At 72.9% G+C, this 55,439-nt stretch carries 50 protein-coding genes and 1 pseudogene (2 of these 51 only partly in view); 18 read left to right on the forward strand and 33 right to left on the reverse strand.

Annotation, left to right across the window (positions count from 1 at the left end; genetic code table 11):
• Positions 1 to 497 carry the 3' portion of a hypothetical protein gene (locus tag ACE1OC_RS28475; RefSeq protein ID WP_407839404.1) on the forward strand. Its footprint begins 340 nt before the window's first position, so the window shows 497 of its 837 coding nt (coding positions 341-837); its start codon lies beyond the left edge, outside the window; its stop codon occupies positions 495 to 497.
• Between the two features lie 143 nt (positions 498 to 640).
• On the opposite strand, the gene ACE1OC_RS28480 is transcribed toward ACE1OC_RS28475, so the two are convergent.
• The 5 genes from ACE1OC_RS28480 to ACE1OC_RS28500 form a co-directional block, all read right to left on the reverse strand.
• Positions 641 to 1,237 carry a hypothetical protein gene (locus ACE1OC_RS28480; RefSeq protein ID WP_250745620.1) on the reverse strand — a complete coding sequence of 199 codons (597 nt, stop codon included), beginning with the start codon at positions 1,235 to 1,237 and terminating at the stop codon, positions 641 to 643.
• Positions 1,234 to 2,406, reverse strand: a complete 1,173-nt coding sequence (locus tag ACE1OC_RS28485) for an MAB_1171c family putative transporter (protein WP_407839405.1) — start codon at positions 2,404 to 2,406, stop codon at positions 1,234 to 1,236. The genes ACE1OC_RS28480 and ACE1OC_RS28485 overlap by 4 nt, the downstream gene beginning before the upstream one ends.
• 1 nt (position 2,407) lies before the next feature.
• A complete protein-coding gene (locus ACE1OC_RS28490) occupies positions 2,408 to 3,109 on the reverse strand; it encodes a hypothetical protein (protein ID WP_407839406.1) in 702 nt (233 codons plus the stop codon).
• Positions 3,110 to 3,251: 142 nt separating this feature from the next.
• Positions 3,252 to 3,764 carry an XRE family transcriptional regulator gene (locus ACE1OC_RS28495; protein ID WP_243329576.1) on the reverse strand — a complete coding sequence of 171 codons (513 nt, stop codon included), beginning with the start codon at positions 3,762 to 3,764 and terminating at the stop codon, positions 3,252 to 3,254.
• 585 nt (positions 3,765 to 4,349) lie between these two features.
• Positions 4,350 to 5,255, reverse strand: a complete 906-nt coding sequence (locus ACE1OC_RS28500) for a helix-turn-helix domain-containing protein (protein ID WP_407839407.1) — start codon at positions 5,253 to 5,255, stop codon at positions 4,350 to 4,352.
• Positions 5,256 to 5,408: 153 nt separating this feature from the next.
• On the opposite strand from ACE1OC_RS28500, the gene ACE1OC_RS28505 reads away from it, so the two are divergent.
• Positions 5,409 to 6,794, forward strand: coding sequence for a TerD family protein (locus ACE1OC_RS28505; protein ID WP_407839408.1), 1,386 nt, complete (start codon positions 5,409 to 5,411; stop codon positions 6,792 to 6,794).
• Positions 6,795 to 6,854: 60 nt separating this feature from the next.
• Here ACE1OC_RS28505 and ACE1OC_RS28510 read toward each other — a convergent pair whose 3' ends face one another.
• A complete protein-coding gene (locus tag ACE1OC_RS28510) occupies positions 6,855 to 8,297 on the reverse strand; it encodes an RNB domain-containing ribonuclease (RefSeq protein WP_407839409.1) in 1,443 nt (480 codons plus the stop codon).
• A 106-nt stretch (positions 8,298 to 8,403) separates the two neighbouring features.
• Between ACE1OC_RS28510 and yaaA the strand changes: the two genes are divergently transcribed.
• Positions 8,404 to 9,204 carry a peroxide stress protein YaaA gene (gene yaaA / locus ACE1OC_RS28515; protein ID WP_407839410.1) on the forward strand — a complete coding sequence of 267 codons (801 nt, stop codon included), beginning with the start codon at positions 8,404 to 8,406 and terminating at the stop codon, positions 9,202 to 9,204.
• A gap of 64 nt (positions 9,205 to 9,268) precedes the next feature.
• On the opposite strand, the gene ACE1OC_RS28520 is transcribed toward yaaA, so the two are convergent.
• Together ACE1OC_RS28520 and ACE1OC_RS28525 are read right to left on the reverse strand one after the other, a co-directional pair.
• Entirely contained in the window at positions 9,269 to 10,018 is a 750-nt protein-coding gene (locus ACE1OC_RS28520; protein ID WP_407839411.1) for a bifunctional DNA primase/polymerase, read from the reverse strand.
• Positions 10,019 to 10,155: 137 nt separating this feature from the next.
• Positions 10,156 to 10,818, reverse strand: coding sequence for a TetR/AcrR family transcriptional regulator (locus tag ACE1OC_RS28525; protein ID WP_407839412.1), 663 nt, complete (start codon positions 10,816 to 10,818; stop codon positions 10,156 to 10,158).
• A gap of 97 nt (positions 10,819 to 10,915) precedes the next feature.
• Between ACE1OC_RS28525 and ddaH the strand changes: the two are divergent.
• A pseudogene (gene ddaH, locus ACE1OC_RS28530) lies at positions 10,916 to 11,752 on the forward strand (dimethylargininase); the annotation flags it as partial.
• A gap of 88 nt (positions 11,753 to 11,840) precedes the next feature.
• Here the strand turns inward: ddaH and ACE1OC_RS28535 are convergent.
• Positions 11,841 to 12,845, reverse strand: a complete 1,005-nt coding sequence (locus tag ACE1OC_RS28535) for a small ribosomal subunit Rsm22 family protein (protein ID WP_407839413.1) — start codon at positions 12,843 to 12,845, stop codon at positions 11,841 to 11,843.
• Positions 12,846 to 12,913: 68 nt separating this feature from the next.
• The gene (locus ACE1OC_RS28540; protein ID WP_407839414.1) at positions 12,914 to 14,254 is read right to left on the reverse strand and encodes a Bcr/CflA family multidrug efflux MFS transporter; all 1,341 of its coding nucleotides are present in this window, start codon (positions 14,252 to 14,254) and stop codon (positions 12,914 to 12,916) included.
• A 108-nt stretch (positions 14,255 to 14,362) separates the two neighbouring features.
• On the opposite strand from ACE1OC_RS28540, the gene ACE1OC_RS28545 reads away from it, so the two are divergent.
• Genes ACE1OC_RS28545 through ACE1OC_RS28555 form a run of 3 tightly spaced genes read left to right on the forward strand, consistent with a single transcriptional unit; the run spans position 14,363 to position 16,670 of the window.
• The gene (locus ACE1OC_RS28545; RefSeq protein ID WP_266958399.1) at positions 14,363 to 15,133 is read left to right on the forward strand and encodes an SDR family oxidoreductase; all 771 of its coding nucleotides are present in this window, start codon (positions 14,363 to 14,365) and stop codon (positions 15,131 to 15,133) included.
• 50 nt (positions 15,134 to 15,183) lie between these two features.
• Positions 15,184 to 16,050: a PhzF family phenazine biosynthesis protein gene (locus ACE1OC_RS28550; RefSeq protein WP_267039278.1), complete on the forward strand. Its 867-nt coding sequence runs from the start codon at positions 15,184 to 15,186 to the stop codon at positions 16,048 to 16,050.
• Positions 16,050 to 16,670, forward strand: coding sequence for a GNAT family N-acetyltransferase (locus ACE1OC_RS28555; RefSeq protein WP_407839415.1), 621 nt, complete (start codon positions 16,050 to 16,052; stop codon positions 16,668 to 16,670). Before ACE1OC_RS28550 ends, ACE1OC_RS28555 begins: the two co-directional genes overlap by 1 nt.
• Position 16,671: 1 nt before the next feature.
• Here ACE1OC_RS28555 and efeU read toward each other — a convergent pair whose 3' ends face one another.
• From efeU to ACE1OC_RS28585, 6 genes are all read right to left on the reverse strand, one after another.
• Positions 16,672 to 17,526 carry an iron uptake transporter permease EfeU gene (gene efeU, locus ACE1OC_RS28560; RefSeq protein WP_407839416.1) on the reverse strand — a complete coding sequence of 285 codons (855 nt, stop codon included), beginning with the start codon at positions 17,524 to 17,526 and terminating at the stop codon, positions 16,672 to 16,674.
• An 18-nt stretch (positions 17,527 to 17,544) separates the two neighbouring features.
• The gene (efeB, locus tag ACE1OC_RS28565) at positions 17,545 to 18,861 is read right to left on the reverse strand and encodes an iron uptake transporter deferrochelatase/peroxidase subunit (protein ID WP_407839417.1); all 1,317 of its coding nucleotides are present in this window, start codon (positions 18,859 to 18,861) and stop codon (positions 17,545 to 17,547) included.
• 34 nt (positions 18,862 to 18,895) lie between these two features.
• Positions 18,896 to 20,047, reverse strand: a complete 1,152-nt coding sequence (gene efeO, locus ACE1OC_RS28570; RefSeq protein WP_407839418.1) for an iron uptake system protein EfeO — start codon at positions 20,045 to 20,047, stop codon at positions 18,896 to 18,898.
• Positions 20,048 to 20,234: 187 nt separating this feature from the next.
• Positions 20,235 to 21,158, reverse strand: coding sequence for a heme ABC transporter ATP-binding protein (locus tag ACE1OC_RS28575; protein ID WP_407839419.1), 924 nt, complete (start codon positions 21,156 to 21,158; stop codon positions 20,235 to 20,237).
• Positions 21,155 to 22,294 (reverse strand): FecCD family ABC transporter permease, encoded by a 1,140-nt coding sequence (locus ACE1OC_RS28580; RefSeq protein ID WP_407839420.1) that lies wholly within the window; start codon positions 22,292 to 22,294, stop codon positions 21,155 to 21,157. The genes ACE1OC_RS28575 and ACE1OC_RS28580 overlap by 4 nt, the downstream gene beginning before the upstream one ends.
• 1 nt (position 22,295) lies before the next feature.
• Positions 22,296 to 23,288, reverse strand: coding sequence for a heme/hemin ABC transporter substrate-binding protein (locus tag ACE1OC_RS28585; protein ID WP_407841707.1), 993 nt, complete (start codon positions 23,286 to 23,288; stop codon positions 22,296 to 22,298).
• Between the two features lie 184 nt (positions 23,289 to 23,472).
• Between ACE1OC_RS28585 and ACE1OC_RS28590 the strand changes: the two genes are divergently transcribed.
• Together ACE1OC_RS28590 and ACE1OC_RS28595 are read left to right on the forward strand one after the other, a co-directional pair.
• A complete protein-coding gene (locus ACE1OC_RS28590) occupies positions 23,473 to 25,011 on the forward strand; it encodes an HtaA domain-containing protein (RefSeq protein ID WP_407839421.1) in 1,539 nt (512 codons plus the stop codon).
• A gap of 249 nt (positions 25,012 to 25,260) precedes the next feature.
• Positions 25,261 to 26,760 carry an HtaA domain-containing protein gene (locus tag ACE1OC_RS28595; RefSeq protein WP_407839422.1) on the forward strand — a complete coding sequence of 500 codons (1,500 nt, stop codon included), beginning with the start codon at positions 25,261 to 25,263 and terminating at the stop codon, positions 26,758 to 26,760.
• Positions 26,761 to 26,766: 6 nt separating this feature from the next.
• Here the strand turns inward: ACE1OC_RS28595 and ACE1OC_RS28600 are convergent, their stop codons facing one another.
• Positions 26,767 to 28,329 (reverse strand): hypothetical protein, encoded by a 1,563-nt coding sequence (locus tag ACE1OC_RS28600; protein ID WP_407839423.1) that lies wholly within the window; start codon positions 28,327 to 28,329, stop codon positions 26,767 to 26,769.
• A gap of 303 nt (positions 28,330 to 28,632) precedes the next feature.
• On the opposite strand from ACE1OC_RS28600, the gene ACE1OC_RS28605 reads away from it, so the two are divergent.
• A complete protein-coding gene (locus ACE1OC_RS28605) occupies positions 28,633 to 29,301 on the forward strand; it encodes a PhzF family phenazine biosynthesis protein (RefSeq protein ID WP_407839424.1) in 669 nt (222 codons plus the stop codon).
• A 158-nt stretch (positions 29,302 to 29,459) separates the two neighbouring features.
• Here ACE1OC_RS28605 and ACE1OC_RS28610 read toward each other — a convergent pair whose 3' ends face one another.
• Positions 29,460 to 30,107 (reverse strand): heme oxygenase (biliverdin-producing), encoded by a 648-nt coding sequence (locus tag ACE1OC_RS28610; RefSeq protein WP_351375793.1) that lies wholly within the window; start codon positions 30,105 to 30,107, stop codon positions 29,460 to 29,462.
• Positions 30,108 to 30,262: 155 nt separating this feature from the next.
• Positions 30,263 to 31,120 carry a type I methionyl aminopeptidase gene (gene map, locus ACE1OC_RS28615; protein ID WP_250743671.1) on the reverse strand — a complete coding sequence of 286 codons (858 nt, stop codon included), beginning with the start codon at positions 31,118 to 31,120 and terminating at the stop codon, positions 30,263 to 30,265.
• 59 nt (positions 31,121 to 31,179) lie between these two features.
• Here map and ACE1OC_RS28620 point away from each other — a divergent pair, with 59 nt between their 5' ends.
• A complete protein-coding gene (locus tag ACE1OC_RS28620; protein ID WP_407839425.1) occupies positions 31,180 to 31,419 on the forward strand; it encodes a hypothetical protein in 240 nt (79 codons plus the stop codon).
• A 9-nt stretch (positions 31,420 to 31,428) separates the two neighbouring features.
• On the opposite strand, the gene ACE1OC_RS28625 is transcribed toward ACE1OC_RS28620, so the two are convergent.
• Entirely contained in the window at positions 31,429 to 32,034 is a 606-nt protein-coding gene (locus ACE1OC_RS28625; RefSeq protein ID WP_407839426.1) for a hypothetical protein, read from the reverse strand.
• A 163-nt stretch (positions 32,035 to 32,197) separates the two neighbouring features.
• Here ACE1OC_RS28625 and npdG point away from each other — a divergent pair, with 163 nt between their 5' ends.
• Positions 32,198 to 32,932: an NADPH-dependent F420 reductase gene (gene npdG, locus ACE1OC_RS28630; RefSeq protein ID WP_407839427.1), complete on the forward strand. Its 735-nt coding sequence runs from the start codon at positions 32,198 to 32,200 to the stop codon at positions 32,930 to 32,932.
• 77 nt (positions 32,933 to 33,009) lie between these two features.
• Here the strand turns inward: npdG and ACE1OC_RS28635 are convergent, their stop codons facing one another.
• Positions 33,010 to 35,118, reverse strand: a complete 2,109-nt coding sequence (locus ACE1OC_RS28635; protein ID WP_407839428.1) for a TerD family protein — start codon at positions 35,116 to 35,118, stop codon at positions 33,010 to 33,012.
• Between the two features lie 174 nt (positions 35,119 to 35,292).
• Here ACE1OC_RS28635 and ACE1OC_RS28640 point away from each other — a divergent pair, with 174 nt between their 5' ends.
• Positions 35,293 to 35,487: a hypothetical protein gene (locus ACE1OC_RS28640; protein ID WP_407839429.1), complete on the forward strand. Its 195-nt coding sequence runs from the start codon at positions 35,293 to 35,295 to the stop codon at positions 35,485 to 35,487.
• Here the strand turns inward: ACE1OC_RS28640 and ACE1OC_RS28645 are convergent.
• Positions 35,484 to 36,308, reverse strand: coding sequence for a site-2 protease family protein (locus ACE1OC_RS28645; protein ID WP_407839430.1), 825 nt, complete (start codon positions 36,306 to 36,308; stop codon positions 35,484 to 35,486). The two genes, ACE1OC_RS28640 and ACE1OC_RS28645, sit on opposite strands and share 4 nt — an antisense overlap.
• A gap of 60 nt (positions 36,309 to 36,368) precedes the next feature.
• Here ACE1OC_RS28645 and ACE1OC_RS28650 point away from each other — a divergent pair, with 60 nt between their 5' ends.
• On the forward strand, positions 36,369 to 40,244 hold the full coding sequence (locus ACE1OC_RS28650) for an AfsR/SARP family transcriptional regulator (RefSeq protein ID WP_407839431.1): 3,876 nt from the start codon (positions 36,369 to 36,371) through the stop codon (positions 40,242 to 40,244).
• Between the two features lie 58 nt (positions 40,245 to 40,302).
• Here ACE1OC_RS28650 and ACE1OC_RS28655 read toward each other — a convergent pair whose 3' ends face one another.
• The 3 genes from ACE1OC_RS28655 to panB form a co-directional block, all read right to left on the reverse strand.
• Positions 40,303 to 41,154 (reverse strand): ABC transporter permease, encoded by an 852-nt coding sequence (locus ACE1OC_RS28655; protein ID WP_351375809.1) that lies wholly within the window; start codon positions 41,152 to 41,154, stop codon positions 40,303 to 40,305.
• Positions 41,151 to 42,182, reverse strand: coding sequence for an ATP-binding cassette domain-containing protein (locus tag ACE1OC_RS28660; protein WP_407839432.1), 1,032 nt, complete (start codon positions 42,180 to 42,182; stop codon positions 41,151 to 41,153). Before ACE1OC_RS28660 ends, ACE1OC_RS28655 begins: the two co-directional genes overlap by 4 nt.
• Before the next feature lie 107 nt (positions 42,183 to 42,289).
• On the reverse strand, positions 42,290 to 43,150 hold the full coding sequence (gene panB, locus ACE1OC_RS28665) for a 3-methyl-2-oxobutanoate hydroxymethyltransferase (protein WP_407839433.1): 861 nt from the start codon (positions 43,148 to 43,150) through the stop codon (positions 42,290 to 42,292).
• Between the two features lie 285 nt (positions 43,151 to 43,435).
• On the opposite strand from panB, the gene ACE1OC_RS28670 reads away from it, so the two are divergent.
• Positions 43,436 to 44,464, forward strand: coding sequence for an endonuclease/exonuclease/phosphatase family protein (locus ACE1OC_RS28670; RefSeq protein ID WP_407839434.1), 1,029 nt, complete (start codon positions 43,436 to 43,438; stop codon positions 44,462 to 44,464).
• A gap of 55 nt (positions 44,465 to 44,519) precedes the next feature.
• Here the strand turns inward: ACE1OC_RS28670 and ACE1OC_RS28675 are convergent, their stop codons facing one another.
• From ACE1OC_RS28675 to ACE1OC_RS28690, 4 genes are all read right to left on the reverse strand, one after another.
• Positions 44,520 to 46,274 carry an NAD+ synthase gene (locus ACE1OC_RS28675; RefSeq protein WP_407839435.1) on the reverse strand — a complete coding sequence of 585 codons (1,755 nt, stop codon included), beginning with the start codon at positions 46,272 to 46,274 and terminating at the stop codon, positions 44,520 to 44,522.
• Positions 46,275 to 46,369: 95 nt separating this feature from the next.
• Complete coding sequence (locus ACE1OC_RS28680; protein WP_407839436.1) at positions 46,370 to 47,650, reverse strand: DUF4190 domain-containing protein; 1,281 nt, start codon at positions 47,648 to 47,650, stop codon at positions 46,370 to 46,372.
• 154 nt (positions 47,651 to 47,804) lie between these two features.
• A complete protein-coding gene (locus ACE1OC_RS28685; protein WP_407839437.1) occupies positions 47,805 to 49,475 on the reverse strand; it encodes a multicopper oxidase family protein in 1,671 nt (556 codons plus the stop codon).
• A 90-nt stretch (positions 49,476 to 49,565) separates the two neighbouring features.
• On the reverse strand, positions 49,566 to 50,042 hold the full coding sequence (locus tag ACE1OC_RS28690; RefSeq protein WP_407839438.1) for a hypothetical protein: 477 nt from the start codon (positions 50,040 to 50,042) through the stop codon (positions 49,566 to 49,568).
• 72 nt (positions 50,043 to 50,114) lie between these two features.
• Between ACE1OC_RS28690 and ACE1OC_RS28695 the strand changes: the two genes are divergently transcribed.
• Positions 50,115 to 50,861, forward strand: coding sequence for a DUF998 domain-containing protein (locus ACE1OC_RS28695; RefSeq protein ID WP_407839439.1), 747 nt, complete (start codon positions 50,115 to 50,117; stop codon positions 50,859 to 50,861).
• Entirely contained in the window at positions 50,858 to 51,787 is a 930-nt protein-coding gene (locus ACE1OC_RS28700) for an alpha/beta fold hydrolase (RefSeq protein ID WP_407839440.1), read from the forward strand. Before ACE1OC_RS28695 ends, ACE1OC_RS28700 begins: the two co-directional genes overlap by 4 nt.
• On the opposite strand, the gene ACE1OC_RS28705 is transcribed toward ACE1OC_RS28700, so the two are convergent.
• The 4 genes from ACE1OC_RS28705 to ACE1OC_RS28720 form a co-directional block, all read right to left on the reverse strand.
• Complete coding sequence (locus tag ACE1OC_RS28705) at positions 51,784 to 52,203, reverse strand: CBS domain-containing protein (protein WP_250743640.1); 420 nt, start codon at positions 52,201 to 52,203, stop codon at positions 51,784 to 51,786. The two genes, ACE1OC_RS28700 and ACE1OC_RS28705, sit on opposite strands and share 4 nt — an antisense overlap.
• Positions 52,204 to 52,579: 376 nt before the next feature.
• Entirely contained in the window at positions 52,580 to 53,287 is a 708-nt protein-coding gene (locus ACE1OC_RS28710) for a DUF305 domain-containing protein (RefSeq protein ID WP_407839441.1), read from the reverse strand.
• Positions 53,284 to 53,937: a DUF3105 domain-containing protein gene (locus ACE1OC_RS28715; protein ID WP_407839442.1), complete on the reverse strand. Its 654-nt coding sequence runs from the start codon at positions 53,935 to 53,937 to the stop codon at positions 53,284 to 53,286. The genes ACE1OC_RS28710 and ACE1OC_RS28715 overlap by 4 nt, the downstream gene beginning before the upstream one ends.
• Positions 53,938 to 54,010: 73 nt before the next feature.
• Positions 54,011 to 54,343, reverse strand: coding sequence for a hypothetical protein (locus ACE1OC_RS28720; protein WP_407839443.1), 333 nt, complete (start codon positions 54,341 to 54,343; stop codon positions 54,011 to 54,013).
• Between the two features lie 241 nt (positions 54,344 to 54,584).
• Here ACE1OC_RS28720 and glnA point away from each other — a divergent pair, with 241 nt between their 5' ends.
• Positions 54,585 to 55,439, forward strand: the 5' portion of a protein-coding gene (gene glnA / locus ACE1OC_RS28725; RefSeq protein WP_243329674.1) for a type I glutamate--ammonia ligase. The gene runs 507 nt beyond the window's last position; only the first 855 of its 1,362 coding nucleotides appear in the window; its start codon is at positions 54,585 to 54,587; the stop codon falls past the right edge of the window.

The raw sequence follows: 55,439 nt of genomic DNA on the forward strand, positions 1-55,439 counted from the left end.
ACCACGCGGCCCCGTACACCGGACCGCAGACGGCCATGATGTACGGCCTGGTCTTCGTGTCGCTGATCGAGACGGTGGCGCTGGCCGTCCTGATCCCCTGGCCGGCCGTCCACCGGGTGGTGCTCGTCCTCGACGTGTACGGGGTGCTGCTGATGCTCGCCCTGCACGCCGCATGCGTGACCCGGCCGCACGTCGTACGGCCCGACGGGACCCTGCGCATCCGCTACGGAGCCCTCTTCGACCTGACCGTCCCGCCGGACGCGGTGGCCTCGGTCCGGGTGGACCGGCGCTACCCCGAGGGACGGCTCGTCACCCTCTCCGAGGACGGAGTGCTCGACCTGATCGTCGGCAGCCAGACCACCGTCACCGTGGAACTGAGCCGCCCGCTCGTCTTCCGCCGCCCGCTCGGCGCCCGCGCCGAAGCCCGCGTCGTCCGCTTCCACGCGGACGAGCCCCGCGCGCTGGTCGCGGCACTGCGGCAGCCCGCACCCCCGTGACGGGCTGCCGCCGTGCCGACGGTGTGCGCCGAGCGTGACAAGCCGGTGCGCGCTTGTCTTGTCGAAAACGGCACGGCTGGAAAACGACGCCGCCGACGGGACGGGCGGGACGGACGGGACGGGGGAGGTGTGGGGGAGAGGCCCTAGCGGATCAGCCCGAAGGTGGTGGCCGCCACGGCCGCGCCCACCGCGGTGCCCGCGAGGACCTGGGCGAGGGTGTGGTCCTTCAGCTCGACCCGGGACCAGCCGACGACGGCGACCAGCGGGTAGGCGAGCAGCAGCCAGGGCCCGTAGGTCATGGCGAGCATGGCGACGCTCCCGGAGGAGACGGCCGCGTGCACGCTGATCTTCCAGGCGGGGGTCACGGCGAGCAGGGCCGCGAGGGTGACCAGCATGGCCGCGATCAGCGCGATCATCGTGCGGGGGGAGCCGAGGAGCGCCATCAGCAGGATGCCGGTGGCGACCGAGCCGATGATGAACACCATCACGACGATGCGCTGTTGGCGCTGGCCGACGTGCCGGTCGGCCCAGCGGCCGCGCCGGATGCCGTACTTGATGAAGGCGAGCGGGATGACGGCGGCGAACAGGCAGCCCAGGAGCCCCCAGCCGATCCCGGCGAGGCCGGCGGTGTGCCAGCCGATCAGGAGGGTATCGGCGATGATCCAGGTCTTGGGATCGAGCCCGTCGGTGATCAGGCGGGCGGATCGGGACTCGGTGGGCTGGGTGAGCGTGGCGGTCACGCCGTGGCCTCCTGGCTGGTCGTGGTGAGGAACTCGTCGGCCACGGCGGAGTGGTAGATCCGGGCGAGCTGGATGAGGCGCAGCACTTCGGTGCCGAAGTCGAGGTCGTCGATCCCGACGGTGGCCGCGGGCTCCTGGGCGCCGCGCAGCGGCAGGACCCCGCGGGCCTTGCCCTCGCGGGCCGCCCGCATCCAGAGGGCTTCGGCCGCCGGGCTCGTCGCCGGGTCGAACCCGGCCGCCAGGGCGGCGCGGTGCGCGCGCTCGCGGACGTCGTTGGCGGTGTAGGCGTCCAGGGTCAGGGCGGCGTCACGGATCTCGATCACCCGCCGGTACAGCCGCAGCCGCGGGCTGCGCAGGAGGCCGGTCTTCAGGACGATGTCGGGGGTGACCGCGGTCAGGTCCTGCCAGAGCGGCTGGAGCTGCCGGTGGTGGCGGCCGTCCTGGACGGTGCGCCAGGCCACGCCGAAGGCGGGGATGCTGCTCCCGATCAGGATGAACCCGATCGCCAGGTACTTCAGGGCGTCGGTGACGTTGTCGACGGCGATGTCGCTGGTGTCGTCCGTGAGGCCGGCGAGGCGGGTCGCGATGTACCCGGCCCGCAGCAGGGTGTAGAGCACGCCGACGGCGGTTCCGATGCCCATGAGGCGGACGCCGGTCCGCAGCCACAGGGCGCTGGCGTGCCGGGCGCTGCCCCAGAACAGCCAGGTGGCGGTGGCCATGGCGATGCCGAGGTAGACGACGAAGAGGAGGTAGTAGGCCGTGGCCCAGCCGTTGCCGGCGGTCTCCTCGAAGAAGTCGGTCATCTCGTGGGGCCGCGGGACGAAGAACGCGAAGAGCACCGCCATGGCCGTCATCGCGGTCAGGGCGGCGTAGTGGCGGGCCCGCAGCCGGCGGCCGGTCTCCGGGCGGGCGATGGCGACGACGAAGTCGACGACCGCGCCGGCCGCGATCATGCCCAGCCAGTGCTTGACGAGGGTGGAGAGGTTGTTGACCCCCGCCCAGTCGTCCAGGGTGCGCATCACGCCGGGGAGGCGGAGCGTCATGGAGACGGTCAGGGCGGCGAACGCCGTCCACAGGGCCCGCTGCTTGACCGACCGGACGGCCGAGGGAGCACGCCAGACCGTCACCGTCCAGAGCATGACCAGGATGGCGATTTCGAGGTGTTTCACTTCACGACCACGTGTTTCGAACGGGGTGCCCGAGGGCGTCATGGAGGCGTACGAGACGGTCCTCGGCCTCGCTGTCACTGGAGGTCGACTGCGTCGTGTTGTAGCGGCCGGCCCGCTCGTGGATGAGCGTGGCCAGGGTCTCCGCCTGCCGCTCCTGCGGGCTGGCGAACTTGCTCCGCCCCATGAGGTGCGCCAGGCGGTCGATGTCGAGGCCGAGTTCCTCGTCGATCGATTCGGTCATGCGGGCCACGTTCCGGATCCGGGCCGCCTCGGTGCGGATGATCGAGGCCACGGGCAGCTCGGGGCGGTCGATCCCGGAGACTGCCGTGTGCGTACGCGTCAGCAGGCGCTGGAAGTGCTCGGAGGCCCGGGCGATCTCCCGGTCCGAGGGCTGTTCGGGGATGTCGAGTTCGGGAGCGACATGGCCGAGCAGCATGTGCGAGATCTCGTGGAGGACGATCTGGACCTTGAGGATCTCGGCCGCGACGGCGTCGTAGAAGACGAGGTCGGCGACGTCCAGTCCGAGCCAGATCCCGCAGGGCAGGGCCGGGTCGGGGGGTCCGTCGAGGGGCAGCAGGATCAGCGGCCGGCCGCGCTGTGCGGCGATCCCCTCGCAGAAGGCTTCGAGGTCGAACGGCCGGGGGATGACGAGCCGGTCGGCGACGGCGGCGCATTCCGAGTCGGCGCGCTTCCACCAGCGCATGGTCGCCCTCCCCGCCCGTCGTCGCTCCAGTCCGCACACCCGATCGGGTTTGAGAGTAACCGGAAGCGCAGCAGGGGCTTACTGAGGGCGTATCGGTGGCCGGAATACGGCTGCCAGGCGAGGCGCGTGGCTGATTTACGCCTCAGGACTCCTTGCCGCGGCGACGGCGGGGCTTCACATCCGGAAGCCCTTCGGCCTTCCGGAGCTGCTTGATCAAGCCGGTGACGGAGCGCATGGAACCGGCGGACAGCCCGCTCAGGCGGAAGGCCGCGGCCTTGACCTGTTCGTCCTCCAGGACCTGGGCGAACTCGTCGGCCGCCGCGGCCTTGCCCATCTCCTCGCGCAGCCGCGCGATCCGCTCCTCGATCCGCTGCTCGATCGCCTGGGCGTTCTCTCCGTCGGCCAGGTACCCGACGGTGACGCCGAAGAAGTTGGCGATGGCGCGGATCGAGTCGATGCCCGGGTTCGGGTTGTTGTTCAGGCGGATGGTCTGGACCGTGCCGTGCGAGACGGAGGGGCCGGACAGCTTCTTGGTGCCCTCGGCGATCTCCTGGTACGTGTACGGACCACGGCCCGCAGGGTGGATCGTCTCGATCAAGAAGCCGAGGCGGTCGCCCATGGTGTCCCGCCGGCCGGTGGGGGTCTCCTCACCCATCACCGTCACTGCTCCCGTCTCCTGCTGGATCTCATAGTCCAGTACTAAATCATCGCCACCATTATCTACCTGCCTAGATGGCTTTCGCCACACAGTGCAACGAACTGCGTCTACCCAGCTAGCGGACCCAGCGGAATGTGACCCATGCCATATTGCCCCCAGGGCGCCCCGCAGGACCTTGACAGGGCATGCGTGCGGCGGCGTATCTTCGTCCAGCCGTCTAGCGCGCTAGACGGCTCGGCGCTCAACCGCTCGACGCACAGCGTCTAGCCGACTGAGCGGCCGAGCCGGTGGGCGAAGGCGGAAGGGGGAGGAGCCGCAATGCCGTCACGGCGGCAGGCTCCAGGTGCGGGACCAGGGGGGTCGGAGCGCTCGCTCGTGGGCTGGGGTACGGGGGTCCTCAGCCCTGGGCGGGCGAACCGCTCGACGACGGGAGCCGACGCCTGTCGTCGGGGTCCGGCGGAATTCCAACGGGGGAGCCGCCGCCGGGCAGTACGGTCCGGCGGCGACCCGGGACGCGATCCGAGGCGCGCCCCGGGTCGCGATCCGGCGAAGGCCAGGGATCCGGCGCGGCCCGTGGCCGGGCTAGCCGGTCAGCAGCACGCTGCTGACGCGGCCCGCCATCCGGTCCAGTGCCGAACCGGGCGCCAGCCCGCCCCGCAGCAGGACGAACCGGGACGGGGGCAGCCCCGTCATCGCCTTCACCTCGCGGCTCAGGTGCGCCTGGTCGTGAAAGCCGCACACCGCCGCCACCTGCGCGGCCGCCGTTCCCGCCGCCAGCATCCGCAGTGCGTGCTGGAGCCGGAACACCCGGGCCATGGCCTTCGGGGACAGGCCCACCTGCTCGCGGAACCGCGCCCGTACGGTACGGGCGCTCCACCCCGTCGCGGCGCTCACCCGGGTCAGGGAGCGGGTGTTCGCCCAGAGCCCGGCGAGGGCTCCGTCGACCTCGGGCGCCGGGGAGGGGCCGCCGTCGAGGCGGGCGCAGAACAGTGCGTCGAGCAGCGCGAACCGCTCCGTCCACGAGGGGAGCGCCTGGAGCCGTTCGCAGAGGTGGCGGCCCTGCCGTCCGAGCACCTCCACCAGGTCCACGTGGGCGTCCTCGAAGTGCCACATCGGGATGCCGAACAGCCGGTAGCAGCCCTGCGGGGTCATGTTCACCTCCAGCCCGTGCACGACCCCCGAGTGCACGCCGATCGCCGGCACCGTGCGCGGGCCGCTGATCATCGCCCGGGCGGCGGGCCGCAGTCGGGCCCCGGCGAGGTCCTCCGTACGGGAGACCCACAGGCCCTCGGAGAAGCTGAAGACCAGGGTCACGCAGCCGGTGGGCAGCTCCAGGCGGCGCCTCGGGGCGGTGAACTCCGTGTGGAATCCCGTGTAGTTGATGATCAGCGGTCTCAATGCGGCGGCCGGCGGGCGGCGGCGGGCCGATCTGCTGCCCGTGGCGGCGGCAGGAACGGTGCATACGTCGAAGGTGCCGACCGATCCCATGTCCGGTCCCTCTCCCCGCTGTTGCGCGGCCGGTGATACCGCGCGGTCGGCCGATGATGGCAGGCCACGGGGCACGATGGCCAGAGAGGTCCGGCAGCGGATCCGGTCCGCCGCACCTGCCGGCGGGCCGGGCCGTGATGTCAGGATGCGCGCATGACAGAGATCATCAAGGGGGGAAACCTTCCGCTCAGCGGCGAGTCGATGCGCGTCGCCGTCGTCCGCCGTGACGACGGGCCCGGCTCGCCCGCGGTGGACGCGGCCGCACTGCTCGTCGGGGCGGACGGCAAGGTCAGGGGCCGGGGTGACCTGGTGTTCTACAACCAGCCCGAGCACGCGGGGAGCGCCGTACGGCTGTTGGGCGATGCCCGGGGCGAGGGCGGGGTCACCGCGGACTGGCTGGAGATCGACCCCGGCCGCGTCGAGCCGTGCGTGGAGCGGATCGTGGTCGCGGCGTCCTGTGACGGCGGGACCTTCGGCGAGGTCGAGGACCTGTACCTGCGGGCGGTCGGCGCGGCCACGGGGGAGCAGCTCGCGCTGTACGCCGTGGAGGGGGCGACGACGGAGACCGCGATCCTGCTGGGCGAGTTCTACCGCAGGGACGGGGGATGGAAGTTCCGCGCGGTGGGACAGGGCTACGCGTCCGGGCTGCCGGGCCTGGCCACCGACTTCGGCTTCACGGTGCCGGACGAGGCGCCCGCCGCCCCGGCACCGTTCCCCGACCGGCTCCCGCTCCCGCCGCCGCTGCCGGAGCCCGTCTCCGCGTCCGCGCCGTCGCCGGTTCCGGTGCCGCCGCCCTTCCAGCCGCCGTCGCCGTCGCCGTCGCCGTCGCCGTCGCCCGAGCCTCCGGAGCCCCGGGTCGTCGTGAAGGCCTCGGGTGCGGTGCCGGTCTCGGCCGCGCCGCCGCCCGGGGTGCCGTCGGGGCGGCTCAACTCGCTCCCCTTCGAGTTCGGGAAGGAGTTCGAGCCGATCCGGCGGTCCGGCCTGGGCCACGGGATCGTGGAGATCGACACCCCGATCCCGCACGGCTTCGTGGTGGTCGAGGTGGTGAAGGAGGGCGTCGGGTCCGTGAAGGTGGCCCTCCTGAAGCCCGACGGCGACGGCCGCCGGAAGACGGAGATCATGGCCAGCCGGATCGACGATCTGCACGGCCGGGCCGTCTTCCGGAACCTGGGCGACCTCCCGCTGCGGCTGGAGGTGGACACCCGGTGCGCGTGGACGGTCACCCTGCGGCCCGTGACGGTCGTCCCCGAACTCGTCCACGACCGGATCGAGGGGCACGGCCCGGACGTACTGGCCTGCCAGTACGTCCTCGACGTCAAAGTCAGGAACCTCGGCAAGCAGGAGGAACGGGGTCACATGGAGGTGCTGGCCGCCCGGAACAACGACAACCGCGAGCGCATCTTCCACCGCCGTGACCGCGGCCGCGGCATCGCCACGCTGCCTCCGGGCCCGCGCCTCCTGCTGATCGACGCGCCCGGCGCCTGGTCCATGGAACCCGCGGAACTGAACGCCGTCAGCTTCTGGCTCCGCCACCGCTGACCTGCGCCCGGAACCAGGGGCGGGGCGTCGCCCGGCGGCGCCCCGCCCCCCACACACCCTCTAGGCCGGTGCGAAGAGCACCTTGGCCCGCCCCGGGTCCGCCTCCGTCAGCCGGACCCTGATCCGGTCGCCCAGCGGCAGCTTCTGCGCCGTGGACTCCACGCGGCCGATCACCGCCGGCTCCTCCAGGTGGACCGTGCCGACCAGCGGCTCCCGGTCCTTGACGTCGATGACCGTCGCCTCGAAGGTCTCCCCGACGCGGTCCTTGAGCAGCGCCGCCTCCACCAGGTCCACGGACTCCCGCTCCGCCGAGTTCGCCAGCCGGGTCCCGTCCGACATCTCCTTCGGCAGGGCGTCGAGCGCCTCCAGCGCCCACCCGGGGGGTTCGGTCCCGGCGACGGCCGCCACGCACAGCTCGCCCGTGTACCGGTCGACGAGCCGGCGCAGCGGCGCGGTGCAGTGGGCGTACGGGGCCGCGACCGCGGCGTGCAGGACGGGGTCCGGGGTCCGGCCGCCGGTGAAGACGGTGTAGCCGGCGCCGCGCAGCAGGGCCGTGCACTCCTGGAGGAAGGCGGCGTGGGCGGGCCGGTGCGGATCGAGCCCGCGCACGAGCTCCGCGTACGGGACGTGGTGCGGCCACTCGATCCGCAGGGCCTTCGCCGCCCGGCGCAGCCGCCCGACGGCTCCGTCGGGGGCCGTCGGCAGGGTCCGTAGGATCCCGGTCCCGGCGGTGAGCATCAGCTCGGCGGCCGCCATGCCGGTCATCAGGGAGATCTGCGCGTTCCAGCCGTCGGCCGGCAGCGGGGCCCGGTAGGCCAGGCTGTACGAGCCCTCGTGCTCGACGATCTCCTGATCGGGCACGTTCAGCGAGATCCCCCCGCGCTCCGCCTCCAACGCCTCGCGCAGCCGCCCGATGTCCTTCAGCAGGGCCAGCGGCTCCTCGGCGCTGCCGCCGTCGATGGACTTCTGCACACCCTCGTAGTCGAGCTTGGCCCGGCTGCGCACGAGCGCACGGCGCACCTCCGTCCCCTCCACCCGCCCCTCGGCGTCCAGGTCGAGCCGCCACAGCAGGGCCGGGCAGGTCTGGTCGGGGAGCAGGCTGGCCGCGCCCTCCGAGAGCACGGCCGGATGCAGGGGGACCCTCTCGTCGGGGAAGTAGAGGGTGGTGACCCGGCGGTGGGCCTCGGCGTCGAGGGCGCCGCCGGGGGTGACGTAGGCGGCGACGTCGGCGATGGCGTAGTGGACCCGGTAACCGCCGGAGGGGCGCTTCGCCAGGTGCATGGCCTGGTCCAGATCGCGCGAGGTCGGCGGATCGATCGTGAAGAAGGGGATGTCGGTGGCGTCGAACTCCGGCAGGCAGGGGCTGCGCACGGCCCGCTCGGCCTCGGCGAGTACGGGCGCCGGGAACTCCTCCGGCACCTCCAGCTTCGTCCGCAGTTCACGCAGCGCGGCCCGCAGAGCAGCCCCGTCTGCGCCGGTCATGATCATATGACGGCGTGGCATGAGCCGAGCCTATGGCCGGTGGGCCCGGGCGGCGCGGCGAGCCGTCTACCCTGGTCGGGGGCCGCACCCCCGCCGCTGTGCCGTGCCCGTCGATAGGAGAACCACCGTGCTCGTCCTGCTGCCGCCGTCCGAAGGAAAGGCCGCCGGCGGCTCCGGCGCACCGCTGAAGCCGGAGACGCTCTCGCTGCCGGGGCTGGCCGCGGCCCGCGCCGCGGTGCTGGAGGAGCTGGTCGAGCTGTGCGTGGGCGACGAGCTGAAGGCCCGCGAGGTGCTCGGCCTGAGCGAGGGCCTGCGCGGTGAGGTCGCCAAGAACGCGGAGCTGCGGACGGCGGTCGCCCGCCCGGCCGGGGAGATCTACACGGGCGTCCTGTACGACGCGCTGGGCCTGTCGACCCTCACGCCGGCGGCGGCGTCCCTGGCGGCGGAATCCCTGCTGGTCTTCTCGGGCCTGTGGGGAGCGGTCGGGATCGCGGACCGCATCCCCTCCTACCGCTGCTCGATGGGCGTGAAGCTGCCCGGGCTGGGGGCGCTGGGCGCGTTCTGGCGCGAACCGATGGCCTCGGTGATGCCGGAGGCGGCGGGACAGGGCCTGGTCCTGGACCTGCGGTCCTCGGCGTACGCCTCCGCCTGGAAGCCGAAGGGGGAGGTGGCGGGGCGCACGGCCACGGTCCGGGTCCTGCACTCCCAGATGGTGGACGGGGTGGAGAAGCGGTCGGTGGTGAGCCACTTCAACAAGGCCACCAAGGGCCGCCTGGTCCGCGACCTCCTGTCGGCGGGCGCGGTCCCCGCGTCCCCGGCGGAACTGGTGACGGCCCTGCGCGACCTGGGCTTCACGGTGGAGGCCGAGGCCCCCGCGAAGCCCGGCAAGGCCTGGTCCCTCGACGTGGTCGTCACCCAGATCCACTGACGGAGCGGGTCTTTTCAGCCGTCCGGCGTGTGAGGACCGGGGCCCGGGGCGGAGCCCCAGGGGGTCAGCGGCCCAGGGGCCAGGCGACCGTGGCGGGGGCACGGTCCGAGGCGCCGGCGTAGGTGGCGCACGCGTCCGTGAGGGTTTCCAGCAGGGTCAGCGGATCGACGAGCGGATGCTCCATGCCGCGGAGCCACGTCACCGCGAGGTCCCCCGGCAGCGCGGCCGGCGGGACCAGTACGTAGCTGCCCCGGCAGTGCCAGCGCAGTCCGGGGTGCTCGTCCATCGTCTCGGGGTGGCAGTCCAGTTCGCAGGGCCACCACTCGTCCTCGTCCTCGGGCGTACCCCGGGTCGCGGTGAAGAAGAGCATCCGGGCCTGGTCGCCCGTACCACCGGATTCGGCGACGGGGCCGACCTCGATGCCGGCGGCCAGCAGGCGTTCCAGCGCGCTGTGGCCGGCTTCCAGGGGGACGTCCAGGACGTCGTGGACCATGCCCGTCGCGGTGATGAAGTTGGCCGCGGGCTGGTTGCGGGCCCAGCGTTCGATCTGCGCGCGGTCCGTCGTGGACTGCGTCTGCCAGGCGAAGGAGACGGGATGTCGCGCGGGCGTCGGACAGCCGATCCGGTCGCACGAACACCGATAACCGGCCGGATGCGCGGCGGGCGAGATCGGCAGGCCCGCCGCGGCGACGGCCAGCAGCAGGGCTTCGCGTTCTCGTGCGGGGTCCTCGGCGTCGGGTTTGGGCTTGCGGCGCAGCCACTGGGAAATCCTGCTCTGCTCGCCGCGTGCGACGCGGCCCGACTCAGACCCCATCTATCCCCTCACCTACACCGTTGCCCCGGTAGACCCTCACATGTTCCCACCATCCTGGTCGCCGGGTGACCGCACCCCCTGACCAGGGCTCCCACATAACCACAGAAATCGGCCATATGTTCTCGGCCATCAGGGGGTCATGACTTATCCCACCCCGCCCCGGCCCCGCCCAGCACCGCGTCCACCAGCGCCTCCGCGTACGCGTGCGTGAGCGGCGCCGTGCGCATCAGCCAGCGGTACGTCAGCGGTCCGACCAGCATCTCCACGGTCAACCGCAGGTCGGTGTCCGGCGGGAGCTGCCCGGCCTCGCGGGCCGACCGCAACCGGTCCTCGTACAGCGCGAGCTGGGGTTCCAGCAGCCGCTCGGTGAAGCGCGCCCCGAGTTCGGGATCGGTGGCGCCCGCCGCCGTCAGGGCGCGCACGGGGGCCGCGTACCGCTCGTCGGCGAACTCGTCCACCGTCGCCCGCATGACGGACTTCAGGTCAGCGGCCAGGTCCCCGGTGTCGGGGAAGGCCCACACCCCCTCGGGCTGCGCGTCCCCGGCGAGCGCGAGCGAGGCGTCCAGCAGGACCGCGGCCTTCGACGACCACCAGCGGTAGATGGTCTGCTTGCCGACTCCGGCCCGGGCGGCGATGGCCTCGATGGTCAGCTTGTTGTAGCCGACCTCCCCCACCAGATCGAGCGCCGCGTCCAGGATGGCCCGCCGCGAGCGGTCGCTGCGGCGCGTGGCGTCCGGAGACCGGGGAGCGGCGGCGGGGCCGGTGCCGGCGTCGGGAGCGGGGAGGGGACTGGAGCTCATTTCGGCAACTTATCAACCGTGAACCGCTCGTCTTTCAGCCGTTCGGAAAACCACCCAATCAGTTCACTGCGCGGTTCCCGCCGAGGAGAGACGATTCTCTTCTCATCACCGTGAGGAGCCCTCATTGCGCAGAGACGCCACACCCCGGCGCTACCTGATGTGCCCACCCGCGCACTTCAAGGTCACGTACTCCATCAACCCGTGGATGGACCCCACGAAACCGGTGGACCTGCCCCTGGCCATGGCCCAGTGGGAGGACCTCCGCGACCGCTACCTGGCCCTCGGCCACACCGTCGAGACCCTCGTCCCCGAACGCGGACTGCCCGACATGGTCTTCGCGGCGAACGGCGCCCTCGTCGTCGACGGCCGGGTGCTGGGCGCGCGGTTCGCCTACCCCGAACGGGCCGCCGAGGCGGAGATCCACCTCGACTGGTTCCGCGACCACGGCTTCCAGGACGTCCACGAGCCGTCCCACGTCAACGAGGGCGAGGGTGACTTCGCCGTCACCGCCACCTACATCCTGGCCGGCCGGGGCTTCCGCTCCAGCCCGCTCTCGCACGACGAGGCCCAGGAGTTCTTCGGCCGACCGGTCATCGGTCTCGACCTGGTCGACCCGCGCTACTACCACCTGGACACGGCCCTGTCCGTGCTCGACGGCGACGAGGTCATGTACTACCCGGAGGCCTTCTCCGAAGGCAGCCGTGCGGTGCTGCGCCGGCTCTTCCCCGACGCGCTGATCGCGCACGCCGAGGACGCGGCCGCCCTGGGGCTCAACGCGGTCTCGGACGGCCGGCACGTGCTGCTCCCGCAGGAGGCGACCGGGCTCTTCGCACCCCTGCGGGCGCGGGGGTTCGAGCCGGTCCCGATGGACCTGGGGGAGCTGCTCAAGGGCGGCGGCAGCGTGAAGTGCTGCACGCAGGAGCTGAGGCCCTAGCCGGCGGCGGGTTCCGACGGGCCCGGGCCGGCCCTGCGGGCTCGGGCCCCGGCCGGCCCGGGCCCTGCCGTCTCGGGCCCCCCGGGGCTCAGGACTCCTGCGGGGGCGGCCACTCCTGGCCCCAGTCGGCGTTCCGCGCGGCCTTGTACAGGTCGCCGTGGCGCTTGGTCACGTTGACCCGGGTCTGGCCCTCGGTCTCGGGTCCGCACAGCTCCAGCTGGACCAGCCCCTTCCGGATCTGCGGCCTGCGCGTGATCCGGGAGGCGGCCGGCTCCACCGGGAAGCGGGTGGCGGCCACGTAGCTGAACTTCTCGTCCTCGTAGGAGAGGGAGCCGCCCTTGACCTGACGGTGCAGCGAGGACCGGCTGACCCGGGCCGAGAAGTGGCACCAGTCCTTGCCGACCTCGATGGGGCAGGTCCCGTCGTGCGGGCACGGGGCGGCGACCTGCAGCCCGGCCTCGATCAGCTGGTCGCGGGCCTCGCGGATGCGCAGGTACCCCTCCGGCGTGCCCGGCTCGACCACCACCACGGCCTGACCGGCCCGCGCCGCCTCGGCGACCACCTCGCGGCGGGCCTCCGGGGTCAGTTCGCCCAGGACGTACGAGACCGTCACCAGGTCCGCCCCGGGCAGCGTCATCCCCGCCCCGATGACGCTCTGCCGCCACTCGGCGGCCCGCAGCGCGGGGGAGGAGGAGGCCGCGGCCAGCTCCTTGCCGAGCAGCAGCGCCGGATCCGCCCAGTCCAGTACGGCCGTCTCGCGCGGCCCGCCCCAGGTGGCGTCCGTGGCCCAGGCCGCCGCGCCGGTGCCGCCGCCCACGTCCACGTGCGAGGCCGGGGACCAGCCCGGGGCCGCCTCGGCGAGCCCGTCCAGGGCGGACCGTACGGCCTCGAAGGTGGCGGGCATCCGGTACGCCGCGTACGCGGCCACGTCGGAGCGGTTGCGCAGGACGGGGGTGTTGGTGGGGATCGTGCCGCGGTAGTTGGCGATCAGCCGCTCCACGGCGGCCGTGGCCTGCTTCTGCGGGAGGCCTTCGAGCAGCCCGGCGAGGGCGCTGCGCAGGGTTTCGGCGGTGGTGGTGGCGGTGTCGTTCACCCGCCAAGTTTACGGGGGCCGGGGGCGGGGCCGGGCCGGGGAAGAAGCCCCGGCCCGGCCCCGGCCGGTCAGGTCGCCGTCGGCCGGTCGCCGCCGCGCCAGGGACGGCACAGGGCGGCGAAGCAGAAGACCGCCAGGAAGGAGCAGGTCGCCTGGACCAGGGCCATCGGTACCGCCGTGTCCTCGCCCGCGATGCCGACGAGCGGGGAGGCGACGGCTCCGACCAGGAAGGAGGAGGTGCCGAGCAGGGCGGAGGCCGAGCCGGCCGCGTGCGGGGCGCGCATCAGGGCCTGCGCGTTGGTGTTCGGCAGCACCAGGCCCATCGCGGACATCAGGACGAACAGCCCGGCGCAGATCGCGAAGAGCCCGACCTCGCCGAAGACCCCGGCGGTCATGAGGAGCAGGGCGACCGAGGCCGCCGCGATGACCGCGAGCCCGTACCCCAGGACCTTGTCCAGGCTGACCCGGCCGACGAGCAGCTTGCCGTTGATCTGGCCCACCGCGATCAGGCCGAGGGAGTTGACGCCGAACAGCAGGCTGAAGGTCTGGGCCGAAGCACCGTAGATCTCCTGCACGACGAACGGGGAGGCGGAGATGTACGCGAACAGCGCCGCGAAGGCGAAGCCGCCGGCCAGCGTGTAGCCGGCGAAGACCCGGTCGGCGAACAGCCCGCGCATGGTCCGCAGCGCGGCGCCGACGCCGCCGGTCTGGCGCCGCTCGGGCGGCAGCGTCTCGCCGAGCTTCCGCCAGACCAGGAGGGTCAGCAGGGCCCCCACGACGGTGAGGACGACGAACACCCCGCGCCAGTCGGCGAAGCGCAGTACCTGGCCGCCGATGAGCGGGGCGATGATCGGCGCCACGCCGGATATGAGCATCAGGGTGGAGAAGAACCGGGCCATCTCGACCCCGTCGTACAGATCGCGCACGACGGCCCGCGCGATCACGATCGCGGCCGCGCCGGCCAGGCCCTGGAGCAGCCGGAAGGCGATCAGCAGCTCGACGGTCGGGGCGAAGGCGCAGATGGCGGTGGCGAGGACGTAGACGACCATGCCGATGAGCAGGGGGCGCCGACGGCCCCATTTGTCGCTCATCGGGCCGATCACCAGCTGGCCGAGGGCCATGCCGGCGAGGCAGGCGGTGAGGGTGAGCTGGACGGTCGCGGCCGGGCTGTTCAGGGCCGTGGTCACCGTCGGCAGGGCCGGCAGGTACATGTCCATGGACAGCGGGGGCAGTGCGGTGAGCCCGCCGAGGATGAAGGTGACGAGCAGTCCCGTCCGGCGGGCGGCCGTCAGGGGTGCGGTGGGGGAAGCGGAAGGGGAAGCGGAAGCGGAAGGGGAGGGGGTCGAAGGCGACTCGGCTTTCGAGGGCGCGGTGTTCGAGGGCGCTGTCGCGGGGCCTCTCTCCGGCATGCGGACACTCCAGTCGTATCGTCATTTCTCAGCACCCCTGCCGCCCCATGCTCTCAGCAATCGGAACGTTCCGGGACGGGAGCCGCATGTGACGTAACCTGCGGCCCCATGAACGCACGTGTGAAGCAGATCGCCGTAGTGACCGGAGCCGGATCCGGGATCGGCCGTTCCGTGGCCCTCACCCTCGCCGCCGCCGGATGGGCGGTCGCGGTGGCCGGCCGCAGGAGCGGACCGCTGGAAGAGACCGCCGAGGCCGCCAGGGCGGCCCACCCGGACGCCGAGGTGCTCTGCGTCCCGGCCGACGTGAGCGATCCGGACGCCGTGGCGTCGCTGTTCGAGACCGTTCGCGAGCGCTACGGGCGGGTCGACCTGCTCTTCAACAACGCCGGCACCTTCGGCCCGGCCGGAGTCGCACTGGAGGACATCTCCTACGAGGCCTGGCGCTCGGTGGTCGACGTCAACCTCACCGGCTCCTTCCTCTGCGCGCAGGCGGCCTTCCGGGTGATGAAGGCCCAGGACCCGCAGGGCGGCCGCATCATCAACAACGGCTCCATCTCCGCGCACGTGCCGCGGCCGAACTCGATCGCGTACACCGCGACCAAGCACGCCATGACCGGCCTGACGAAGTCCCTGTCGCTGGACGGGCGCCCGTACGGGATCGCGTGCGGGCAGATCGACATCGGCAACGCGGCCACCGAGATGACCGAGCGGATGCAGACCGGGATCATGCAGGCCAACGGACAGCTCGCGGTGGAGCCCGTCATGGACGCGTCCGACGTGGCGCGCACCGTGCTGCACATGGCGGAGCTCCCGCTCGGGGCGAACGTGCAGTTCGCGACGGTGATGGCGACGGCGATGCCGTACATCGGGCGGGGCTGAGGGTTCCCGGTCCGGGGAATGATCTTCGCGACTCGGGAGTTGAGCCGGTCATGACGAACGAAGTACTGCGCTACACCGCGTTCTCCGACGACCCGGCCGGCGGCAACCCCGCGGGCGTCGTCATCGACGCAGGCGGCCTCGACGAGGCCGCCATGCTGAAGATCGCCGCCGACCTGGGCTACAGCGAGACGGCCTTCCTCACCGCCCCGCCCGAGGGCCTGGGCGGCGAGGAGGGCCGGGCCTTCACCGTGCGCTACTTCAGCCCCAAGGTGGAGGTCCCCTTCTGCGGGCACGCCACCGTGGCCACCGCCGTGGCGCTGGGCGAGCGGATCGGCCCGGGCGAGCTGCTCTTCGCGACCCGCGCGGGCACGGTGCCGGTGTCGGTGACCCGGCAGGACGGGGCCGGCGGCCTGCGCGCCACCCTGACCAGCGTCGAGCCGCACACCGAGGACCTGGACCCGGCCGACCTCGCCGAGGCGCTGGCGGCGCTGAACTGGCCGGCCGCCGACCTGGACCCGGCGTTCCCGCCGCGGATCGCCTACGCCGGCGCCCGCCACCTGGTGCTCGGCGCCGCCACCCGGGCCCGGCTCGCGGACCTCGACTACGACTTCGCCCGGCTGGAGGCGCTGATGCGCCGCCTCGACCTGGTCACCGCACAGCTCGTGTACCGGGCGGGCCCGGCGGAGTTCCACGTGCGCAACCCCTTCCCGGTCGGCGGAGTCGTCGAGGACCCGGCGACCGGCGCCGCCGCTGCCGCCTTCGGGGCGTACGCGCGCGAGCTCGGCCTCGTCCCGGCCGACGCCGTCCTGACCCTCCACCAGGGCGAGGACATGGGCCGCCCCGGCGTCCTGACGGTCGAGCTCCGGTCCGGCGACTCCCGGGTCCGGGTGGGCGGCGCGGGGGCGCTGATCCCGTAGTGCGGATCGAGGGGGCCGACGAGGGGCCCGTCGGGGCCATCGAGGGGGCCATCGAGTACGAGGCCCTGCCCTCCGGGCTCGCCGAGCAGGTGGCGGCCCTGGAGGCGCAGGCATGGCCCGGGTCGTCCCCCGGGCACGACCCGGCGCTCGCCCCGCGCGCGGTCCTGCTCCTGGACGCCGACGGACGGGTCGCCGCCAGCCTGGCGCTGCTCCACAAGCCGGTCCGGCTCGCGGACGGGCGTACGTACCGCGCGGCCGGGCTGAGCGGCGTGGTGACCCGGGCCGACGTCCGGGGCCGCGGGTACGGCGGCCGGCTGGTCGCGGCCGCCCGCGCCCTGCTCGCCGCCGATCCGGGGGTGGACCTGGCGCTGTTCAGCTGCGACCGGGAACTGGTCCCGTTCTACGAGGCGGCCGGTTTCGAGGTGCTGCCCGGCACGGTCCTGGTCGGCGGCACCCCCGCGGACCCCCTCGCCACGGACGCCCCGGGCCTCGACAAGACGGTGCTCGGGGCGTTCCGCACCGGCGCCGCGGACGACGAAGGCCGCGCGGACCGGGTCCGCGCGGCCTTCACCGGCATCCGTGTCCCCCTCTACCCGGGGACGATCGACAGGCTGTGGTGAGTCAGGAGCCGCTCGGCTCCGGCTCGGGCTTCGGTTCCGCCTTCGGCTTGGTGCGGTTGCCCGGAGCCTGGGCCAGGAACAGGGCGAGCACCGGGACCAGGTACAGGGCCCACACGATGACCTGGAGCACGGTCGGGTCCGGCTGGAAGTTGAGGGTGCCCTTGAGCAGGGTCCCGTACCAGCTGTCCGGCGGGATCGCCGAGCTGATGTCGAAGGCCTTGGTGGTCAGCCCCGGCAGGAAGTCGGCCTCCTGGAGGTCGTGGACGCCGTACGCGAGCACGCCCGCGGCGACCACGACCAGCATGGCGCCGGTCCACGTGAAGAACTTCGACAGGTTGATCTTCAGCGCGCCCCGGTAGAACAGCCAGCCCAGCAGGATCGACGAGCCGATGCCGAGCAGCACGCCGATCAGCGGGCCCGCGCCGTCACCGGCCGCGTGCACCGAGCGCCACACGAACAGCGAGGTCTCCAGGCCCTCCCGGCCGACGGCCAGGAACGCCGTCGCCACCAGGGCGCCGGTGCCCATCGCGAGCGCCGCGTCGAGCTTGCCGTGGAGCTCGGTCTTCAGGTGCCGCGCGGTGCGCTTCATCCAGAAGACCATCCAGGTGACCAGGCCGACCGCGACGATCGACAGGGTGCCGCCGATCGCCTCCTGCGCCTTGAAGGTCAGTTCCTGCGTGCCGAATTCGAGGCCCGCGCCGAAGGCCAGGGACAGGGCGGCGGCCAGGCCGACGCCCAGCCACAGCGGCGCCAGCTTGTCCTTGTTCCCGGTCTTGACCAGGTAGGCGATGAGGATGCAGACGACGAGGCTGGCTTCCAGCCCCTCGCGCAGCCCGATCAGATAATTGCTGAACACTTCGGTTCTCCCGGTCCCTTACGCGAACAGCGTCCGGCCCCACCAGTCGTCCTTGTCGCGGACGCCCGGCGGGACGGCGAAGACGGCCGAACCCACGTGCTGGATGTATTCGTTGAGGACGTCGGACTTCGCCAGGTTGCGCTGGATCGGCACGAAGCCCGTGCGCACGTCGCGCTGGTAGGCGAGGAAGAACAGGCCCGCGTCGAGCCGGCCCAGTCCGTCCGTGCCGTCGGTGAAGGAGTAGCCGCGGCGCAGGATCGTCGCACCGTTGTTGGTGTCCGGGTGCGCGAGGCGGACGTGTGCCTCGGGCTTCATCGCCTTCAGGAACGGCTCGTCGCGCTCCTTGGACTTGCCCACGGGGGCACCCTCGCCCTTGTCGCGGCCGAAGATGTCCTCCTGCTCGCCCAGGGGCGTGCGGTCCCACGTCTCGATGTTCATCCGGATCCGGCGCGCCACGAGGTACGAGCCACCGGTCAGCCAGTCGCTGCCGTCGTCGGCGCCGACCCACACGTGCTTCTCCAGGGCGGCCTTGTCGGTGCCCGAGATGTTCCGGGTGCCGTCCTTGAAGCCCATCATGTTGCGCGGGGTCTGCTCGTCGGGCGTGGTCGACGAGGTCTTGCCGAAGCCCAGCTGCGACCAGCGCACCGCCGTCTTGCCGAAGCCGATGCGGGCGAGCTGGCGGATGGCGTGCACCGCGACCTGCGGGTCGTCGGCGCAGGCCTGCACGCACAGGTCGCCGCCGGAGCGGGCCGGGTCGAGGTTGTCGCCGGGGAAGAGCTCCAGGTCGATCAGGGCGCCGGGGCGCTTGCCCTCCAGGCCGAAGCGGCCCTTGGCGAACAGGCCCGGCCCGAAACCGATGGTGAGGGTGAGGCGGGAGGCCTTCAGGCCCAGCGCCTCGCCCGTGTCGTCCGGCGGGGCCTCCGGGAGGCCGCCGTAGCCGCCCTCGCCGACCGGCTGGCCGGCCGTCATCAGCCGGGCCGCCGCGGTCCAGTCCTTCAGGAGCTGGATCAGCTCGGCGCGGTCCTTCGTCTTCACGTCGAAGGCAGCGAAGTGCAGGCGGTCCTGGACGGCGCTGGCGATACCGGCCTGGTGCTCACCGTGGAACGGCACGGCCGCGCCGGCCGAGGCCGCCGAGACCATGTCGGGGCCCGAGTTCAGGACGGCGGCCGTACCGCCGGCCGCCGCCGCGCCGAGCGCGAGGCCCGCGCCGCCCCAGCCGAGGACGGTCCGGCGCGAGGGCGCACCCGCACCTGCACCCGTGCCCGCGCCCGTCTGCTCCGGCGCGCCCTGGGCCTCGTCCTGTGCGGGCTCCTGCCCGGACACCGACTCGCTCATGTGAGGATCTCCCGCCTGCTCTGCTGTTCCGGAGTTACTTCGCGACCGCGGCGGCGAGCTTCGAGAGCGGCTCGGCCAGCGCGTTGACGCCGTCGGAGAGCTCCTTGCGCTCGGCCTCGCCGACCTTGTCGTACGAGACGAACTCGTACGCGGCCTTGTTCGGGCGGTACTTCTCCAGCAGGTTGTTCAGCGCGGCGAACTGCTTGTCCAGCTCGGCGGTGAGCGCCGGGTCCGTCTTCGAGGTGACCGGCTTGAGCAGCTCGTACGCCTTCTCCGCGCCCTCGACGTTGGCCTTGAAGTCGACCAGGTCGGTGTGGCTGTAGCGCTCTTCCTCGCCCGTCACCTTGCCGGTGGCGACTTCGTCGAGGAGCTCCTTGGCGCCGTTCGCCATCGAGGTGGGGGTGATCTCCGCCTCGCCGACCTTCTTCCGCCACACGGCCAGGTCGGCCATCAGGGTCTCGGCGAGCTTCTTGTCGTTGTCGTCGATCTTGTTGCCCTCGAAGAGGGACTTCTCCAGCTTGTGCCAGCCGGTCCAGTCCTTCTCCGGGTCCTGGCCCGCCTCCAGGCCGTCCTCGCGGACGTCGACCTTCGGGTCGATGTCACCGAAGGACTCGGCGACCGGCTCGGTGCGCTCCCAGCCGATGCGCGAGGGGGCGTACGCCTTCTTCGCGGCCTCGACGTCGCCGGCCTTGACCGCGTCCGCGAAGACCTGCGCCTTGGGGATGGTCTCGTCGGCCTGCTCCTGCACGTACTTGCGGTACGCGGCGACCGCGGCGTCGGCCTCGGGGCTGCGCTTCACGGCGGCGCCCGAGCCGGTGGCCTTGACGCTCTGGCGGATGCCGTCGCCCTTCATGCCGGGCTTGCAGGCGATCTCGTAGTCGCCGGCCTTGAGCTCGGCGGTGATGGTGGCCTTGGTGCCGGGGCCGATGTTCTCGCGCTCGGCGACGATGCGGTCGTCGGGGAAGAGGATGTAGAGCTCGGTGACCTTGGAGCCCTTGTTCTCGACCTCGAAGGCGACCTTGCCCGCGGGGAACTCCTTCGCGGAGACCTCGCAGGAGGAGTCGGAGGCCGCCACCTTGATGGTGCCGTCGCCGGACGCGTCGCTCTTCTCGGAGCAGCCGGTGACCGCGGTGAGGGCGGCCACGACGGCGGCCGCGGTGGCGACGGTGAGGCGGACGGGGCGCATAGGGGGCTCCTGGCAGTCTGGCGTTCGGCAGACGGCCGCCCCGATCGGGTGGGGGCAGCCGGTGAGGCGGACCTAACTTAACCGAGGCTTACCTGACCCATACCCGCACGTCCAGTGATTCAGCCCACACCTTCGGACACCGGACACGGGGCCGTCACGGGTGCCCCACGCCAGCCCCATGGCCGGGTCAAGCGGAGGTCAAACCCAGCTGGCCGTTCCGTACTGCGAAACGCTCCCCTCCGGGCTGCTCCGGCCCGCCGTCCCTTACGGGGACCACCAACGGTGCCCCGGTGCGCGGGTGCGGGAGCACCTCCACCGGCTGGCGGTAGACCCGGCTCAGCAGCCCGTCCTCGAACACCTCCGCGGGCGGGCCGTCCACCGCGATCCGGCCGTCGTGCAGGACGGCGACCCGGTCCGCGTACGCCGCCGCCAAGCCCAGGTCGTGCAGGACCACCACGACCCCGTCCCCGGCAGCCGCCCGTTCCCGGCAGATCCGCAGCACCAGCTCCTGGTGGCGCAGGTCCAGGGCCGCCGTCGGTTCGTCGAGCAGCAGCAGCGGGGCCCCCTGGGCCAGTACGCGGGCCAGCGCGACCCGGGCCCGCTCGCCGCCGGAGAGCCCCGAGAACGGGCGGGCCGCGAAGCCCGTCACCTCGGTGGCGGCCATGGCGGCGGCCACCGTCTCCTCGTCGCCGTCGGCCGTCCCGGTGCCCGCCCAGGGGGCGCGGCCCATCCGTACGACGTCCTCCACGGGGAAGGGGAAGGCCAGTTCGGCCGATTGGGGGAGCACCGCCCGGCGCAGGGCCAGCTCGGGAGCCGGCCAGCCGCCCACAGGGCGCCCGTCGATCCGCACCTCCCCGGAGCCGGCCGGCAGGTCCCCGGACAGGGCCGCCAGCAGGGTGGACTTGCCCGCGCCGTTCGGCCCGACCAGGGCCAGCACCTCCCCGGCCCGCACGGTCAGCCCGATCCCGGCGAGCACCTCGCGCCCACCGAGCCGTACGTGCAGGTCCGTGACCTCGGCGAGCGGCGCGCCGGGGGCCGGCCGGGCGGGAACGGTGCGCTTGTTCCTGCCGAGGCGGAGTGCGGTGAGGCCGTAACGGAACCGGACGCTCATGCCCAGCCTCCTTGCTTGCGACGGGTGCGGCGCAGCAGCCAGAAGAAGAACGGGCTGCCGAGCAGGGCGGTCAGGACTCCGAGCGGCAGCTCGGCGGGCTGGGCGAGGGTCCGGGCGGCCAGGTCCCCGGCGACCAGCACCACGGCTCCGGCGAGCGCACTGCCGGGCACCAGGAAGCGGTGGCCCGGACCGTTGGCCATGCGCAGCAGGTGCGGCACGAGCAGCCCGACGAAGGTGATGATCCCGGCCACGGCGACGGCCGCCGCGGTGAGCAGCGCGACGACCAGGATCAGCGCGAGGCGCAACCGCTCCACGTCGACGCCGAGATGGCGGGCGGGACGCTCGCCGAGGGACAGCAGGTCCAGCTTGCCCGCGTAGAAGGGGGCGACCAGCAGGCCGGCCAGCGCGCAGGGGAGTACGGCCAGCACCTTGGGCCAGGTGGCCTGGGCGAGGGAGCCGAGCTGCCAGAAGGTGATCTGGTTGACCTGGCCGCTGTCCGCGAAGAAGACGAACAGGCCGATCAGCGCGCCCGCGAAGGCGTTGACGGCGATGCCGGTCAGGATGAGGGTGACGACCTCGGTCTTCCCGCCGTTGCGGGACAGCAGGTACACGGCGCCGACGGTGACCAGCCCCGCGACGAACGCGCAGGCGGTGATGGTCCAGTTGCCGAAGAAGGTCAGGCCCAGCCCGATCGCGGCGACCGCGCCGACGGCCGCGCCCGCCGAGATCCCGATGACCCCGGGCTCGGCCAGGGGATTGCCGAACACACCCTGCATCAGCGCCCCGGCGCAGCCGAGACTGGCCCCGACGAGCAGCGCGAGCACCACGCGCGGCAGCCGTACGTTCCACAGCACGCTCTCCCCGACCCGGTCGAGGGCGGCGCCCCCGAGGCCGAGGCGGTGCTGCACCGACCCGACCACCTCCCCGAGCGGGATCTCGTAGGCGCCCACTCCGGCGGAGACCAGCACGAGGAGCACGAGTACGGCGACCAGTCCGCCGGTGAGCCAGGCGGAACCCCACCGCCGCCGGGGCGGTGCGCCGGCGGCGGTGGGGGCGGCCCGGGGCGCCGCCCGCTCGGGAGCGGGAAGGGGGTCCGCTCGGGGCGGCGTCCCGGGGGCTTCGTAGGAGAGGGGCACGTCAGGAGGCCTTGCCGTAGAGCTGGGTGATGAGGGAGGCCAGGACCTGGTCGGTGCGCGGGCCGTAGTTGAGCAGGACCCCGTCGTCGACCGTGACCACCCGACGGTCCATTCCCGCCGGGGTCTGGGCCACGCCCGGGATCTTGACCAGCCCGTCCACGCCGCCGACGGACTCCAGGCCCTTGGACATGACGAGGATGGCGTCGGGCGCGGCGGCCGCCAGGGCCTCGCTGGTGATCGGGGTGAAGTCCTTGCCGAGCCCGGACTCCGGGCCCGTGTCCAGCGCGCCGGCCGCCTCCAGCAGGGAACCGGCGCCGGAGTCGGAGCCGCCCATCAGGTACACGGAGGCGGTGCCGCGCAGGTAGAGGAAGGCCACGCGGGGCTTCTTGCCCGAGGCGGGCAGGGTCTTGCGGGCGGCGGCGATGCGGTCGGCGGTGCGCTGGTTGAGCTGCGCACCGGCCTCCTTGACGCCGAGCGCGGCGGCGACCGCGTCGGTCCGCTTCGCCACGTCGTCCAGGGACTTGGCCGGGGCCACCACCAGCAGCGGGATGCCCGCGTCGCGGATCTGGGCGAGCGCTTCGGCGGGGCCGGAGGTGGTCTCGGCCAGCACCAGGGTCGGACGCAGCGACAGCACGCTCTCGGCGGAGACCTCGTGGCCCCGCGTCACCACCGGGAGCTCCGCCGCCTGTTCGAAGGTGGCGGTGATGTCCTTGGCGACGACCTTGGGGCCCAGTCCGAGGGTGTACACGATCTCGCTGAGGCCGCCCGTCAGCGGGATCACGCGGTCCGCCGAGGTGACGGTCACTTGGACGCCGTCCGCCGAGGCCACGGTCGCCGGAAGCGCGGGTACGGGCGCCTGCGCGAGGGGTTCCACCCGGTCGGGGAGGGCCGGGGCTCCGGCTCCGGTGGCGGGGGAGGGGGCGGCCGTGCCTCCGCAGGCGCTCACGCCGAGTGCCAGGACCACGGAGGTCAGGGCGACGGCGAAGCGGGACATGCGGGTTGACGCGGCGGGCGTAGGCACGAAGGCACCGTCCTGATCGTCCGACTGGGGTGGTGGACCCGGTTCGCTGGGGGTGGAGACCCGGTTCGAGGTTCCGGGTGCCAGGGGGGTTTCACACCCGGCGGAACGTAGCTTAGGTTAGCCTAACCTTGCTCGCTAGACCCTGGAGGGGACATTCATGTCCGCTAGCCCCGTCCGCGCGTCCGCCGTCGCCGTGCTGGCGACCCTGGCGGCCCTGGGAGCCGTCCTGCTCCCGGCGCCCGCCGCCCAGGCCGCGGGCCGCACCGTGGAGGGCGGGCGACTCGACTGGGGCATCAAATCCTCCTTCCAGAGTTATGTCACCGGGCCGGTCGCAAAAGGCGGGTTCAAGCTGAAGAACGGAGCCGCCACGGCCGGCGGCAGCCTGTTCCGCTTCCACTCCGCCAGCGGCTCCTACGACCCGGACGGCGGCTCCCTGGAGGCCTCCTTCAGCGGCGGCGTCACCTTCCAGGGCCACCAGAAGGCGGACGGCACGTACGAACTGGACATGAGCGTCAGTCGCCCCACCGTCAAGATCGGCGGCGGCAGCGGCACGCTCTACGTGGACGTCTCCAGCAAGGCCAAGGAGGGCGGAGCGGTCACCACCGCCTCCCAAGTGCCCTTCGCCAAGCTGAACCTGGGCGGGGTGAACATGAAGGGCGGCACCAGCCCCGTCGCCCTCGCCAACGTCCCGGCCACCCTCACCGACCAGGGGGCCAAGGCCTTCGCCGGCTACTACGCGGCCGGCGCGCAGCTCGACCCGGTCTCGCTCTCCGTGGACGTCAAGGCGGCGGCGGTCGAACAGCCCGCCTCGCCGGCGGCCTCGCCCAGCACTCCGGCCGGCTCCCCGTCCCCGCAGGCCGCCGGGCAGTTCACCGACGCGGCCGTGGACTGGGGGGTGCGGCGCACCTTCCGCGAGTACGTCACCGGCTCCATCGGCCAGGGCGCGTGGAAGCTCGCCGACGGCGCCCAGGACGGCGGAGCGCTGTTCCGCTTCCCGCAGGGCAAGGGCGCCTACGACGGCGCGAAGGGCACCCTCGACGCCGCCTTCGCCGGCTCCGTGCACTTCACCGGGGCCCACCTCGACCTGAAGCTCGCGAAGATCACGGCCAAGGTGGAGAACGGCAAGGGCGTGCTGTCCGCGGACGTCACCACCGGCACGGACACCAAGCCCGCCGTCCCGCTGGTCGAGTTCGACGCCAAGGGCCTCACGGCCGAAGGCGGCCTCGCCACCCTCGCCGAAGCCCCGGCCACCCTGACCGAGGGCGGAGCCCAGGCCTTCAACTCGATGTACAAGGCCGGCACCGAGATGGACCCCGTCTCCCTCGCGGTCGCCCTCGACGGAACCGCGAAGCTCCCGGCCCTCCCGAACCTCGGCTCCACGGCCACCCCGTCGGCCCCGTCCCCGCCCACCGCCGCACAGCCGGCCGCGCCGTCCTCCTCGAACACCGGCCTGTACGCCGCCCTGGCGATAGCCGTCCTCGTCCTCGCAGGCGGAGCAACCTTCCTGACCCTCCGCAACCGCAAGAACCAAGCCCCGCACACGGCCCCCACGCCGACTCCGGCCCCGAACGCGAGTGCCGAGACTCCGGCCCCGGCCGCGGGTGCTGAAGCCCCGGCCGCCCCGGCAGCCGGGACGGCCGACTCCTCCGACTCCCCGGGTCCCTCCGGGGGCGACGGGGCCGCCCCGCGCGGCTGATCCGCGCCCCGAACCCCTCCCGCCCGCCCGGCCCTTGCACAGGGCCCCCTACGGCCCGCATCCGCCGGGCCCCCGCGACACCTCCGCAGTGCGGGCCCGGGCTCGCCCGAACCGCCCGGCCCGCACGCCCCGTACACCCGTACAAGCCCCGCAGGGCCCCGCACCGCCGGGGCTCGGCTTCGCCCTGCCCCCGCAGGCCCCGCACCACACGCCTTCCGCCCCCTCCACCCCCGTTACAGGAGACCCGCCATGTCACCGACCCGCCGTCCCCTCGCCCTCGCGGTCGCCGTGGCCACCGCCGTGGCGATCGGCGCCACCGCGCTGGTCCTGCCCGCCACCGCGGCGGGCAGCGCCCCCGCCGCCCCCGCCGCCGCGGCGCAGGGCGCCCCCGCGACGATCCCGGTCCTCGGCGGCACCCTCGACTGGGGCGTCCTGGAGAGCTACCGCACCTACGTCACGACCATCGCCCAGGGCCGGATCACCGTCGCGGACGGTGCGAAGAAGACGGCCAAGGGCTTCACCTTCGTCTCGGCCACCGGCCAGTACGACCCGGCGACCCACCTCGTGACCGCCGGCTTCAAGGGCAGCGTCACCTTCACGTCGGCCGCGCACCACTTCGAGGTGAAGCTCGCGAACCTCCGCATCGACACCGGCAAGAAGCTGCTGATCGTCGACGTCACCCGGGACGGCGCGCTCACGAAGGACGTCGGCTTCGCGAAGGTCGCCTTCACCGGGCCGTCGATGTCCGGCCTGGCCACCACCCTGACCGCCGATGCCGCCAAGCTCCTCGGTTCGGACGGCTACAAGGACAAGGCGGGCGACCCGCTGACGGCCGTACTGGAGTTCCCGCCGCCGCCCTCCCACGGCCCCTCCCCGTCCGCCTCGGCCTCGACCTCCCCGTCCCCCTCGCAGAGCCCCTCCCCGTCGGCCTCCCCGTCGGCCTCGGCCTCGGCGTCGCCCTCCCCGTCGAAGCCGGCCACCCCCTCCGCCTCCACCAGCTCCCCGGCGACCGGCGGCCCGCAGCAGATCCTCGACGGCAAGCTGGCCTGGGGCGTCAAGGAGTCCTTCCGCCAGTACGTGCAGCGCGCGGGCGGCACCGTCACCCCCACCGACGGCGCGGTCGCGAACGGCGACAGCTTCGCCTTCGCCGGAGGCAAGGGCACCCTCGACACCAAGGCGCGGAAGCTGAACGCCACCTTCGCCGGCAACCTCCGCTTCCAGTACGCGGCCCACGGCATCGACATGACCTTCGGCAACATCCGCGTCAACGCGGAGGGCGCCAAGGGCACGCTGATCCTGGACGTGAAGACGGCCGCCGGGGTCAAGGCGAACATCCCCTTCGCCACGCTCGACCTCTCGAAGGCCGCGTACAAGACCAAGAGCGGCGTCCTCACCCTGAACGCCGTGCGCACCGCGCTCACCGCGGAGGGCGCAGCCGCCTTCGCCAACGACACCACCGGCTCCATGTACCCGCCGGGCACCCGGGCGGACGACGTCAACCTGACCGTCTCCGTGACCAAGGGCGCCGTCCTGCCCACGAGCCCGGCCGGCACGGGCGGCAGCACGGGCGGCACCGGCACCACCGGAGGCACCGGCACCACCGGAGGCGGCGGCACCGTCGGAGGCGGCCTCGCCGCCACCGGCGCCGAGATCCCGGCCGGCACGCTGCTCGGCTCCTCCGCGCTCATCGTCGCCGCGGGCGCGGGTGCGGTCTACGTCGCACGCAGGCGCCGCACGGCCCAGAACTGACCGTTCCTAGCGATGTTGGCCGCTAATGGCCGGATCGCTGTAAGCCGGGCTAGCCGGTTGTCTCCCCGAACGGTCTTGGGAGACGGGGAACAGCGTGAGCTGGTCGCTTCGGTCCCGGCAGGTCTTGCCACCTTCGTTGGGTGTGCCTGTGGTCCTTGGCGGGCTCGCGGTCCCGCGTGCCCTCGGTGCGGTGACGGTCTGGCCGGTAGCTCTCCGCGCGACGATCCTCTGGTCGTGTGCGGTCACACCTGGCCGACGCCGTGTCCCGTGTCCGAGGGCGCGTCTGCCGATCGCCACGGCCGCCGCGTGGTGGCCGGTGACGACGGTGGTCTTGGATTGCTGCTGGAGCGGCTGCTTCCAGTGCTGGGCTCCCCAGCGGCTGGTGTAGGCGGGGTCGACGGCGATGACGACGAGTCCGGCGTGGTGGGCCATGCCGGACAGTCGGTCGCGGAATCGTCCGGTCGGCAAGCCTGCGACGGTGCGGCGGAACGTCTTACCGCGTTTGCCGCGGCCCATGGTCTCGCGGCCGGTGGCCCGGGCGTCGGTGAAGCCGAGATTCTCGATCGCCAGACCGGCGCAGCCGTGCTGGTGTGCGAGGCGGATGAGTTCGCTGATCGCGGCGCGCAGGCGTCCGTCGCGCTGGGATGTGGGGCCGGTCAGGTCGGTGGGCACAGTAAAGGGTTCGCCGACGGGATTGCCGTGGGTGTCGATGATGCAGGCGGCGAGGTGTCCGGCGTTGAGGTCGACCGCGAGGAGCCGGACGCTGGTTGCGGCCAGCTCGGCGGGCGTGGGGAGGGCTGTCGCCGGGGTGGACCAGGAGGCGTCGAGGTACCAGCGGCCGCGTTCGGGGTCGCACACGATGTCGTATCGCACCGAGCGGTTGGCGGTAGTCCGGTCCAGCCATTCGCCTTGGCGGTGGTTGAAGGTGACGGTGCAGGCGAGCCGGTAGCGGCCCCGCGGTGCGTTGGCGAGGTGCCGGAGGGGTTCGGGCAGGACGAGAGTGATCGTACCGTCAGCCGGGTCAACCGTGATCGTGTAGTTCCCGTACGGCGCCCCCGACTCCCCGTCAGCGGTCAGGAACATGCGTTCCGCATCCCACCGCTCCCGCCAGCGGGATTCGGTGAGACCGGCTTCGGCGAGGTTGTGCCTAACCTTTGCGAGCCAGCGGCCGCCGACCACTACGGTTGGGTGCCCGGCCTCGATCCGCCGCTCCACCTCGGCGAGGCGTGCGGTGAGGACCTGCAACCGGCACTGCTTCTGTGTCCGCTCGGCCTGGCTCGGATAACCCCGGACACCATCCACCTGCTGACCGCACGGCACCGCCAGGCGCTTGCCGATCTTTGCGATGGTCCGGCGCAGCGAGGTCCACTCGTCGAACAGGCACCGCAGAGACAACTGGTACTGGTCCTCTGACACGCGAGTCATCGCTCCCGCCCACCGGGACGATGAGACTGCCGTCAGCGCGCGTTTACGTTCTGCCCGCCGGTTCTCCTTCACCGGAACCCTGCCGGTACGCACCCGCTCGGCCAGATCAGCACGGGCCCACCGGCCAAGATGCTCACCGACCATCCGCACAATCTCAACATCACGGGCAGACAGGCGCAGACGATCCCGGATACGCGCACCCGCGGGAGCCGACACAGTGAACGTAGCGGCCAGCATTCGCAGTGCACGCTTGCGCCGACCCCTACCCCGCGCCACCAGCCACCCCCTCCCGATCCACCCAGCGGCACTAACGTTCCCCACTCACACTGGCGTCCCGACCAGGACCACGTACCGATAGCACCCCGCGTTCACCCGCACGAGTCCGCCGATGATCAACCATGACCAACAACCGCATCAAAAGTTGGCCACCCGTGCTTCAATTCCGGCGTGAACGATCTCGACGTCCTGAGGGTCTTCTGCGCGGGTGACGGCAGCCACGGCAACACGCTCGGCGTCGTACGCGACGGCCGGTCCTGCCCCGACGACGCCTCCCGGCAGGCGCTGGCCGCCGAACTCGGCTACAGCGAGACGGTGTTCGTCGACGATCCCGAGCGCGGGATCGTCGACATCCGCACCCCCGGCACCCGGATGTCCTTCGCCGGGCACCCGTTGGTCGGAGTCGCGTGGCTGCTCGACATCGAGGAGCTCCAGCCCCCGGCGGGCGCCGTATGGGCGCGCGACGACGGGGAGTTCACCTGGATCACCGCCCGCCCCGAGTGGGTCGAGGGCAAGCGCACCGAGCAGTACGCCGACGCCGCCGCGGTCGATGCGCTGCCCGGCCCGCCCCCGGGCGAGGGCTGGCTGTACGCCTGGGCGTGGGAGGACGAGGCCGCGGGCCGGATCCGGGCCCGCGGTTTCCCGCGCCGCCCCGACGGGGTGATCGTCGAGGACGAGGCCACCGGCTCGGCGGCGATCCTGCTGACGGCCGAACTGAACCGCGCCCTGAACATCACCCAGGGCGCGGGCTCCCAGATCCTCACGGCCCCGGGCCCGGACGGCACCGTGGAAATCGGCGGCCGCGTCCGCTTCGCGAAATCCAGCCTCGCCGGGGTGTGAGGCGCGGGTTTCGGGGTGCAGCCCCAGGCTCTGGGGGCTGCACCCCAGGCCGCGGTGCGGGCCGCGCCGCAGGCCGCCGCGCCCCGGGGGGCGAAGCCCGGAAGGGGGGGTGGGCCCGTCGGGCCCACCCCCCTTCCCCGTTCAGCCCGCCGCAGGCGTCACGCGCTCAGCGGGAACTGCTCGCCCAGCTCGCGGAAGACCGCGCCGTTGTAGTCGAAGGCGCGCTTGCACTCGTCGATGATGCGCTGCTTCTCCAGATCGTCCGCGGCGATCGTGTCCAGCAGCTCGCGGTAGGTCCGCTTGAAGGCGGCCGGGTTGGAGATGTCCGCGAAGACGTAGAAGCGCACGCCGTCGCCCTTGCGCTCGAAGCCCCAGGTCCGCTCCGCCTTGTCGCGGATGATCTGGCCGCCGGAGAGGTCGCCCAGGTAGCGGGTGTAGTGGTGGGCCACGTACCCGCCCGGCCAGGAGGCGGCGCACTCGGCCACGCGGGCCGCGTAGGCCTCGGTGGCGGGCAGCGCGACCAGGGTCTCGCGCCATGCGGGACCCCGCAGGTGGGCCAGGTCCCGCTCGATCTCGGCGAGGCGCATCAGCTCGGGCTGTATGAACGGCCCGGCCACGGCGTCGTCCTTGAGGGCCTCCGCGGCGTCCTCCAAGGCCTTGTACACGAACCACAGCTGCTCGGTGTAACGCGTGTACGCGTCCACCCCGAGCCGGCCGCCGAGCAGGTCGCTCATGAACGTCGAGGTCTCTGCCTCGGTGTGCTGCTCGTGCGAGGCGACACGGATGACGGTGGAGAAGGCGTCCAAGGCGGACCTCCGAGAAATCGGAAGAAAGGGGTGCCGGGCGTGGCGGCCGCGCCGCCACACCCGATCTTCCTACTTAGGCTTACCTAAGTCAATGTGTTCCCGACGCCTTGTCGGTAAAAACCTCCGCGAGCCGATTTCCTCGGACCGGTGCCGGGTCAGGGCAGCGTCAGGATCTCCGCCCCGGTGTCCGTGACCACCAGTGTGTGCTCGAACTGCGCGGTCCGCTTCCGGTCCTTCGTGACCACCGTCCAGCCGTCCTCCCACATGTCGTACTCGTGGGTGCCCAGGGTCAGCATCGGCTCGATGGTGAAGGTCATCCCGGGCTCGATGACGGTGGTGGCGTGCGGGCTGTCGTAGTGCGGGACGATCAGGCCGGAATGGAAGGACGAGTTGATCCCGTGACCGGTGAAGTCGCGGACGACGCCGTAGCCGAAGCGCTTCGCGTACGACTCGATGACCCGGCCGATGATGTTGATCTGCCGGCCCGGCCTGACGGCCTTGATGGCCCGGTTCAGGGCCTCGCGGGTGCGCTCCACGAGCAGCCGCGACTCCTCGTCCACGTCCCCGCACAGGTACGTGGCGTTGTTGTCGCCGTGCACCCCGCCGATGTACGCGGTCACGTCGAGGTTGACGATGTCGCCGTCCCGCAGGACGGTCGAGTCGGGGATCCCGTGGCAGATGACCTCGTTGAGCGAGGAACACAGGGACTTGGGGAAACCGCGGTAGCCCAGCGTCGAGGGGTAGGCGCCGTGATCGCACATGAACTCGTGGGCGACCCGGTCCAGCTCGTCGGTGGTCACCCCCGGCGCGATCAGCTTGGCGGCCTCTTCCATCGCCTGGGCGGCGATCCGGCCGGCGATGCGCATGGCCTCGATGGTCTCGGGCGTCTGCACCTCCGGTCCGGTGTACGGAGTGGGCGCGGGCTTGCCCACGTACTCGGGCCGGCGGATGTTTCCGGGAACGGAACGGACGGGAGTGAGCTCGCCTGGTACGAGCAGCGACTGGCCAGACATACGAGCGAGTGTATCGAGCGGGTATGGGGCAGCATGGCGACAGAGAGAGGAGCCTGACGATGGCCCTGTTCAAGAAGCGCCAGGTGGGCAAAGCGGGCGAGTGGTACTACTGCCTGGTCCACAAGAAGGTCGAGGAAGGCCCCGAGTGCCCGGCGAAGGACCGTTTCGGCCCCTACGCGACACCCGAAGAGGCGAACCACGCCATGGAGACGGCGCAGGAGCGCAATCTCGAATGGCAGAACGACCCCAAATGGAACGACAAGACGCGCGAAACCGAAGAGGGAACCGGCACCCCCTAGCCACCAGAGCTACCAGCGGCTGGGCGGCGGCGCGGCCAGCTGGTCGGCCAGCCGCGCCAGCCGGTCCCGGAACCGCTTCGGCCCGCGCTGCACCGGCAGGCTGTTCTCCCCGGCCGCCGCGCTGACCAGGTGCTGCACGGTGTCCAGGTCCAGCTCGGCGGTCCCGTCCGGTACGGACAGCACCTCGTGCGCGAGCGTCCCGAGATCCGGGTCCCCGCCGTCCAGGGACAGTACGGTCGCCCCCGCGCGCCGGGCGCCGTGCACCCGCTCCAGCAGCCCGTCCCCGGGCTGCTCCGGAGCCACCACCAGCAGGGTGTGACCGCGCCGGGCCGCCTCCAGCCGGCTCAGGCCGACCGACAGGTGCGGGGCGTCACCGGGCAGCACCTGGTGGCGTACGAGCGTGGGCGCCAGCTCCGGCAGCCCCGACCAGGCGGCCTCGTCGACCAGGTGCGCCGCCAGGTGCCAGGGCTCGTACTGCTCGGTCCCGACCAGCAGCAGGTTCCCGCCGGCCGGCACGACCGACCGCCGCAACGTCCCGGCGAACCGGCGCGCGGCGCCGGGCCACTCCGTACCGGCGAGCACCTCGCGCAGCAGCGCGACTCTCACGGCGTCCATATCGGCATCCTGCCGCATGGAAGGGACAAACGGGAGCCGTTCCCCCCATCTCCCACCCCACCTGCGCCCCGCCCCGCGACCGCTTCGGCATCTCCGGCCGACTGGGGCATCTCACAGCGTCCGCGCATTCGCCTCTGACGATCTCGCGGCTACCCTCGCCCCCATGACCTCCACAGACAGCACGCAGCAGCCCGCGCAGGCCCCCGCGAAGGCCCCCGCCAAGGACCCGTGGGACCTTCCCGACGTCTCCGGCCTCGTCGTAGGCGTCCTCGGCGGCACCGGCGACCAGGGCCGGGGGCTGGCCTACCGGCTCGCCCGCGCCGGCCAGAAGGTGATCATCGGATCCCGTGCCGCCGACCGCGCGCGGACCGCCGCCGACGAGCTCGGCGGCGGCCTGCTCGGGCTGGAGGGCGCGGACAACGCCGAGTGCGCGCGCCGTAGCGACATCGTGATCATCGCGGTGCCGTGGGAGGGCCACGCCAAGACCCTGGAATCGCTGCGCGAGGACCTCGCCGGCAAGCTCGTGGTCGACTGCGTCAACCCGCTCGGCTTCGACAAGCAGGGCGCGTACGCCCTCCAGGTCGAAGAGGGCAGCGCGGCCCAGCAGGCCGCCGCCCTCCTGCCGGACTCCCGCGTCACGGCGGCCTTCCACCACCTCTCGGCGGTGCTCCTCCAGGACGAGTCGATCGACGAGATCGACACCGACGTGATGGTCCTCGGCGAGGTCCGCGCCGACACCGACATCGTGCAGGCCCTCGCCGGCCGGATCCCGGGCATGCGCGGCGTCTTCGCGGGCCGCCTGCGCAACGCCCACCAGGTCGAATCCCTGGTGGCCAACCTCATCTCCACCAACCGCCGCTACAAGGCCCACGCGGGCCTGCGCATCACGGACGTCTGACCGGCCAGGCCCACCAAGGCCACCAGCCCCGCCCGTCCGCCCGGCCCACTCGGGACCGGGCGGACCGGCCGGCCCCCTCAGCCGCGCCGCCCGCCGCGCCCCTCGACGGGGCCCAGCTGCGCCACCACACCCTGGTAGAAGCGCTCCACGGCATCGTCCACGCTGCGGATGAACCCGGACTCCGTGTTCCCCCGCGTGCTCCCCATCCCCTTGAGCAGCGACAGCCGGAACCCGACGACGGCCGAGCCGTCCGCGGGCAGCAGATCGCCCGGCTCGGGCCGCAGCCGCTCCAGCGTCCCGCGCGGCCCGCTCCCCGGCCCGGCGCCCGGCCCCGTGCCCGGCGCTGCTGACAAGAGGCTCTCCACGTGCAGGTCCGCCGGAGCCCCGTCGAGCAGCTTCAGCAGCCGCTTCACCATCACCAGTGGGTACGCGCCCTCCGGGGCCGGCACCTCCACGGACGTCCGCACCTTGGAGGTCCTGAGGTCGGCGCTCACCGCGATGACACTGCTGGTCCCGTCGACGCGCAGCTCCGCGGAGAGCTTTCCGTCCGCGCACAGCCGGTCCGCCGCCGCGACCCGCCGGGCCTGCGGATCACTGCCCCGCCGGGCCCGCTGCACCGGCAGCGCCTTCTGCCCGAGCTCCCCGCCGAGCCGCAGGCAGACCTGCCGGATCAGCCGCTCCCAGCTCTCCACGACCTCCACGGTCCGGGCGTCCCCGAGGCCGAGGGTCTCGTCCTCGATGCCCTTGCGTACGGGCACCCAGGCGGCGCCCATGTTCTGGAAGCCGTGGCAGCCGGACTGCTCGTGCCGCAGGTACTCCAGCAGTTCCTGCAGGAGCCAGGCGTGCGCGGCGTTGCCCACGCCCTCGTGGCGGATCAGCATCTGCGCCTGGTGGGCGACCTCGGCCCAGGACAGGTGCCAGAGGCTGACCTTGTGCTTGCGCCGGCCGTCGACCTTCACCTCCACCATGGGACGGCCCTCCAGGGCCACGTCGTTGGAGAGGGTGATCACGGCCTCGTAGCCGCGGCGCGCGGCGATGTCCATGTACGCCTGGACCTGCTCCGCCTTGAGCGGGTTGCCGTTCGTCTTCGTCTCCACGAGCGCCGTCCACAGCTTGCCCGCGCGCTCCACCCGGATCACCCCGTCCGGGCGCCGCGGGGCGTCCCCGTGGGGGAGGGAGACCTCCGTGAAGGTCTGCATCCGGCCGGCGGGCGCGCCGAACCCGGCGGTGAGGCGGCGGCCGAACTCCGGCACCTGCGCCATGACCGACAGCAGGACCGAGGTGGCGCGCACCTCCCGCTCCCGGTCGCTCTTGAGGGAGGGGACGGGGAACAGGCGGGCCTGGCTCCAGGACTCGTTCTCGGCGAGGGACTTCTTGGCCACCTTGGGCAGGGTGACCTTCTTCCTGGTCGTACGGGGACTGCGGCCGCGGGTCTGCGCCGGTACGGCGCCGGGGGCTGCGGCCTCGGCGGCGGCCCCGGCGAGAGGTTCGGCGACGGGCACGGCGGCCGGGGCGTCCGCCGCGGCGACGGCCGTTCCTGGGTCCTGCGCGGGTTCCGCCGGGGCGGTGGCCTCCGCCGGCCGCCCCTCACCCGCGAGCTCCGCTTCCTCCGCCCCCTCCGGTTCCTCGGCGCCCTCGGAGTCCTCCAGCACAGGGATGCCGAAGTCCGTGGCCAGTCCCGCGAGGCCGGTCTCGTACCCCTGGCCGACCGCGCGGAACTTCCACTCCTCGCCCCGCCGGTACAGCTCGCCGAAGATGAAGGCGGTCTCCACGCCCGCGTCGTCGATGGAGTAGCCGACCAGCGGTTCCCCGGAGCGGTCGGCGACCGTCATCCGCAGGTCGTCGAGGTCCCCGAAGCGCGCGCCGGCGTACCGGCTGGCCGCCACGACGATCCGCGCGACCCCTTCCGGGACCGCCGTCAGGTCCAGGCTGATGCGGTCCTCGTCGCCGTTGTCGGCCGGCACCTTGCCCAGCAGCTGCACGCTTCCGTCCGCGGCCGCCGGGTTGTTGTAGAAGTAGAAGTCGTTCTCGTCGCGGACCTTGCCGTTCTCGTCCAGCAGCAGCACCGAGACGTCGGCGTCGCCGGCCCCCGAAGCGCTGCTCCAGCCCAGGCTCACGACGACCGCCCCGGCGTCCTCGCTGAGGGCGGTCAGGCTGACGTTCGCGCCCTTCGGGATCTCCTGCATGTCTTCCCCCCGGTCCTTCCGCACCCCCGTGCGCGGTGCGTCTTCGGCGAACCGTAGCGGCGGGAGGAGGAAAAGATCACGGGATGGGGGAAATCAGCCGGACGGGAGCACGCCGGGGCATGGGGGACACTGGAGGAGCTTGAACCGCTTCAGTGTCTTCGAGGAGCCCCCACCATGCCCCGCCTTGCCGTGTTCGCCGTCGTTCTCTGCGTCCTCGCCGTGGCCGCCGCCGTGGTCTCCTTCGTCGAGGGCAGCCTGCTCGGGATCGCCTGGGTGCTGATGGCGGGCGTCACCTCGAACATGGCGTGGTTCTACGTGCGCAAGGCGAAGATCGAGAAGGCCGCGGCAGCGGCCCGCACCGCGGGCTAGGACGCCTGGCAGAAGCCGTTGGTGTCCTGCCAGAACTGGTAGAGGTCGCGGCCGCAATACGCCTCCAGCTCGCTCACGCCCAGGGCGGACAGCACGCCGTACACCGCGTCGAAGAAGTACGCGTTGATCTCCGGGATCCACAGCAGCGCGAACACGGCCAGCAGGCCGAACGGCGCCAGCGGGGCCACCTCGCGGCGGATCCGGTGGGAGAGCCAGGGCTCGATGATGCCGTAGCCGTCCAGGCCCGGGACCGGCAGGAAGTTCAGGATCGCCGCCGACACCTGGAGCAGCGCCAGGAAGCCGAGCGCGAAGCGGAACGGGATCGGGACCCCGTCCAGGGCGTTCATCCAGAACGGGGCCGTGCAGACGGCCGCGAACGCGACGTTCGTCAGCGGGCCGGCCGCCGAGATGAGGCTGTGCCGCCACCGGCCCTCGATCCGGTCGCGCTCGATGTACACCGCGCCGCCGGGGAGACCCAGACCGCCCATGATCACGAAGAGGACGGGCAGGATGATGCTGAGCAGCGCGTGCGTGTACTTGAGGGGATTCAGCGTCAGGTAGCCCTTCGCGTCGACGCTGAGGTCGCCGCTGTGCAGGGCGGTGCGGGCGTGCGCGTACTCGTGCAGGCACAGGGAGACGATCCAGGCCGCCGTGACGAAGAGGAAGACGGCCAGCCCGGTGCTGGTCGAGTACCCCGTCCACACCGCCCACCCCGTGACCGCCATGACGGCGAAGATGCCGATGAACACCGGACTGATCCGCCGGTCGCCGCGGTCGTGACTGCGGGGGTGGCTACGGTTCTGACTGCCCTGGAAACCCATGCGGCGAACCTATCCCGGAGGCGGCGCCCGATGGGGCCCCGGGCCGGAGACAATGGGCCGGTGCGTTACGCGATGCTCGGCACCACCCAGGCCATCCGCGACGACGGGAGCACCGCACCCGTCGGCGGTGCGCGGCTGCGCGCGCTCCTGACCGCGCTCGCCCTGCGGCCGGGGCGGGCCGTACCGGCGGCCTCGCTGATCGAGGAGGTCTGGGACGGCGACCCGCCGGCGGACGGCCTCGCGGCGCTCCAGGCACTCGTGGGGCGGCTGCGGAGGGTGCTGGGGCGCGAGGCGGTGGGGTCCGGGGAGGGCGGCTACTGGCTCGTCGCCGACCGGGACGACATCGACCTGTACCGCTTCGAGCGGCTGACCCGGGCGGCGGCGCAGGCCTCCCCGGCGGAGGCGGCCGCCCTGTACGACGAGGCCCTGGCGCTGTGGCGGGGTGAGCCGCTGAGCTCCCTGCCGGGCAGCGGGCCGGAGGCCGCCCGCTGGGAGGCGCTACGGCTGGACGCGCGCCGGGGCCGCCTGGACGCGGCGCTGGCGCTGGGGGAGGCGGAGCGGGTCCTGCCGGAGCTGACCGCGCTGTGCGCGGGGCTGCCGCTGGACGAACCCCTGCAGGCCCTCCGCATCCGGGCGCTGCGCGACGCGGGCCGCCCGGCGGAGGCGCTGGCCGCTTACGACGAGGTCCGCCGGGAGCTGGCCACCCGCCTGGGCACCACCCCGGGCCCCGCTCTCCGCACCCTCCACACGGCCCTGCTGACCCCCACCCCGCGCCCCGCCCCGACGGCCGGATCCGGGCTGGCGCCGAGCGGTCCGGCCCGGTCCGGTCCGACCACCGCGACCGGGCAGCCGCAGCCCCTCGCCGGGACCGACCGGCAACCCACCCGCCCCGGACGGGCCGGACCCGGCCACCCCGCCGAGACACCGACAGACCGAGCGACCCCGGCCGACCCCGCCGCGCCGGCCGGGACTGCACCGCTCCCGGCCGGGGCCACGCCGGTCTCTGCCGGGACTGCACCGCTCCCGGCCGGAGCCACGCCGGTCTCTGCCGGGACTGCACCGCTCCCGGCCGGAGCCACGCCGGTCTCTGCCGGGGCCACGCCGGTCCCCGCCGGGACCACGCCGGTCCCCGCCGGGACCACGCCAGTCCCCGCCGGGGCCGCACCCGTCCCCGTCGCGCCCCCGCAAGGTCCCACCGCCGCCCCGGCCGGTCCCGGTGTGCCCGCCGGGATGCCGGGTGGTTCCGCCTCTCCGGCCGAGCCGCAGCGGTCCGCCTCCGTGCCGTCCGGGGCCCGGACGGCCGCCGGGGCCGGGACGGTGCCCGACGGGCCGGGTGCGGGCAATCTGCGGATGCGGCTGACCACCTTCGTCGGGCGGGAGGAGGACATCCGGGTCATCGGCGACGACCTCGCCCGGGCCCGGCTCGTCACCCTGCTCGGACCCGGCGGCGCCGGCAAGACCCGGCTGTCGCAGGAGGCCGCCGAGGCCCACGCACGGGCCGGCCGCGGCATGCGGGACGTGCACACCGGCGCCCCGGGCGCCCCCGCCCCCGCCCCCGCCCCCGCCTGGGCCGACGGGGTGTGGTTCGTGGAGCTGGCTCCCGTGGACGACCCGGAGGACGTCGCCGAGGCCGTGCTCGCCGCGCTCGGGGCCCGGGAGACCAAGCTGCGCGGCGGTTCCGCCGAGGAGATGCGGGCGCTGACCGAGCGCGGGGACCACCCCCTGGACCGCCTCGCAGAGCACTGCGCGCGGCGCCGGATGCTGCTGATCCTCGACAACTGCGAGCACGTCGTCGCCGCCGCCGCCCGCCTCGCGGAGGAAGTGCTCGCGCGCTGCCCCGGCGTACAGATCCTGGCCACCAGCCGCGAACCCCTCGGCGTGCCGGGGGAGACCCTGCGCCCGGTGGACCCGCTGCCCGACCCCGTCGCGCTGCGGCTGCTCGACGACCGCGGGGCCGCCGCCCGGGCCGGGTTCACCGTGGACGAGGACCCGGCCGCGGCCGTGGAGATCTGCCGCCGGCTCGACGGGATGCCGCTCGCCATCGAGCTGGCCGCCGCCCGGCTGCGGCTGCTCACCCCCCGCCAGATCGCCGACCGGCTGGACGACCGGTTCCGGCTCCTGACCGGCGGTGCCCGCACCCATCTGCCCCGCCAGCAGACCCTGCGCGCGGTGGTCGACTGGTCCTGGGACCTGCTCGACGAGCCCGAACGGGCCGTCCTGCGCCGGCTGTCCGTCTTCGCCGGCGGCTGCGACCTCGACGCCGCCGAGGCGGTCTGCGCGGGCGGGGGGTCCTTCGACCGGCTCGACGGCGCGGACGTCGCCGACCTGCTCGGATCCCTCGTGGACAAGTCCCTCGTCGTCGCCGCCCCCGACGGCCCCGCAGGCATGCGCTACCGCCTCCTGGAGACCGTCGGCGAGTACGCGGCCGACCGCCTCGCGGAGGCCGGCGAGGACCGCGCGGAGACCGAGCGGCGCCACCTCACCCACTACCGGGAGCTCGCCCGCACCACCGAGCCGCTGCTGCGCGGCCACGGCCAGCGCGCCGCAGCCGACCGGCTCGCCACCGAGTACGAGAACCTGCGCACCGCCCTGCGCCGGGCCGTCGCCGCCAAGGACGTGGGCGAGGTCCTGTGCCTCCTGCACTCCCTGGTCTGGTACTGGCACATGCACGATCTGCGCGCCGAGACCCGCCACTGGGCCGGTGCCGCCGCCGCCCTCGGCCCGGACCCCTTCGCCGCGCCCGTGGTCCCCGCCGAGCCCGTCTACGAGCGGATCGTCGACACGCCGCCGCCGTACGAGGGCGAACTGCTCACCGAGGCCTGGCGCGGCATCCGGATGATGGTGCTGGCCTCCCGGGACCAGACCAGCGACACCTGGTCCAGCCCCGAGGCCCGCGACCAGATCGACGGCATGATCGCCGCCTACAGTCCCGGGCTGCCGCAGATCTGCCGTGCCCCCTCCGCCCTGTGGATCTACGCCGTCATGATCTGGGGGGACCCCGATCTGCTCCGCCGGGTGGCCGAGGAGACCGTGGAGACGGCCCGCCGCCTCGGCTACCGCTGGGAGCTGGCCTCTGCCCTCCAGCTCCGCGCCAACATCCTCGCCAATCGCGCGGACTGGGCCGGCGACGCCTCCCGGGACGCCGAGGAGAGCCTCGCCCTCTACGCCTCCCTCGGCGACGACTGGGGCTGCGCCGAAGCGCTCTCCGCCCGCGCCGAGACCCATGAGAAGCGCGGCGAGTACGCCCTGGCCGCCCAGGACTTCCGCGCCGCGATCGAATACGCCCGGCGGCTCGGGGCCGAGGCCCAGGTCACGGTGCTGCAGGTGCGGATGGCCGGAACCCTCGCCGAGGACGGCCACCTGGAGGAGGCCGAGGAACTCCTCACCGGCCTGCTCGCCGGCACCATGCGCCAGTTCGGCAACGAGGCCCTGCCCGCCGCCCGGATGTTCCTCGCCACCGTCTACGGCCGCACCGGCCGCATCCCCGAGGCCCGCGTCCAGCTCCAGTACCTGCGCGACGAGTTCTCCTTCGGCGCGTTCGCCATCTTCGACGGCTTCCTGCTCGGCTCGATGGCCTGGCTGGACAACGAGGAGGGCAAGTACGAGAACTCGCTCACCGTGCTCCGGCAGGCCATGGAGGCCGTACGGGACCCGCTCGCCCTGATGGTCGCCCCGCACCTCCCGGCCGCGTTCCTGGTGACCGGGGCCCGCTCCCTGGCCCGGCTCGGAGGTCCGGAGCGGGAGTACGACGCCGCGCGGCTGCTCGGCGCCTACCGCGCGCTGCTTCCGCCCGAGCACGTCCAGGTGGCCATCGAGCGGGCGGACGCCGAACTGGCCGAGCGCCTGGCCCGGGCGGCGCTCGGCGACGCCGCGTACGAGGCGGCGTACGCCGAAGGCGGCGGCCTCACCCTGGAGGAGGCCACCGCCCTCATCTGACCCGGTTCCCTCGTCCGGGTCCGCCCGGGACGCGATCCGGAGCGGACCCGCCCGCGGATCAGGTCTTCTGGCGGAACTTGCGCACGGCGAGCGGCATGGTCACCAGCGTGATGCCGACCGACCAGGCCAGCGTGATCCACACGGAGTTGCCGAGCGGGGTCCCGTTGATCAGGGCGCGGGCCGCGTCGGCCAGGTTGGACAGCGGGTTGACGTCGGTGAAGCTCTGCAGCCAGCCGGGCATCGTCGTCGGCGGGGCGAAGATCGAGCTGCCGAACTGCAGCGGCATCAGGACCAGCATGGCCATGCCCTGGACCGCCTGGGGGGTCTTCATGGTGAGACCCAGCAGGATGAAGATCCACATCAGCGAGGAACCGAAGACCGCCGACAGCCCGATGGACAGGAACAGGTCCAGGATCGAGCCCTTGATGGACAGGCCGAGCAGGAAGCCCATGCCGAGCAGGATCGCGATGGCGACCATCATCCGGCCGAGCTCGACCACGATCTTGGCGATGAGCACCGAGGAGCGGGCGATGGGCATGGACCGGAAGCGGTCCATCACGCCCTTCTTGAAGTCGTCGTTGACTCCGGTGCCCACACCCATGGCGATGTTCATGCCCATCATCGCCATCAGGCCCGGGACCACGTAGTTGACGTACTCGTCCTGGTTGCCCTTGCCGGAGATCGCGCCGCCGAAGACGAAGACGAACAGCAGCGTGAAGATGATCGGCATGAACAGGACGTCGAACATCGACTCCGGGTCCTGCTTGATCTGCAGGACGTTGCGCCGGGCCAGGGCGCCGATGTGGCGCAGGTTGCCCCGCAGGCCGATCCGGCCCTCGTCCGCGAGGACGGGCCCGCCGGCCGGGGCGGCCGCGGTGGGGCTGGGCTTCGTCGTGGTTACGGTGCTCATGCCGCGACCTCCTCGGTCTGCTGGTTGGGGATGGAGTCCTCGACGGTGGGCTTCTGTCCGGTGATGGACAGGAACACCTCGTCCAGGCTGGGCAGGTAGGTGCTGATGTCGGAGATCCCGTACCCGCGGGCCGCCAGCAGGCCCACCACGGAGGTCAGTTGCTCGTCGGCCAGGATCGGCACCAGCAGGGCGCCCTCGTCCGGGACGGCCTGGGAGCCGGCGATCCCGTCCAGACCGGCCTCGGCCAGGGAGCGGGCCATGCCCGGCAGGTCGGACGGGTCGGTGGGGCGGATCCGCAGGGTCCGGCCGCCGACGCGGGCCTTCAGCTCGTCGACCTTGCCGTTGGCGATGACCTTGCCCTTGTCGATGACCGTCAGCTCGCTGGCGAGCTGCTCGGCCTCCTCCATGTACTGGGTGGTGAGCAGGACGGTGGCCCCCTCGGCGACCATCCGCTGCACCTCGTCCCACACCTCGTTGCGGGTGCGGGGGTCCAGACCGGTGGTCGGCTCGTCCAGGTACAGCACGGCCGGGCTGCCGATCATCGAGGCGGCCAGGTCGAGCCGGCGCCGCATGCCGCCGGAGTAGGTCATCACGGCCTTCTTGGCGGCGTCCGTGAGGGAGAACCGCTCCAGCAGCTCGTCCGCACGGCTGCGGGAGTCCTTGCGGGACAGGTCCAGCAGCCGGCCGATCATGTAGAGGTTCTCCCAGCCGGAGAGCTTCTCGTCGACCGAGGCGTACTGGCCGGTCAGGCCTATGGTCCGGCGCAGCTGCCGCGGCTGGCGGACCACGTCGAAGCCGGCGACCCGGGCGGTGCCGGCGTCGGGGGTGATCAGGGTGGAGAGGATGCGGACCAGGGTGGTCTTGCCCGCACCGTTGGGGCCGAGGACCCCGAGGACGGTTCCCTCGCGGACATCGAGGTCCACACCGTCGAGGGCTTTGGTCTCGCCGTAGTGCTTGACCAGCCCCCGGACCTCCACGGCGTTCGAGCCGTTCAGGGGATTCTTGTCGTTTCGCGTCATGTCCACCATGGGACCAGACGGCACTGACAAACCGCCTACAGGCCACCTACAGACCGCAGACCGTACTTACAGACCGCCGACAGCCGCCCGCGGACGGCTGTCGGCGCGTCGTCCGACTAGTGGAAGGCGTGCTCTTCCTGCGGGAACGTTCCGCCGACCACGTCCTCGGCGAAGGCCTTCGCCGCGTCGCCCATGGTCGCGCGGAGGTTCGCGTACTGCTTGACGAACTTCGGCATCTTGCCGCCGGTCAGCCCCATCATGTCCGTCCACACCAGCACCTGCGCGTCGCACTCCGCGCCCGCGCCGATGCCGACCGTCGGAATGTGCAGGGACCGGGTCACCTCGGCGGCCAGCTCGGCCGGGACCAGCTCCAGCACCACCGCGAAGGCGCCCGCGTCCTGCGCCGCCTTCGCGTCGCGCAGCAGCTGGTGGGCGGCCTCGTCGCTGCGGCCCTGTACCCGGTAGCCCATGGCGTTCACGGACTGCGGGGTCAGGCCCAGGTGGGACATGACCGGGATGCCCGACTGCACGATCAGCTCGGTCTGGGCCAGCGAACGCTCGCCGCCCTCCAGCTTCACCGCGCCGACCCCGGCCTCCTTGACGAGCCGGGTGGCACTGCGCAGCGCCTGTACGGCGCCTTCCTGGTAGGAGCCGAACGGCATGTCGCCGATCACCATGGCCCGCCTGGTGCCCCGTACGACGGCAGCCGAGAGCATGGTCATCTGGTCCATCGTCACCGGGACGGTGGTGTCGTAGCCGAGGTGACAGTTGCCCATGGAGTCGCCGACGAGGATGACCGGGATGCCGGCCTCGTCGAACACGGACGCCGTCATGGCGTCGTAGGCGGTGAGCATGGGCCACTTCTCGCCGCGTTCCTTGGCGAGGGTGAGGTCGCGGACGGTGATGCGCCGGGTGCCCGAGCCTCCGTACAGGGTGGGGGAGGAGGCTTCGCGGGCAGGCGAAACGGCATGCGTCATTGCAACTGCTCCTTGATGTTCATCTCGAGGCGCCCTTACGGCGTCCCCGGACTCATCACCATGGTGGCACTCTCGGGGCCCGGGCGGGAAGTGGCACGGGACACGGTTCCCCGCGACGGGCGCACCACGGCCCAATGTGCGCGTTTGGTGACAAGCGGAACTCCGGCCGCTTGACCGTTCGTCCTCCCGGACGTACGGCCGACACAATCGGCGCGGAACCCTCCGTATATCGCCTAGGGTCAAGAGGCGGGGACGGAGCGCGAGCACGGCAGCGAGGGCAGTGGCATGGCACAGGCGTACATGACGGAGACGGGGAGCGACGGCTCGGAGCCCGAGCCCTCCCGAGCGGGTCTCCGGCGCCGGCTGGCCGAGCTGCGGCGCGATCCGGGCATCTGGCGCCGCGGGATCGTGCTCGCCGCGTTCGCCGTGCTGATCTCGCTCGTCATGATCTTGCACGCTGAGCTGCCCAACGACATCGGCAACCTCGGCAGCCTCACCGAGACCTTCCTGCCCTGGCTGGGCCTGGCCGTCCCGGTGCTGTTCGCCGCCGCGCTCTTCCGCAAGTCCGCGACCGCGCTCATCGCGATACTGCTGACCGCCGCGGTCTGGGTGAACCTCTTCGGGGGCCTGGTCACCGACAAGGCGCGGGCCGGCGGCAACCTCACGGTCGCCACCCACAACGTCGACGCCGACAATGCCGACCCCGCCGGCACCGCCGCCTCCGTCGCCAAGGCCGGAGCCGACGTCCTGGCCCTGACCGAGCTCAAGGGCAGCGTCGTCCCCGTTTACGAGAAGGCCCTCGCGGCGACGTACAAGTACCACTCGGTCGAAGGCACCGTCGGGCTCTGGAGCAAGTACCCGCTGGTGGCCAGCCAGCCCGTCGACATCAAGATGGGCTGGACCCGGGCCATGCGCGCCACGGTCAAGACCCCCTACGGAGAGGTCGCCGCCTTCGTGGCCCACCTCCCCTCGGTCCGCGTCAAGCTCAATGCCGGCTTCACCGCCAACCAGCGCGACAACAGCGCCGACGCCCTCGGCGCCGCGCTCGCCGCCGAACCGCTGCGCCGGGTCATCCTGCTCGGCGACCTCAACGGAACGGTCAACGACCGGGCCCTGTCCGAGGTCACCTCGCAGCTGCGTTCCACCCAGGGCGCGTCCGGCGACGGCTTCGGCTTCAGCTGGCCCGCGCAGTTCCCGATGGCCCGCATCGACCAGATCCTGGTCCGCGGGGTCACCCCCGAGGCCTCCTGGACCCTGCCCCGCACGGGCAGCGACCACCTGCCGATCGCCGCCCGCGTCACCGTCAAGCCGTAGGACCGCCGCTGCGACACTCCCCTGACCGGCGCCGTGGACCGGAACCGCGCGGGCGTTACGCCTGCTCGCGCCAGCCGTTCGTGATGGGCAGCCGGCGGTCCTTGCCGAAGCCCTTCGCGGAGATCTTCGTGCCCGGCGGGTACTGCCGGCGCTTGTACTCGGCGGTGTCCACCATCCGCAGGGTCTTCGCGACGAGCTCGCGGTCGTAGCCGGCCGCGACGACCGCCTCCAGACCCTGGTCGCGGTCCACGTACAGCTCCAGGATCCCGTCGAGCACGGGGTAGTCCGGCAGCGAGTCCGTGTCCACCTGGCCCGGGCGCAGTTCGGCGCTCGGGGGCTTGACGATGGAGTTCTCCGGGATCGGCGGGGTCTCGCCGCGCTCGGCCGCCGCCCGGTTGCGGTACTCGGCGAGGCGGAAGACGTCCGTCTTGTAGACGTCCTTGATCGGGCCGTACGCGCCCACCGAGTCCCCGTACAGGGTGGAGTAGCCGACGGCCAGCTCCGACTTGTTGCCCGGGGCCAGCACGATGTGGCCCTCCTGGTTGGAGAGCGCCATCAGCAGGGTGCCGCGCAGCCGGGACTGGAGGTTCTCCTCGGCGAGCCCGGACAGGCCCAGCGCGCCCATGTAGGCGTCGAACATCGGCTCGATCGACACGGTCCGGAAGTTCAGGCCGGTTCGTGCCGCCAGCTCGGCCGCGTCGCCCCGGGAGTGCTCCGAGGAGTACTTGGACGGCATCGAGACGCCGTACACGTTCTGCGCGCCGATCGCGTCGCAGGCGATCGCGGCGACGAGCGCGGAGTCGATGCCCCCGGAGAGGCCGATCAGGACCGACCGGAACCCGTTCTTCCGCACGTACGCGCGCAGACCCACGACCAGCGCGTCGTAGATCTCCTCGTCGTCGTCCAGCCGGTCGGCGTAGCCACCCGTCACGACCGGCTCGTACGGCTCCACCGGTTCCTCGGTGAGGATCACGCGGTCGATGCGCAGGCCGTCGTCCACGGTGCCCTCGACGGGGGTGTCCGAGGCCGCGGGCAGGTCCAGGTCGACCAGGACGCAGCCCTCGGAGAACTGCGGGGCGCGCGCGATGACCTCGCCGGCGGAGTCGACGACGATCGAGTCCCCGTCGAACACGAGCTCGTCCTGGCCGCCGATCATCGCCAGGTAGGCGAGGGTGCAGCCGGCCTCCTGGGCGCGCTTGCGCACCAGTTCCAGCCGGAGGTCGTCCTTGTTGCGCTCGTACGGGGACGCGTTGATCGAGATCAGCAGCCCGGCCCCGGCGGAGCGGGTGGCGGGGACGCGGCCGCCCTCCTGCCAGAGGTCTTCGCAGATGGCCAGGGCCACGTCCACGCCCCGCACCCGGATCACCGGCTGGGTGTCGCCCGGCACGAAGTACCGGAACTCGTCGAAGACGCCGTAGTTGGGGAGGTGGTGCTTGCCGAAGCGCAGGACGACCTGCCCGCCGTACAGCACGGCGGCCGCGTTCTCCGGGGACCCCGCCGGGCGGCCGAGCCGGGGCGCGGCCTTCTCCGTACGGTCGAGGTAGCCGACGACGACCGGGAGGTCTCCGAAGCCCTCGGCCGCCAGGCGCCGCGCGAGTTCGAGCAGCGCCGTACGGGAGGCCTCGACGAAGGAGCCGCGCAGGGCGAGGTCCTCGACGGGGTACCCGGTCAGCACCATCTCCGGAAACGCCACCAGGTGGGCGCCCTGTTCGGCGGAGTGCCGGGTCCAGTGGACGACCGAGTCGGCATTGGCGGCGATGTTGCCGACCTGCGAGTCGATCTGATTCAGAGCGAGGCGTAGTTGAGGCACGCGGCCCAGTCTAATCGTCTTTCTGACGCGATGTCCTGGGAGTTGCCGGAGCCGCCGTGTCCGGAGGGGGTTCCGGAGCCGCCGGAGCCGCCGGTTCAGCCGATCGGACCGCTCCAGATCGCGTCGTCGTACTTGGTGCCGGGCGCGATCTCGAAGTGCAGGCTCTTGGTGCCCTCGGGCACGACGAAGGCGAAGGTTCCGGTCATCGACTCGCCGGCCATGACCGAGCCCTTGAACATCTTCGGCACGGAGCCGTCGAAGGCCATCTCGGCCTCGGTGCCCTGGTCGTCGCGGGCGTGCGGCAGGGCCAGGCTGACGTCGAGCGCGGCCCCCGAGTTGTTGACGATCTTCACCGTCACCTTGACCGCGTTGCCGTTGCGGGCCTCGGGCGGGTAGGCCGTCGAGGACGGCTTGTACGGGGTCGCGCCCGTAACGGTGACCTGGACCCCGTCCTCGTAGGTGTAGGGCTTGCCCCAGGCCAGGGCCGAGGTCTTGCCCGGGACGTCGGAGGGCGAGGGCTTGGGGGTCGGGCTCGCGGGGGCGCTCGGAGCGCGGGACTCGTAGTCCTCGTCATAGCCGTAGTCGTACTCGTCGTCCGAGCGGTTGGCGGTGACGTTCCTGTCGATCCTGTCGAAGACGGCCGCGGTGATGAACCAGCCGCCGACGGAAGCGCCGAGGGCGAGGACGCTCAGGGCGGTGCCGACCGCGGCCAGCGTGGCGCGGGGGGCGCCGCGACGGGACTTGAGGACGGCCGCGATGCCGATGCCGACGCCGGTCACCGCGAGGAGGGCGCCGGCCCAGAAGAAGAAGGGGACGAGGCCGACGAAGATGCCGAACACCCCGAGGAGCAGGGCGGCGACGGCCAGGCCGTTCGAGGCGGGCGGGGGCGCCGGGAAACCGGGCGCCTGCGGGCCGCCGGGGTAACCGCCGGCAGGGCCGCCGAGGGGCGTCGCCCAGGGGTTGCCGGGCGCGGGGGCGCCGGGGGTGCCGGGGGCACCGTACGGGGCTCCCCACGCCGGCGCCGGGGGAGCGGCGGCGGCCGCCGGGGCGGGGGTGACCGGGGCGAAGGAACCGGGGGCGGCGTCCGCGGGGACGGCGGCGGCCGGGGCGGTGCCTGCGGGGACGGCGTTCGCGGGGACGGCGTCCGTGGGCTCGGCGTCCGTGGGCTCGGCGTTCGCGGGGACGGTGTCCGCGGGATCGGCCGGGTCGGTCGTCGGGGCCGGGGTGAGGGACTGAGGCGGTGTCACGGCCGGAGCCTTGTCGAGGGACAGGGGCTGCGCGGGTGCCGGTATGGGAGCCGCCTCGGATGCGGGGGTGCCCGCGGGCTCCGTCGGCGGGCCGGACGGGGTGCTGGGCGGGTTCGGCGGGGTGCTCATACCGGCGGGAAGTCCTTCAGGTCGCAATCGGCGCGTGACGATCACCAGCCTGTCATGGAATTCGGCCGCCCCGCCGGGCATTTCGGCCCCCTCCGGCCGCCCGCGGCCGGGCCGCCGGCGCGCGGAACGCGGCGCGTCGGCAGCCCGGTCCGGCCTAGCGCAGGTAGCCCAGCACGGTCATCATCCCGGCCTCCGCGTGGTAGACGTTGTGGCAATGCACCATCCACAGACCGGGATTGTCGGCGTCGAAGTCCACCGTCAGCTTCCCGTTCGGCAGGACCACCGCGGTGTCCTTGCGGGCCCCGCCCGGCCGGCCGCCGAGGGCGAAGGTGTGCCCGTGCAGGTGGAGCGGGTGCCACATCGTCGTGGAGTTGTCGAACTCCAGCCGGACCCGTTCCCCCGCCTTCACCGGGTGCCGCTGGTCAGGGGCGTACGGCTTGCCGTCGAAGGCCCAGTCGTACGCCGCCATCCCGCCGGTCAGCTTGATCCGCACCGTGCGGTCCGGTTCGCGCGCGGCCAGGGCCACCGGCTCCGCCGCCTTCAGGGCGTCCGCCGTCAGCGGCCGCCCGGACAGCTCGGCGGGCCGGGTCGCCGCGGTCGGCGCCGCCCCCGCACCGGTGCGCAGCACCGCGAGGGCCGAGGCCGCGTCCCCCTTGCCCTCGGCGAGCGCGGTCAGTGGGAACACCCCGTCGCCCGCCGTCACCAGGACGTCGTAGCGCTCGCCCATGCCCAGCAGCAGTGAGCGGGCGGCCGCGTGCTCGACGGGGAAGCCGTCGGTGTGGGTGACCGTGAACTCGTGGCCGCCCAGGGCGATCCGGAAGGCGGTGTCCCCGCCCGCGTTGATGATCCGGAGCCGGATCCGGTCGCCCGGGCGGGCGGTGAAGACCGAGGGGTCCTCGGGGGTGCGGCCGTTGACCAGGTAGTGCGGGTACGCGACATCGCCCGGGTCGTTGCCGAGGACCTCGCTGACCCCGCCCATGAGGACCCGGGAGGGGCCGCCGCTCGCGGCGGGCGCGGGCGTGCCCGCGGAGCCGGAGCCGGAGCCGGAACCGGAACCGGAACCGTGGCCCGAGTGGCCGCCGCCGCCCGGGCTCATGTTCATGCCCTTGCGGAGTTCGCCGAGCACGGCGTCGGGGGTGGAGCCGTCCACCCCGTCGAGCCAGTCGTCGAGCACGACCACCCACTCCTTGTCGTAGGAGAGCGGCTCCTTGGGGTCCTCGACGATCAGCGGCGCGTACAGCCCGCGGTCCTGCTGGACCCCGGAGTGCGGGTGGAACCAGTACGTCCCGGGGTGCGGGACGGCGAACTTGTACGTGAACGAGCCGCCCGGCGCGATGTCCCGCTGGGTCAGCCCCGGTACCCCGTCCATGTCGTTGCGCAGCGCCAGGCCGTGCCAGTGCAGGGAGGTGGCTTCGGGGAGGTTGTTGGCCAGGGCCAGGGCGAGGGTGCCGCCCGCGGTGACCCGGACCTCCTGGCCGGGAAGCTTGTCCCCGTACGCCCACGAGCGGACGGAGCGGCCGGCGCCGAGGTCGAGCGGGGTGGCGGTGGCCGTCAGCCGGACCTCGGTGAGCGGGCCGGTGGCCTTGCGGGCGGCCTCGGCGGCCTGCACCTCGGCGCCGGCCGGGTCCACGTAGCCGCCGGGGGCGGGGGAGGAGGCCCCCTTGCCCGTGGCGCCCGCGCCGTGGTCCATGCCGGCCATGCCGGAGCCGCCGGAGCAGGCGGCGAGCAGCCCGGAGCCGGCGAGGGCGGCGCCGGCGCCGAGGACGGCGCGGCGGGAGGGGGAGGACCAGGGGCGGGACGGGGAGGGAGAAGCGGAAGAGCGCATGGTGGAACACCTCGTGATGGTGTGAGGCAGGCAGGTGGGCACCGTCTGCCGCCGCCCCGGAGGCATGCGGGGGCGACGACGGAGCCCGGCCTATACGCGCAGCACCGCCAGCAGGGTGAGGAGTTCGCGGGGTGGCGGCGGGTCCGGACCGCCGGACCGGCCCGGCCCGCGTGCCGCGCCCCCGAGCGGCGCGGCACGGCGCGGGCCGGCCAGTCCGGCTCCGAGGACCAGCAGGGTGAGGGCGCCGAGCACGGCGAGACACACGGACATGGGATCCATGCCGGTGTGCTGCGGGCGCGGGGCCTCGACAGCGGCGGCGACGGCGGTGGCGGCCGGGGCCGCCGTGTCCGGCATCGCCCCGACCGGTCGGCCGCCGTGCGCCGCCCCGGACGGCGCATGGCCGGCTCCGGGAACGAAACGGACCGACGGTACGTCCTCCATGGCGTGGGCCGGCGTCGGATGGCCCAGCGTGTGCATGCCCGCGATGCCGAGCAGCAGTGCGGCGAACAGCAGCAGCCGGGTCCACCGGACTGCTGGTCGCTGCGTGCGCGAGGCTGGGCGGGTCATGGGAAGAACCCTACCCGGGGTGGGTATCCGATCGGAGGACCGGGCCCGGCCGCGTTTAGGATTAGTAGCACTATGTCCATAAAAGACCCGAAGTCCGTGACCGGCCCCTCCGTCGAGACGGATCCCGCCCCGACGGCCGGGTCCGGCGCCCGCTCCGTGGCCCTCCTCATCGGGCTCGGCGCCGCCGCCTACACCGCGTGGGTCCTCGAAGTCGTCCTCTCCACGGGCCTCAACCCCATCGAGACGTACGTCAGCGAGCTCGCGGCCCAGGACCAGCCGCTCGGCGGCCTGTTCCGGGCCACCGACTTCACCGCCGGCCTCCTCGTCCTCCTCGGCGGCCTCCTGGCCCTGGTCCGCCTCGCACGCCGCGTCGAAGCCCGCCGCCTCTGGTCCGTCGCCGGCTGGTCGGGGGTCACCCTCTTCGGCGCCGCCACCGCGGCGGACGCCTGGCTGCCGCTGAGCTGCACGCCGACCGTGGACCCCGAATGCGCGGCGCGGGAGACCGCCGGGCTGGTCCCCGCCACCCATCAGGCGCACGCCGTCAGCAGCAGTCTCGCCATGACGGGAGCGCTCGTCGGGATCGTGGCCCTCACGCTCGCCGCCCGCCGCTACGGCCGTCTCGCCCCGCTCGCGCGGTTCGGGCCCGTGCTCGTCGTGCTCGAACTGTTCGCCACCGCCTGGACCCTGGTCTCCATCGCCCTGTTCACCGCCGGGCACGGCACCTGGGCGCTCGGCGCCGGGCAGCGGCTCCAGGTGCTGTTCGTGGCCGTCTGGCTGGGCCTGCTCGCGTACTCCGTCCACCGGGAACGCCGTACATGAGTAGAAGCGGACCCGGGAGGTTCGTACGCCTCCCCGCAGGACCCGCAAGATCCGCAGGCCCCGCCGCCGACGGGGTCGCGCTGCACGTCCTCGTGGAGGGCTCCGGCCCTCCGGTCGTCCTCAGCGCCGGGCTCGCCATGGCCTGGTTCGACTGGGATCCCGTGGCGGAGCTGCTCGTCGCCGCCGGCCGTACCGTCATCCGCTTCGACCGTCCCGGGCACGGGCTGAGCGCCCCCGCCGTGCGGGCGCCGTCCGCTGCCGGGGAGGCGCACCGGATCGCCGGACTGCTGGACGCGCTCGGTCTGGGCGCCGAGCGCGTCACCGTGGCCGGGCACTCCATCGCCGCCTTCCACGCCGAAGCCTTCGCCCGGCTGTACCCGGAGCGCACCGCCGCCGTGGTGCTGGTCGACGGCAGCGTGGAGGAGCGGCCCCGTACGGTCCTGCCCGCCAGGGTGCGCACCGGCGCCGCCCGGGTGCTCGGCCGGGCCGTGACCGCCGCGGGGCTGCCCGCCGCGCTGGGCCCCTGGGCCCGGCGGACGGCCGTACGGGCATCCCGCGCGGGCGGCGCGGACGACCCGGCCGCGCGGGACCTCGTACGCCGCTGCTACCGGACCGGCCGGCTCTGGCGCGGGGCCCTGCTGGAGAACGCCGCCTACCCCGACACGGCCGCCGAGGTGCTGGCGCTGCGCGCGGAGCTGCCGCTGACCGCGCCCGCCACCGTCCTGGCCGGCCACGACCCCGGCGCGCGCCGCCCGGACCTGCGCTGGCTGGCCCGCCAGGCGGCGCTGGCCGACGCGCTGGGAGCCCGGTTCGTGGTCGCGGAGCCGGCCGGACACCTGGTCATGCTGGACCGCCCGCACCAAGTGGCGCGGGCGGTCCTGTACGCGGTGGGACCGGAGGCTCCGTCGACTCCGGGGGCGCTCTAGCGGCGGGCGTAGACCTTCTCGGCCCAGCCGGCTATCTGCTCCTCCGACAGGTGCTTGGCCAGGTCGGCCTCGCTGATCATGCCGACCAGCCGCTTGTTGTCGATGACGGGGAGCCGGCGGATCTGGTGGCTCTGCATCTCCTCCAGCACCTCGGAGACGTCCGCGCCCGCGTCGATCCAGCGCGGGGTGCCCTGGGCCATGTCGCCGGCCGTGATCTTCGACGGGTCGTGCCCCTTGGCCACACAGCCGATGACGATGTCGCGGTCGGTCAGGATGCCGCAGAGCCGTTCGTTGGAGTCGCTGATGGGCAGTGCGCCCACGTTGAGCCGGCTCATCAGCTGAGCGGCCCGGTCCAGGGTTTCGGTGGCGGGGATCCACTGGGCCCCGGGGTGCATGATCTCTCCGGCGGTGGTCATCGCGTAAACCTCCTGAGCACGCCGTAGCGGCCGGGCGCGGGTGCGCCGGCCTCGGCGTCCTCATCCTCATTCGCCCGTTCGGCCCCCGCGACTCCACACGGGTGAGATGGGGGCCGAACGGGTGAGGGCGCGGCTGTGCGGTGCGGAGCCCTGCGGGGCGAAGTCCCCTACCCGCCCTTCGCCCATTCCCCGGGCTGTGCCCGGACCCCCTGGGGCTCCGCCCCAGACCCCGCGCCTCAAACGCCGGCGAGGCTGGATCGGCCTACGTCGCCCGCACGTGAACGCCGGCGGGCTGGAAAATCCAGCCCCGCCGGCGTTTGAGGCGCGGGGGTCCGGGGGCGGAGCCCCAGGCGACGGTGCCGCACGCGGCTACGGGTTACCCCGCGGCCAGCGGATCCGCTCCGCGCTGCTTCAGCATGTCGGCCATCAGCTGGAGCTCCGACTGCTGGGCCTCGACCATGCCCTGGGCGAGCGCCCGCTCGGCCGGGTTCCCGCACGCGTCGGCACAGCCCTGGGCCATGGCGACGCCGCCCTTGTGGTGCTCGGTCATCAGCCGCAGGTAGAGCACCTCGGCGTCCCGGCCTTCGGCGGAGCCGAGCCGTGCCAGGTCCTCCTTGGTGGCCATGCCGGGCATCAGCGCGCCGGGCTTGGTGACGGCCCCGGCCCCGCCCATGGCATGGCCCTCCATGCCGTGCCCGGCCCCGCCGCTCCCCATCCAGGACATCGGCGGCTCGTCGGCCACCACCTTCGGCAGGCCCCACATGTCCAGCCAGCCGAACAGCATGCCGCGCTGGTTGGCCTGGGTGTTGGCGATGTCGTAGGCGAGCATCCGCACCGGTTCGTCCTTGGTGCGGTCGCGCACGATGAAGGACATCTCCACCGCCTGCTGGTGGTGCACCGCCATGTCCCGGGCGAAGCCCGCGTCGGCGGAGTAGAGCCCGGGCGTAGCGGAAGGGGGAGCGGAATCGGCTCCCCCCGCGGTGGCGACCGTGGCCCCCACCGCGAAGAGCAGCGCGAGGCCCACGGCCGAGCCCGCGACCCAGTACGTACGGGCCGCGGAACCCTTGCCGGCCGTACGGGTCACTTGTCGGCCAGCCCGTTCGTGCAGGCCGCGCCCGGCTCGGGGGTCTGCGTGCCCTGCACGTACTTGGTGAGGAAGGCCGCGACCCGGGCGTCGTCCGCGCTGTCCACGGTCAGCTGCTTGCCCCACGCGCTGAGCATGATCGCGCCGGACTGCTCCTTGACGGGGCTCATCAGCGTGTACGGGGTCTTGGACACCTTGCCGGCGAGCTTCTCGACGTCGGCCGCGGCGGCCTTCTCGTTGTACGTCACCCAGACGGCGCCGTGCTCCAGCGAGTGGACGGCGTTGATCTCGGGGATCGGGTTCTTGTAGACGTCGCCGTTGCAGTTCATCCAGCGGGGGTTGTGGTCCCCGCCGACCGGCGGGTTCATCTCGTACTTCACCGGGGTCTCGACGTGGTTGCGGCCGAGCTTCTTCGCGTCCCAGGTCTGCTCGCCGGCGACCGGCGCCTTGAGCCTGGCCTCGTCGGCTTCCTTCTTGTTCTGCTGGTCGATCATCACCCACGCGCCGAACCCGATGAGGCCGGTGACGATGGCGGCCGACGCGGTGATCGCGATGGCCTTGTTGCGCCGGTCGCGCGACTGGTCGGCGCGGCGCATCTCGGCTATCCGCGCCTGGCGGGAGTTGTTGGTTTCGGACTTCCTGCTGGCCATGGCCCTGAATCCTTCGTGCTGAGGGGGGTGGAGTGGAGAACGCGCTGCCTGAGCGCCGTCGAGCCGGGACCGGTCAGGTCCGCAGCACCTGGAGGGCGTACAGGTCGGGGCCGCGCGCGAGCGCCGAGGGAGGCCGGATCCCCGCCGCCGGCCCGGGACGCACGGCGGCCGCGGGCACCGCGCCCGCCACCAGGACCGAGGGCGGCGCCGGGGGCAGCAGCCCGGGGAGAACGTGCGAGAGCGGGGAGCAGCCGGGCCGGTCGTACGGCGCCACGCAGACGGCGCGCTGCGCGCCGGGAGCGTGCGCGGCGTGCCCGGCCCGCGGAACCGTCCCCGCGGCGGCCGGATCCCCGTCCCAGGCCGTCCGGCACAGGAACGCCGTGCCCGCCAGCACCCCGAAGGCCATCAGGAGGACGGCACGCCGAAGCAGCGGACGTCTCCGACGTCCCTGCTCGTCATGCGCATGGCCCCCCATGGGCGCCGATGGTAATGCTCATGACCGGCCCAAGGTCAGTGCGGGGGTGCCACCGGCTTTCCGGGGTGCGTAATCTGGCGGAAACCACCGCTGGCGATACTGGGGCGGCCCGACTGTGCCCATGCCCTCGCGGCAGTGGTGCACAGGCCGCCTGAACTGCGAGGATGAAGCTATGGACAAGCAGCAGGAATTCGTCCTCCGGACGCTCGAGGAGCGCGACATCCGCTTCGTGCGCCTGTGGTTCACCGACGTACTGGGCTTCCTGAAGTCCGTCGCGGTCGCGCCGGCGGAGCTGGAGCAGGCCTTTGACGAGGGCATCGGGTTCGACGGCTCGGCGATCGAGGGGTTCGCGCGGGTCTACGAGTCCGACATGATCGCCAAGCCGGACCCGAGCACCTTCCAGATACTGCCGTGGCGCGCGGAGGCCCCCGGAACGGCGCGGATGTTCTGCGACATCCTGATGCCGGACGGCTCGCCCTCCTACGCGGACCCGCGCTACGTCCTCAAGCGGATCCTGAACAAGACCTCCGACCTGGGCTTCACCTTCTACACCCACCCGGAGATCGAGTTCTTCCTGCTGAAGGACAAGCCGCTGGACGGCACCCGGCCCACCCCGGCCGACAACTCCGGCTATTTCGACCACACCCCGCAGAACGTCGGCATGGACTTCCGCCGTCAGGCGATCACGATGCTCGAATCCATGGGCATCTCGGTCGAGTTCAGCCACCACGAGGGCGCCCCCGGCCAGCAGGAGATCGACCTGCGCTACGCCGACGCCCTCTCGACGGCCGACAACATCATGACCTTCCGCCTGGTCATGAAGCAGGTCGCCCTGGAGCAGGGCGTCCAGGCCACCTTCATGCCGAAGCCCTTCTCGGAGTACCCCGGTTCGGGCATGCACACCCACCTCTCCCTCTTCGAGGGCGACCGCAACGCCTTCTACGAGTCGGGCGCCGAGTACCAGCTCTCGAAGGTCGGCCGCTCCTTCATCGCGGGCCTGCTCAAGCACGCGGCGGAAACCGCCGCC

It is taken from the genome of Streptomyces stoeckheimensis (genome assembly GCF_045822005.1).
GTDB lineage: Bacteria > Actinomycetota > Actinomycetes > Streptomycetales > Streptomycetaceae > Streptomyces > Streptomyces stoeckheimensis.

Excerpts from the sequence above, each read along its gene's own strand:
- ACE1OC_RS28655 (WP_351375809.1), bottom strand. The coding sequence starts at position 41,154 with ATGAGCACCGTAACCACGACGAAGCCCAGCCCCACCGCGGCCGCCCCG.
- ACE1OC_RS28495 (WP_243329576.1), bottom strand. The coding sequence starts at position 3,764 with ATGGGTGAGGAGACCCCCACCGGCCGGCGGGACACCATGGGCGACCGC.
- ACE1OC_RS28595 (WP_407839422.1), top strand. The coding sequence starts at position 25,261 with ATGTCACCGACCCGCCGTCCCCTCGCCCTCGCGGTCGCCGTGGCCACC.
- panB (WP_407839433.1), bottom strand. The coding sequence starts at position 43,150 with ATGACGCATGCCGTTTCGCCTGCCCGCGAAGCCTCCTCCCCCACCCTG.
- ACE1OC_RS28660 (WP_407839432.1), bottom strand. The coding sequence starts at position 42,182 with ATGGTGGACATGACGCGAAACGACAAGAATCCCCTGAACGGCTCGAAC.
- ACE1OC_RS28705 (WP_250743640.1), bottom strand. The coding sequence starts at position 52,203 with ATGACCACCGCCGGAGAGATCATGCACCCCGGGGCCCAGTGGATCCCC.
- ACE1OC_RS28685 (WP_407839437.1), bottom strand. The coding sequence starts at position 49,475 with ATGCGCTCTTCCGCTTCTCCCTCCCCGTCCCGCCCCTGGTCCTCCCCC.
- ACE1OC_RS28635 (WP_407839428.1), bottom strand. The coding sequence starts at position 35,118 with ATGCAGGAGATCCCGAAGGGCGCGAACGTCAGCCTGACCGCCCTCAGC.
- ACE1OC_RS28670 (WP_407839434.1), top strand. The coding sequence starts at position 43,436 with ATGGCACAGGCGTACATGACGGAGACGGGGAGCGACGGCTCGGAGCCC.
- npdG (WP_407839427.1), top strand. The coding sequence starts at position 32,198 with ATGACCTCCACAGACAGCACGCAGCAGCCCGCGCAGGCCCCCGCGAAG.
- efeB (WP_407839417.1), bottom strand. The coding sequence starts at position 18,861 with ATGAGCGAGTCGGTGTCCGGGCAGGAGCCCGCACAGGACGAGGCCCAG.
- ACE1OC_RS28690 (WP_407839438.1), bottom strand. The coding sequence starts at position 50,042 with ATGACCCGCCCAGCCTCGCGCACGCAGCGACCAGCAGTCCGGTGGACC.
- ACE1OC_RS28695 (WP_407839439.1), top strand. The coding sequence starts at position 50,115 with ATGTCCATAAAAGACCCGAAGTCCGTGACCGGCCCCTCCGTCGAGACG.
- ACE1OC_RS28620 (WP_407839425.1), top strand. The coding sequence starts at position 31,180 with ATGGCCCTGTTCAAGAAGCGCCAGGTGGGCAAAGCGGGCGAGTGGTAC.
- ACE1OC_RS28525 (WP_407839412.1), bottom strand. The coding sequence starts at position 10,818 with ATGAGCTCCAGTCCCCTCCCCGCTCCCGACGCCGGCACCGGCCCCGCC.
- ACE1OC_RS28680 (WP_407839436.1), bottom strand. The coding sequence starts at position 47,650 with ATGAGCACCCCGCCGAACCCGCCCAGCACCCCGTCCGGCCCGCCGACG.
- ACE1OC_RS28500 (WP_407839407.1), bottom strand. The coding sequence starts at position 5,255 with ATGGGATCGGTCGGCACCTTCGACGTATGCACCGTTCCTGCCGCCGCC.
- ACE1OC_RS28520 (WP_407839411.1), bottom strand. The coding sequence starts at position 10,018 with ATGGGGTCTGAGTCGGGCCGCGTCGCACGCGGCGAGCAGAGCAGGATT.
- ACE1OC_RS28600 (WP_407839423.1), bottom strand. The coding sequence starts at position 28,329 with ATGGTCGGTGAGCATCTTGGCCGGTGGGCCCGTGCTGATCTGGCCGAG.
- ACE1OC_RS28545 (WP_266958399.1), top strand. The coding sequence starts at position 14,363 with ATGAACGCACGTGTGAAGCAGATCGCCGTAGTGACCGGAGCCGGATCC.
- ACE1OC_RS28540 (WP_407839414.1), bottom strand. The coding sequence starts at position 14,254 with ATGCCGGAGAGAGGCCCCGCGACAGCGCCCTCGAACACCGCGCCCTCG.
- ACE1OC_RS28715 (WP_407839442.1), bottom strand. The coding sequence starts at position 53,937 with ATGGCCAGCAGGAAGTCCGAAACCAACAACTCCCGCCAGGCGCGGATA.
- ACE1OC_RS28550 (WP_267039278.1), top strand. The coding sequence starts at position 15,184 with ATGACGAACGAAGTACTGCGCTACACCGCGTTCTCCGACGACCCGGCC.
- efeO (WP_407839418.1), bottom strand. The coding sequence starts at position 20,047 with ATGCGCCCCGTCCGCCTCACCGTCGCCACCGCGGCCGCCGTCGTGGCC.
- ACE1OC_RS28700 (WP_407839440.1), top strand. The coding sequence starts at position 50,858 with ATGAGTAGAAGCGGACCCGGGAGGTTCGTACGCCTCCCCGCAGGACCC.
- ACE1OC_RS28490 (WP_407839406.1), bottom strand. The coding sequence starts at position 3,109 with ATGCGCTGGTGGAAGCGCGCCGACTCGGAATGCGCCGCCGTCGCCGAC.
- ACE1OC_RS28640 (WP_407839429.1), top strand. The coding sequence starts at position 35,293 with ATGCCCCGCCTTGCCGTGTTCGCCGTCGTTCTCTGCGTCCTCGCCGTG.
- ACE1OC_RS28645 (WP_407839430.1), bottom strand. The coding sequence starts at position 36,308 with ATGGGTTTCCAGGGCAGTCAGAACCGTAGCCACCCCCGCAGTCACGAC.
- ACE1OC_RS28585 (WP_407841707.1), bottom strand. The coding sequence starts at position 23,288 with ATGTCCCGCTTCGCCGTCGCCCTGACCTCCGTGGTCCTGGCACTCGGC.
- ACE1OC_RS28510 (WP_407839409.1), bottom strand. The coding sequence starts at position 8,297 with ATGCCACGCCGTCATATGATCATGACCGGCGCAGACGGGGCTGCTCTG.
- ACE1OC_RS28505 (WP_407839408.1), top strand. The coding sequence starts at position 5,409 with ATGACAGAGATCATCAAGGGGGGAAACCTTCCGCTCAGCGGCGAGTCG.
- ACE1OC_RS28590 (WP_407839421.1), top strand. The coding sequence starts at position 23,473 with ATGTCCGCTAGCCCCGTCCGCGCGTCCGCCGTCGCCGTGCTGGCGACC.
- ACE1OC_RS28720 (WP_407839443.1), bottom strand. The coding sequence starts at position 54,343 with ATGGCCTTCGGGGTGCTGGCGGGCACGGCGTTCCTGTGCCGGACGGCC.
- map (WP_250743671.1), bottom strand. The coding sequence starts at position 31,120 with ATGTCTGGCCAGTCGCTGCTCGTACCAGGCGAGCTCACTCCCGTCCGT.
- ACE1OC_RS28625 (WP_407839426.1), bottom strand. The coding sequence starts at position 32,034 with ATGGACGCCGTGAGAGTCGCGCTGCTGCGCGAGGTGCTCGCCGGTACG.
- ACE1OC_RS28575 (WP_407839419.1), bottom strand. The coding sequence starts at position 21,158 with ATGAGCGTCCGGTTCCGTTACGGCCTCACCGCACTCCGCCTCGGCAGG.